Source organism: Dermabacter sp. (genome assembly GCF_032550575.1).
Lineage (GTDB): Bacteria > Actinomycetota > Actinomycetes > Actinomycetales > Dermabacteraceae > Dermabacter > Dermabacter hominis.
This window is the reverse complement of the sequence record NZ_JAWFZC010000004.1, coordinates 113,797-170,089: the sequence shown is the minus strand read 5'-3', so window position 1 is coordinate 170,089 and position 56,293 is coordinate 113,797. Positions and strand designations below refer to the sequence as shown.

At 64.4% G+C, this 56,293-nt stretch carries 54 protein-coding genes and 2 tRNA genes (2 of these 56 running past the window's edge); 39 read left to right on the top strand and 17 right to left on the bottom strand.

Annotation, left to right across the window (positions count from 1 at the left end):
- The 4 genes in view from E6X30_RS06135 to E6X30_RS06120 are tightly spaced (at most 36 nt apart) and all read left to right on the top strand, a layout consistent with a single transcriptional unit that may run on beyond the window.
- Positions 1-313: the 3' end of a sugar ABC transporter permease gene (locus tag E6X30_RS06135; protein ID WP_316335901.1), read on the top strand. It extends 659 nt beyond the left edge of the window; only the last 313 of its 972 coding nucleotides appear in the window; its start codon lies beyond the left edge, outside the window; its stop codon occupies positions 311-313.
- On the top strand, positions 306-1,205 hold the full coding sequence (locus E6X30_RS06130; protein WP_101686698.1) for a carbohydrate ABC transporter permease: 900 nt from the start codon (positions 306-308) through the stop codon (positions 1,203-1,205). The genes E6X30_RS06135 and E6X30_RS06130 overlap by 8 nt, the downstream gene beginning before the upstream one ends.
- 36 nt (positions 1,206-1,241) lie before the next feature.
- Positions 1,242-2,261, top strand: a complete 1,020-nt coding sequence (locus tag E6X30_RS06125) for a Gfo/Idh/MocA family oxidoreductase (RefSeq protein WP_316335900.1) — start codon at positions 1,242-1,244, stop codon at positions 2,259-2,261.
- Positions 2,258-3,262, top strand: coding sequence for a Gfo/Idh/MocA family oxidoreductase (locus E6X30_RS06120; protein ID WP_316335899.1), 1,005 nt, complete (start codon positions 2,258-2,260; stop codon positions 3,260-3,262). Before E6X30_RS06125 ends, E6X30_RS06120 begins: the two co-directional genes overlap by 4 nt.
- A 97-nt stretch (positions 3,263-3,359) precedes the next feature.
- Here E6X30_RS06120 and E6X30_RS06115 read toward each other — a convergent pair.
- Positions 3,360-3,432: transfer RNA gene (locus E6X30_RS06115), tRNA-Arg, on the bottom strand.
- Positions 3,433-3,560: 128 nt separating this feature from the next.
- On the opposite strand from E6X30_RS06115, the gene E6X30_RS06110 reads away from it, so the two are divergent.
- Positions 3,561-4,247: an NTP transferase domain-containing protein gene (locus tag E6X30_RS06110; protein ID WP_316335898.1), complete on the top strand. Its 687-nt coding sequence runs from the start codon at positions 3,561-3,563 to the stop codon at positions 4,245-4,247.
- Between the two features lie 26 nt (positions 4,248-4,273).
- Complete coding sequence (locus E6X30_RS06105) at positions 4,274-4,960, top strand: copper resistance protein CopC (RefSeq protein ID WP_316335897.1); 687 nt, start codon at positions 4,274-4,276, stop codon at positions 4,958-4,960.
- Positions 4,961-5,085: 125 nt separating this feature from the next.
- Here E6X30_RS06105 and E6X30_RS06100 read toward each other — a convergent pair whose 3' ends face one another.
- Positions 5,086-5,223 (bottom strand): transposase, encoded by a 138-nt coding sequence (locus tag E6X30_RS06100; RefSeq protein ID WP_396334968.1) that lies wholly within the window; start codon positions 5,221-5,223, stop codon positions 5,086-5,088.
- A gap of 680 nt (positions 5,224-5,903) precedes the next feature.
- Between E6X30_RS06100 and galE the strand changes: the two genes are divergently transcribed.
- Positions 5,904-6,917 (top strand): UDP-glucose 4-epimerase GalE, encoded by a 1,014-nt coding sequence (galE, locus tag E6X30_RS06095; protein ID WP_016663956.1) that lies wholly within the window; start codon positions 5,904-5,906, stop codon positions 6,915-6,917.
- A 306-nt stretch (positions 6,918-7,223) separates the two neighbouring features.
- Here the strand turns inward: galE and E6X30_RS06090 are convergent, their stop codons facing one another.
- Positions 7,224-7,439: an Rv0909 family putative TA system antitoxin gene (locus tag E6X30_RS06090; protein ID WP_016663957.1), complete on the bottom strand. Its 216-nt coding sequence runs from the start codon at positions 7,437-7,439 to the stop codon at positions 7,224-7,226.
- Between the two features lie 194 nt (positions 7,440-7,633).
- On the opposite strand from E6X30_RS06090, the gene E6X30_RS06085 reads away from it, so the two are divergent.
- The 3 genes from E6X30_RS06085 to proC are packed head-to-tail and all read left to right on the top strand — an operon-like array spanning position 7,634 to position 13,155.
- The gene (locus E6X30_RS06085; RefSeq protein WP_316335896.1) at positions 7,634-12,124 is read left to right on the top strand and encodes a hypothetical protein; all 4,491 of its coding nucleotides are present in this window, start codon (positions 7,634-7,636) and stop codon (positions 12,122-12,124) included.
- Positions 12,121-12,300: a hypothetical protein gene (locus E6X30_RS06080; RefSeq protein WP_070435478.1), complete on the top strand. Its 180-nt coding sequence runs from the start codon at positions 12,121-12,123 to the stop codon at positions 12,298-12,300. Before E6X30_RS06085 ends, E6X30_RS06080 begins: the two co-directional genes overlap by 4 nt.
- 15 nt (positions 12,301-12,315) lie before the next feature.
- A complete protein-coding gene (gene proC, locus E6X30_RS06075) occupies positions 12,316-13,155 on the top strand; it encodes a pyrroline-5-carboxylate reductase (RefSeq protein WP_316335895.1) in 840 nt (279 codons plus the stop codon).
- 41 nt (positions 13,156-13,196) lie between these two features.
- Here proC and E6X30_RS06070 read toward each other — a convergent pair whose 3' ends face one another.
- Together E6X30_RS06070 and E6X30_RS06065 are read right to left on the bottom strand one after the other, a co-directional pair.
- Positions 13,197-13,865, bottom strand: coding sequence for a TrkA family potassium uptake protein (locus E6X30_RS06070; protein ID WP_016663961.1), 669 nt, complete (start codon positions 13,863-13,865; stop codon positions 13,197-13,199).
- A gap of 19 nt (positions 13,866-13,884) precedes the next feature.
- Entirely contained in the window at positions 13,885-15,291 is a 1,407-nt protein-coding gene (locus E6X30_RS06065) for a TrkH family potassium uptake protein (protein WP_141740597.1), read from the bottom strand.
- A 145-nt stretch (positions 15,292-15,436) separates the two neighbouring features.
- On the opposite strand from E6X30_RS06065, the gene E6X30_RS06060 reads away from it, so the two are divergent.
- The 3 genes from E6X30_RS06060 to E6X30_RS06050 all read left to right on the top strand — a co-directional run bounded on the left by E6X30_RS06060 (position 15,437) and on the right by E6X30_RS06050 (position 19,205).
- On the top strand, positions 15,437-17,215 hold the full coding sequence (locus tag E6X30_RS06060; RefSeq protein ID WP_070435476.1) for a dynamin family protein: 1,779 nt from the start codon (positions 15,437-15,439) through the stop codon (positions 17,213-17,215).
- A complete protein-coding gene (locus tag E6X30_RS06055) occupies positions 17,215-18,909 on the top strand; it encodes a GTPase (RefSeq protein ID WP_316335894.1) in 1,695 nt (564 codons plus the stop codon). The genes E6X30_RS06060 and E6X30_RS06055 overlap by 1 nt, the downstream gene beginning before the upstream one ends.
- 197 nt (positions 18,910-19,106) lie before the next feature.
- A complete protein-coding gene (locus tag E6X30_RS06050; protein ID WP_005504750.1) occupies positions 19,107-19,205 on the top strand; it encodes a 30S ribosomal protein bS22 in 99 nt (32 codons plus the stop codon).
- A gap of 370 nt (positions 19,206-19,575) precedes the next feature.
- Here the strand turns inward: E6X30_RS06050 and E6X30_RS06045 are convergent, their stop codons facing one another.
- Complete coding sequence (locus tag E6X30_RS06045) at positions 19,576-19,917, bottom strand: glutaredoxin family protein (protein WP_016663965.1); 342 nt, start codon at positions 19,915-19,917, stop codon at positions 19,576-19,578.
- Entirely contained in the window at positions 19,914-20,456 is a 543-nt protein-coding gene (locus tag E6X30_RS06040; RefSeq protein ID WP_016663966.1) for a YceI family protein, read from the bottom strand. Before E6X30_RS06040 ends, E6X30_RS06045 begins: the two co-directional genes overlap by 4 nt.
- Positions 20,457-20,684: 228 nt before the next feature.
- Between E6X30_RS06040 and E6X30_RS06035 the strand changes: the two genes are divergently transcribed.
- The 9 genes from E6X30_RS06035 to E6X30_RS05995 all read left to right on the top strand — a co-directional run bounded on the left by E6X30_RS06035 (position 20,685) and on the right by E6X30_RS05995 (position 28,832).
- Entirely contained in the window at positions 20,685-21,197 is a 513-nt protein-coding gene (locus E6X30_RS06035; protein WP_016663967.1) for a MarR family winged helix-turn-helix transcriptional regulator, read from the top strand.
- A gap of 69 nt (positions 21,198-21,266) precedes the next feature.
- Positions 21,267-21,914 carry a histidine phosphatase family protein gene (locus E6X30_RS06030; protein WP_016663968.1) on the top strand — a complete coding sequence of 216 codons (648 nt, stop codon included), beginning with the start codon at positions 21,267-21,269 and terminating at the stop codon, positions 21,912-21,914.
- Positions 21,911-22,489 carry a TlpA disulfide reductase family protein gene (locus tag E6X30_RS06025; RefSeq protein WP_316335893.1) on the top strand — a complete coding sequence of 193 codons (579 nt, stop codon included), beginning with the start codon at positions 21,911-21,913 and terminating at the stop codon, positions 22,487-22,489. Before E6X30_RS06030 ends, E6X30_RS06025 begins: the two co-directional genes overlap by 4 nt.
- A gap of 5 nt (positions 22,490-22,494) precedes the next feature.
- Positions 22,495-23,244 (top strand): cytochrome c biogenesis CcdA family protein, encoded by a 750-nt coding sequence (locus tag E6X30_RS06020; RefSeq protein ID WP_396334967.1) that lies wholly within the window; start codon positions 22,495-22,497, stop codon positions 23,242-23,244.
- 32 nt (positions 23,245-23,276) lie between these two features.
- Positions 23,277-24,902, top strand: a complete 1,626-nt coding sequence (locus E6X30_RS06015; RefSeq protein WP_316335891.1) for a cytochrome c biogenesis protein ResB — start codon at positions 23,277-23,279, stop codon at positions 24,900-24,902.
- Positions 24,899-25,945 (top strand): c-type cytochrome biogenesis protein CcsB, encoded by a 1,047-nt coding sequence (gene ccsB, locus E6X30_RS06010; protein ID WP_316335890.1) that lies wholly within the window; start codon positions 24,899-24,901, stop codon positions 25,943-25,945. The genes E6X30_RS06015 and ccsB overlap by 4 nt, the downstream gene beginning before the upstream one ends.
- On the top strand, positions 25,946-26,767 hold the full coding sequence (locus E6X30_RS06005; RefSeq protein ID WP_016663973.1) for a fructosamine kinase family protein: 822 nt from the start codon (positions 25,946-25,948) through the stop codon (positions 26,765-26,767). It begins immediately after the preceding gene.
- Positions 26,768-26,811: 44 nt separating this feature from the next.
- Positions 26,812-27,606, top strand: a complete 795-nt coding sequence (locus E6X30_RS06000; RefSeq protein ID WP_016663974.1) for a nucleotidyltransferase family protein — start codon at positions 26,812-26,814, stop codon at positions 27,604-27,606.
- Positions 27,603-28,832, top strand: a complete 1,230-nt coding sequence (locus E6X30_RS05995; protein WP_316335889.1) for a galactokinase family protein — start codon at positions 27,603-27,605, stop codon at positions 28,830-28,832. Before E6X30_RS06000 ends, E6X30_RS05995 begins: the two co-directional genes overlap by 4 nt.
- A 65-nt stretch (positions 28,833-28,897) precedes the next feature.
- On the opposite strand, the gene E6X30_RS05990 is transcribed toward E6X30_RS05995, so the two are convergent.
- A complete protein-coding gene (locus tag E6X30_RS05990) occupies positions 28,898-29,428 on the bottom strand; it encodes a PLD nuclease N-terminal domain-containing protein (RefSeq protein WP_316335888.1) in 531 nt (176 codons plus the stop codon).
- Positions 29,429-29,465: 37 nt separating this feature from the next.
- Between E6X30_RS05990 and E6X30_RS05985 the strand changes: the two genes are divergently transcribed.
- Positions 29,466-29,750, top strand: a complete 285-nt coding sequence (locus tag E6X30_RS05985) for a DUF4229 domain-containing protein (RefSeq protein WP_316335887.1) — start codon at positions 29,466-29,468, stop codon at positions 29,748-29,750.
- Between the two features lie 9 nt (positions 29,751-29,759).
- Here the strand turns inward: E6X30_RS05985 and E6X30_RS05980 are convergent, their stop codons facing one another.
- From E6X30_RS05980 to E6X30_RS05970, 3 genes are read right to left on the bottom strand one after another with little or no spacing between them, the layout of a single operon-like run.
- Positions 29,760-30,659: a 1,4-dihydroxy-2-naphthoate polyprenyltransferase gene (locus E6X30_RS05980; protein WP_016663978.1), complete on the bottom strand. Its 900-nt coding sequence runs from the start codon at positions 30,657-30,659 to the stop codon at positions 29,760-29,762.
- Positions 30,660-32,189 carry an AMP-binding protein gene (locus tag E6X30_RS05975; RefSeq protein WP_316335886.1) on the bottom strand — a complete coding sequence of 510 codons (1,530 nt, stop codon included), beginning with the start codon at positions 32,187-32,189 and terminating at the stop codon, positions 30,660-30,662.
- 57 nt (positions 32,190-32,246) lie between these two features.
- Entirely contained in the window at positions 32,247-33,227 is a 981-nt protein-coding gene (locus E6X30_RS05970) for a 1,4-dihydroxy-2-naphthoyl-CoA synthase (protein ID WP_316335885.1), read from the bottom strand.
- 179 nt (positions 33,228-33,406) lie between these two features.
- On the opposite strand from E6X30_RS05970, the gene E6X30_RS05965 reads away from it, so the two are divergent.
- From E6X30_RS05965 to E6X30_RS05950, 4 genes are all read left to right on the top strand, one after another.
- On the top strand, positions 33,407-35,869 hold the full coding sequence (locus E6X30_RS05965; RefSeq protein WP_316335884.1) for a phosphoketolase family protein: 2,463 nt from the start codon (positions 33,407-33,409) through the stop codon (positions 35,867-35,869).
- Between the two features lie 152 nt (positions 35,870-36,021).
- Positions 36,022-36,999, top strand: a complete 978-nt coding sequence (locus tag E6X30_RS05960) for an o-succinylbenzoate synthase (protein WP_316335883.1) — start codon at positions 36,022-36,024, stop codon at positions 36,997-36,999.
- Positions 37,000-37,016: 17 nt separating this feature from the next.
- Positions 37,017-38,681 carry a 2-succinyl-5-enolpyruvyl-6-hydroxy-3-cyclohexene-1-carboxylic-acid synthase gene (menD, locus tag E6X30_RS05955; RefSeq protein ID WP_316335882.1) on the top strand — a complete coding sequence of 555 codons (1,665 nt, stop codon included), beginning with the start codon at positions 37,017-37,019 and terminating at the stop codon, positions 38,679-38,681.
- A gap of 9 nt (positions 38,682-38,690) precedes the next feature.
- Positions 38,691-39,815, top strand: a complete 1,125-nt coding sequence (locus E6X30_RS05950) for a trypsin-like peptidase domain-containing protein (protein ID WP_316335881.1) — start codon at positions 38,691-38,693, stop codon at positions 39,813-39,815.
- On the opposite strand, the gene E6X30_RS05945 is transcribed toward E6X30_RS05950, so the two are convergent.
- Entirely contained in the window at positions 39,796-41,061 is a 1,266-nt protein-coding gene (locus E6X30_RS05945; RefSeq protein WP_246816498.1) for an isochorismate synthase MenF, read from the bottom strand. The two genes, E6X30_RS05950 and E6X30_RS05945, sit on opposite strands and share 20 nt — an antisense overlap.
- A 132-nt stretch (positions 41,062-41,193) precedes the next feature.
- Between E6X30_RS05945 and E6X30_RS05940 the strand changes: the two genes are divergently transcribed.
- Entirely contained in the window at positions 41,194-42,705 is a 1,512-nt protein-coding gene (locus E6X30_RS05940) for a DUF6350 family protein (RefSeq protein WP_096883232.1), read from the top strand.
- Here E6X30_RS05940 and E6X30_RS05935 read toward each other — a convergent pair.
- Positions 42,702-43,121 carry a hypothetical protein gene (locus E6X30_RS05935; protein ID WP_141740596.1) on the bottom strand — a complete coding sequence of 140 codons (420 nt, stop codon included), beginning with the start codon at positions 43,119-43,121 and terminating at the stop codon, positions 42,702-42,704. The genes E6X30_RS05940 and E6X30_RS05935 overlap by 4 nt on opposite strands.
- Before the next feature lie 75 nt (positions 43,122-43,196).
- Here E6X30_RS05935 and purN point away from each other — a divergent pair, with 75 nt between their 5' ends.
- From purN to ppk2, 3 genes are all read left to right on the top strand, one after another.
- Positions 43,197-43,772, top strand: coding sequence for a phosphoribosylglycinamide formyltransferase (gene purN / locus E6X30_RS05930; protein ID WP_016663988.1), 576 nt, complete (start codon positions 43,197-43,199; stop codon positions 43,770-43,772).
- Positions 43,773-43,866: 94 nt separating this feature from the next.
- Complete coding sequence (purH, locus tag E6X30_RS05925) at positions 43,867-45,447, top strand: bifunctional phosphoribosylaminoimidazolecarboxamide formyltransferase/IMP cyclohydrolase (protein WP_016663989.1); 1,581 nt, start codon at positions 43,867-43,869, stop codon at positions 45,445-45,447.
- A 137-nt stretch (positions 45,448-45,584) separates the two neighbouring features.
- Positions 45,585-46,535, top strand: coding sequence for a polyphosphate kinase 2 (gene ppk2 / locus E6X30_RS05920; protein ID WP_051120632.1), 951 nt, complete (start codon positions 45,585-45,587; stop codon positions 46,533-46,535).
- Between the two features lie 24 nt (positions 46,536-46,559).
- Here the strand turns inward: ppk2 and E6X30_RS05915 are convergent, their stop codons facing one another.
- Positions 46,560-48,026, bottom strand: a complete 1,467-nt coding sequence (locus E6X30_RS05915; RefSeq protein ID WP_316335913.1) for an aspartate ammonia-lyase — start codon at positions 48,024-48,026, stop codon at positions 46,560-46,562.
- Between the two features lie 102 nt (positions 48,027-48,128).
- Here E6X30_RS05915 and E6X30_RS05910 point away from each other — a divergent pair, with 102 nt between their 5' ends.
- Positions 48,129-48,416, top strand: coding sequence for a DUF3017 domain-containing protein (locus tag E6X30_RS05910; protein ID WP_070435468.1), 288 nt, complete (start codon positions 48,129-48,131; stop codon positions 48,414-48,416).
- 8 nt (positions 48,417-48,424) lie between these two features.
- Here the strand turns inward: E6X30_RS05910 and E6X30_RS05905 are convergent, their stop codons facing one another.
- A complete protein-coding gene (locus E6X30_RS05905) occupies positions 48,425-49,072 on the bottom strand; it encodes a carbonic anhydrase (RefSeq protein WP_070435467.1) in 648 nt (215 codons plus the stop codon).
- Positions 49,073-49,122: 50 nt separating this feature from the next.
- Here E6X30_RS05905 and E6X30_RS05900 point away from each other — a divergent pair, with 50 nt between their 5' ends.
- Both E6X30_RS05900 and galK read left to right on the top strand, forming a co-directional pair.
- Entirely contained in the window at positions 49,123-50,685 is a 1,563-nt protein-coding gene (locus E6X30_RS05900; RefSeq protein WP_316335880.1) for a threonine/serine exporter family protein, read from the top strand.
- Between the two features lie 9 nt (positions 50,686-50,694).
- Positions 50,695-51,894 carry a galactokinase gene (galK, locus tag E6X30_RS05895; protein WP_316335879.1) on the top strand — a complete coding sequence of 400 codons (1,200 nt, stop codon included), beginning with the start codon at positions 50,695-50,697 and terminating at the stop codon, positions 51,892-51,894.
- 7 nt (positions 51,895-51,901) lie between these two features.
- On the opposite strand, the gene E6X30_RS05890 is transcribed toward galK, so the two are convergent.
- Both E6X30_RS05890 and E6X30_RS05885 read right to left on the bottom strand, forming a co-directional pair.
- The gene (locus E6X30_RS05890) at positions 51,902-52,948 is read right to left on the bottom strand and encodes an adenosine deaminase (protein ID WP_316335878.1); all 1,047 of its coding nucleotides are present in this window, start codon (positions 52,946-52,948) and stop codon (positions 51,902-51,904) included.
- Positions 52,949-52,950: 2 nt separating this feature from the next.
- On the bottom strand, positions 52,951-54,174 hold the full coding sequence (locus E6X30_RS05885; RefSeq protein ID WP_316335877.1) for a pyridoxal phosphate-dependent aminotransferase: 1,224 nt from the start codon (positions 54,172-54,174) through the stop codon (positions 52,951-52,953).
- A 206-nt stretch (positions 54,175-54,380) separates the two neighbouring features.
- On the opposite strand from E6X30_RS05885, the gene E6X30_RS05880 reads away from it, so the two are divergent.
- The 5 genes from E6X30_RS05880 to rplA form a co-directional block, all read left to right on the top strand.
- Positions 54,381-54,453, top strand: a tRNA-Trp gene (locus tag E6X30_RS05880).
- 71 nt (positions 54,454-54,524) lie between these two features.
- On the top strand, positions 54,525-54,788 hold the full coding sequence (gene secE / locus E6X30_RS05875) for a preprotein translocase subunit SecE (protein ID WP_034372185.1): 264 nt from the start codon (positions 54,525-54,527) through the stop codon (positions 54,786-54,788).
- A 28-nt stretch (positions 54,789-54,816) separates the two neighbouring features.
- Positions 54,817-55,581 (top strand): transcription termination/antitermination protein NusG, encoded by a 765-nt coding sequence (nusG, locus tag E6X30_RS05870; RefSeq protein WP_193433707.1) that lies wholly within the window; start codon positions 54,817-54,819, stop codon positions 55,579-55,581.
- An 81-nt stretch (positions 55,582-55,662) separates the two neighbouring features.
- Positions 55,663-56,094, top strand: coding sequence for a 50S ribosomal protein L11 (gene rplK, locus E6X30_RS05865; protein ID WP_016664000.1), 432 nt, complete (start codon positions 55,663-55,665; stop codon positions 56,092-56,094).
- Between the two features lie 5 nt (positions 56,095-56,099).
- Positions 56,100-56,293 carry the start of a 50S ribosomal protein L1 gene (gene rplA, locus E6X30_RS05860; protein WP_016664001.1) on the top strand. It continues 526 nt past the right edge of the window, so 194 of the gene's 720 nt are visible here — the first part of the coding sequence; its start codon is at positions 56,100-56,102; the stop codon falls past the right edge of the window.

Genomic DNA, 56,293 nt, shown 5'->3' with positions numbered 1-56,293 from the left:
GCTCGATGGCGCGGGAACGTGGCGCCAGTTCTTCTCGATCACGATCCCACTGCTGACTCCGAGCATCTTCTTCCTCACGGTCACGAGCATCATCGGTGGCTTCCAGCTCTTCGATCTCATCTTCGCGGTTCTTGGCGACGCCAACCCCGTCACGAAGAAGACGCTCTCGCTCGTGTATCTGTTCTACCGCGCAGCGTTCCCGGGCGACGACAAGGGGTATGCCTCCGCGATTGCACTGCTGATCCTCGTGATCGTCGGCATTCTCACGATCGTCCAGTTCCGGGTCCAAAAGAAGTGGGTGAACTATGACTGATTCCCTCGCTCCCGATCTTCCCTTCGACGATGCCAAGGCGAAGAGGAAGAAGAAGCAAAAGCGCAGCAAAGGCCTGCACGGGCATACGTGGGATGCGCACCTGATCCTCGCGATCGGCGCCCTCACGATGCTGTTCCCTTTCCTGTGGCAGATCAAGCTCGCGCTGAGCACCCGCGCCGAGGTCGTCGAAATCCCAATGAACCTCTGGCCCGAGAAACTCCGGTGGGAGAACTTCGCGCGTGTCTTCGAGTTCGTGCCGTTTACCGAGCAGATGACCGTCACCGTCAGTTACGCGATTCTGAGGGTCCTTGCCGAACTCGTGACGTGTTCACTCGCCGGCTACGCGTTTGCGCGGATGCGCTTTCGTGGTCGCAAGGTCATCTTCTTCCTCCTGCTCACGGTGCTCATGGTTCCCGGGCAAATCTTCCTCATCCCGCAGTACCAGATGGTCGACGCGGCGGGGCTTCTCGATAACTTCTTCGCGATCCTCGCCCCGGGCCTCGTGAGTGCATTCGGCGTGTTCTTCATGATGCAGTACTTCCGCCGCATCCCCGAGGAACTCGTGGACGCCGCGAAGCTCGACGGCTGCAACCCGTGGCAAATGTTCTGGAAGATCATGCTTCCACTCGCGCGACCGGCGCTGTTCTCCTTCGGCGTGATCACGCTGCTCTCGGCATGGAACAGCCTCCTGTGGCCGCTCGTCGTCATCAACTCGACCGAGAAATACCCGGTGGCGGTGGGCCTCGCGATGCTCCAGGGCGACCACTTGGTGGGGCCCGACTACCCGATGATTATGGCGGCGAGCCTCATGGCGATGGCCCCGGTGTTTCTCGCGTTCGCCATCATGCAAAAGAAGGTTATTGAAGGCTTTGCCCTCTCGAGCTTCCGCTAAAACCTTCGGTTCAGTGTCACCTGAAAGAATGAACGAATGATCCTCCAATCTGAGCCGCGGCCGCGCGTGGGCATCGTGGGCACGGGCGGCATTTCCCGTTCCCACGCGCGCGGCTGGCGGGCCCTCCATGCCGACATCCACGTGTTCAGCAGCCAGGGAGCGGAAGACTTCGCCGCCCAGTTCGCGCCCGTCACGATCCACGACTCGTTCGAGAGTCTCCTCGGGGCAGTCGACGTCATTGACGTGTGTACCCCGACCCCTTCGCATCCCGAGTACGTGCACGCCGCGCTCGATCACGGCACGCACGTGCTGTGCGAGAAGCCGCTCGCCCTCTCATCGGGTGAGGCTGCGCGCATGGCGGAGCACGCTCGCGAGGCGGGCCTGCTTCTTTTCCCCGCACACGTCGTGCGGTTCTTCCCCCAATATGAGGCGCTTCGCCGTGCCGTCGACTCTGGCCACCTCGGCGAGCTCGCCGTGCTTCGCTTCGAGCGCTCCGGTTCGATGCCCGCGCAGCCCTGGTTCGCCGACGAATCCGTCAGCGGCGGCATCATCATGGACCAGATGATTCACGACATCGACCAGGTGCTGTGGCTCGCGGGCGAGGTGAGAAGCGTCTTCGCCACACAGAATATCTCGAGCGGTGATCAGAGCGTGCGCGCCGCTCACGTGATCCTCACCCACGCAAACGGCGCACTCACGTTCTGCCGCGGCCTGTGGGGCGCGAAAGGCACCGTCTTCCACTACTCCTTCGACGTGGCGGGAAGCAGCGGCAAACTCACGTACGACTCCGCGAAAAACACCGGGATCGAATTCGACGCGGTTGCCTCGTCGGGTGAGAGCAAGAGCTACCTGCCGAGCGTCGCCGGGATGCGCGACCCCTACGGGGCCGAGATCGAGGATTTCTGGAACTGCGTGAAGCAGGCGAGCGTCGGAAACCCCGGCAGTACCCCGGATGGGCCCACCCCGCGCGTGAACGGTTCCGACGCCACCCGCGCCATCGCCGTAGCCGAGGCCGCCCGCGAATCCATCCGTACCGGCGAAAGGATCGTGCTGTGAACGCGACCGACCCCACCCTTGCGGGCCGCGCCCTCCGCGTGGCCGTGCTGAGCGCCGCCCACGTTCACGCTGCTTCCTACGTGCGCCTGCTGGAAAGTCGCGCCGACACCGAGGTGGTCCTCGCCGATCCGGACGGCTTCGGCGACGTTCCCGCCGAGCGCACCGTCGCGACGATCGACGAGGCATGGACGGCGTTCGACGGCGAGGCTCCCGACGCCGTTGTCGTCTGTAGCGACAATGCCGGCCATAAAGCTCTCGTGCTCGAGGCGGCGCGTCGTGGCATCCACGTCCTGTGCGAGAAGCCGCTCGCGACAACCGTCGAGGACGCCGAGGCGATGGTCGACGCTTGCGCGAACGCCTCAGTCGTGCTCATGACGGCCTTCCCCGTGCATTTTTCGCCCCAGGTTGCCGCGCTGCGCCAAGCCGTTGACAACGGAAGCCTCGGCGAGATCATCGCGCTCGCGGGCGCCAACAACGGCAAGCTTCCCGCAGGCCGCGATTGGTTCACCGACCCGGAAGCTGCCGGTGGCGGGGCGCTCGTCGACCACGTCGTGCACATCGCCGAAATTCTCGATTCGCTCTTCGGCGAACCCGAATCCGTGCACGCGGTCGCGAACGGCGTGCTGTACGGCCACACGAACGACGGTGATGCCGAGACCGGCGGTCTCGTGACGCTTCGGTACGCGAACGGGTTAATCGCGACGATCGACTGCTCGTGGTCGCAGCCCGCCGAAGCCCCCACGTGGGGAGGCCTGAAACTGCACGTGGCCGGCACAGGCGGCCAGCTCGAGATCGATGCGTTCTCGCAACGCGTCGATGGCCCCGGGCAGTGGCACTCCTTCGGCCTCAACCTCGATGCGCTCCTTCTCGATGCCTTCCTTGAAGCCGTGCGCAGCGGCGAGGGGCAAGAGCCGTCGGGCGCCGTTGGGGCGCGCACAGTGCGGGTCGTGAACGCTGCGCAGGAGTCGGTGCGCACGGGAAGGCCGGTGCCGCTGCGCTGACGCGGCGGTCGAATGGCGGTAGAAACTATTGCGTATCCGCTGTGTACCGGAAGATTCGAACAGCGAAGCCCAGGCCTTATGACCTGGGCTTTCGTTGTGCCCCCGAGACGATTCGAACGTCCGACACCCGCTTTAGGAGAGCGGTGCTCTATCCCCTGAGCTACGAGGGCAATCGAAAAGCGCATGCTTCACGCTTTCGAGCCCTTCCACTCTAGCGGCGATCGTCGTAGCCTCAAAGTTCCATGCGGCGCGCGGAAGCGGATGTCACGCGAAGCGGCGCGGGTGGGAGGATGGAGACATGGAAGCTTTCGAGGTTACAGGTGCGGCGATCGTGCTCGCCGGCGGCCGTGGCTCGCGCATGGGCGGCGTCGATAAACCCACTCTCGAGGTCGAGGAGCGGTCCATGCGCGCGAGCGTGCTGTTGGCGGCGCGTTCGGCGCTCGGCGAGGGTGCGCCTCTCGTCCTCGTGGGGGAGCCGGGCGCAGACGTGCAGAGCATCGGAGCGGTGTGCGTGCGGGAGGAGCCGCCCTTTTCCGGCCCTGTTGCGGGGCTCGCGCGTGGACTGGCTGAGTTGGAGCGGCTCGGGAGCACTGTTGAGGTGGTGCTTGTGCTCGGCGGAGACATGCCATGGCTCGAGCCGCGCGTGCTCGGCGCTCTCGTATATGAGTGCGCGGAAGCACCCCGAAAGGTTGCGGGTGCCGTGGATGCGGGCGGGCGTCGGCAATTCCTGTGCGCCGCGTGGCCGCGCGCGGTGCTTGCACGCGCTCTTTCGCACGTTGCGGGGGAGGGCGGCTCTCTCGTTGGGGCGAGCGCGAAATCCCTCTATCGCGCTCTCGGCGAGCTTACGCCCGAGCCCGTTCAGTCGGCGTGGCTTGACGTTGGTACGCTTGCAGGCGCGAGCGGACTAGCGCCGGAGCTAGTGGCCCGCTCGTTGAGCGATATTGATTCACCCGAGCAGCTCGAGCGGGCCCGCTCGCGCCGCTGATTGCCGGTGTTTGCGAAAGGACTTTCATGCACGCGCTATCACGCCCCGCTTCTCGCTTTTTTACCCTCGTGTGTGCGGCTCTTGCCGCGATGATGATTTTCGCGGCCCCCGCACTCGCGCACGACCGGCTCGTGGGTTCGACGCCGGCGGATGGCGCCGAGATCCTCCAGGGGGAGGCCCGCACCATTACGCTCGAGTTTTCCGCGGAGCCGCTCAAGCTCGGGAACGAGGTGCGCGCGAAGGATTCCGCCGGAACGGTTCTGTTTGAGGGAGAGCCCCAGGTCGATGGACACGAGGTCCGTGTCGAGCTCGACCAGCTCCCGGCTCCCGGCGACATGACCCTCGAATGGCGCGTCGTGAGTTCCGACGGCCACCCGATTTCGGGCACGCTCACCTACACCGTCAAGGAGGACCCGAGCAAGCCTTCCGAGGAGGCGGCAAGCTCCGCCACGGAAGAGAGCGCGGGCGAAGGGGCCGACGGTGGCTCGGCGTCCGGTGACTCCGGTAAGAGCGGCGATGCGGCCGGTAAGGGCGACAAGAATGACAAGGCGAGCGCGGAGGCCACTGCGACGTCGATCGAAACACCCGACAAGGTTGTCACCGATGAGAAGAAGTCGTTCAACTGGGCGCTGTGGCTCCCGGTGATTGTGGTGGCGCTGCTCGCGATCGCCGTGGCTATCTGGCTTCTGCGAAAGAACGACGACGAGGACTAACCCACTCATAACTGAATTGCATAGGGGTTGTGGGGGTAATGGTGCGGTAAATCCGTGAGGTTCCGCCGAAGCCCCATAACCGGCTCTTCGCGATTTGTGGTGAATGATCCTGCTGGGGCGGGTATTCACGCTACGGTTTTTGCGGCGCTGGTCAGCAGGATGCGCATCCGGTAGTTCTCTGGGTTGCGGAATCCGCGGCCGGTGCGTTTGATGTTCTTGGTGCCGGTGTTCGCGGCCTCGACCGCAGCGCTGCTCCAATAGATGAGTGCAAGTCCAATCCGAACGAGTTATTTAGACGAGTTCAGAGGAACTCGTTCGTGGAAAATCATAGGCTTGAACTTCACGAAGCAGTGAGCGAGTTCTGTTGCGAATTGATGCCCTGTGAGGAAGGTTTTGCGAATGATGAGGATTGAACTTCCCAACAGGCTTCGGACTCGGACCCTCTCGGTAAGTGGAGTCAGCCATGATAAATTTAGTTGAGAGCTGTTCGGACATTGCCCGGAGGTGCCGGGTGTAGCTCTAGCTGGGGGACCGGTAGTCGTGTCGGTCACCGAAGTTTATGGCGAGTTCGCGCCTGGAGATTATGACTCCTGAAGCTTGGTCCGGTATGTCTTTTAAGAGCGGGACAGGCACGAACGTTGACATAGATCAATGTTCATTCGAGGTGGCGGAGGTTGAGGAGTTGCCCGACGAGCAGAAGCAATCCCTGTTGCTTAGTCCTGAGTTGGTTGTTCCTACATTGGGCCTAGAGGCTGCTGGACCGTCACGTTTGACAGTTGAGAATTACCGACACACCGATCCTTCACGGATCGCTCGAGATGTCAATCAATGGTCAGGAATGGTGCTTGGACACGAGATCGTGGCGCAGGCTATCTGGGAAGTTTCTGACGAATTTATATTGACTGGATCTGAACCACTATTGTGACTATCTGAGGAGTTGCTCATGAATCACCCGGTCAAAGTGCTCATTTCAGGGGGAGCTGGCTACATTGGAAGCACGGTTGCTTCTAGGCTTCGGGACGAAGGTTTCGAGGTAGTCGTTCTGGACAATCTCATCACCGGTCGACGTGAGTTCGTTAAGGGCTTGACGTTCTATGAGGGTGATATCGACGATCGTGCCCTACTAGACCGGATCTATGAGGAGCATCCTGACATCGCAGTCGTGCTTCATTTTGCAGCACTGATAGTGGTTCCCGATTCGGTTGCGGACCCGCTGGGATACTACGAAGCGAACATCAGCAAGTCTCTGGCGTTCGTGCGCGGATTGATCGCGAACGGCTGTTCGCAGCTTGTGTTCAGTAGTTCGGCGTCAATCTACGCTGTGAGCGAGGACTTTTCGGTAGACGAGAGCTCAGAACTGGCCCCTACGAGTCCATACGCTAGAAGCAAGGCGATGTTTGAGGTAATGCTTCAAGACATCGCTGCGGCGAGCGACCTCAACGTACTGTCGTTGCGTTACTTCAATCCCATTGGCTCTGACCCTAAGTTTAGAACCGGGCTTCAAATAGCTTCACCCTCGCACGCCCTCGGTAAGTTGATTGAAGCACACCGAGGCGATACTGAATTCCAAATCACGGGCACTGATTATCCCACTCGGGACGGTTCGGGAATTAGAGATTATGTCAATGTTTGGGATCTCGCAGAGGCGCATGTTGCTGCAGTCAGGGAGGGTGCAAAAATCGCAGCCGACTCCGCCTATCAAGTTATCAACTTGGGCACAGGTGAAGGAACTACCGTTCGTGAGCTAGTCGCCGCGTTCGAGAGCGTGGTCGGGGAGAGTGTGCGTGTCGTTGAAGCTCCGCGCCGTCCTGGCGACAGCGCTGGGGCGTTTACTCGTTCCAGGAAGGCGGCGGAGCTCTTGAACTGGACTGCATCGTCATCTCTTGAGGACGGTATTGCGAGTACCCTGGAGTGGTTCGAGCGTCGGAAGCTTATACTTCCCGATTTGGCGGACTGAGTAGTTGATTCTGACGTGAAGCCTAAGCGAGGGCACGAGGGATCAGAGTGGAGAGAGCTCGCAGCATCGCGCTGCGAACCATTATTCTCGTGCACAGGCTCGTGGTCCTCCGAGATGTGGATGACTTGACAACACCCATCACAGCAGGGCAACGAGCCGTTCTACGTCAGCGACGCGACGCTCCCCTTCACCACGAACCTTGAAAATCCCCACAACCTCTATGGAATGCGAGAAGGGGCGCTTCCCGGAATCGGGAAACGCCCCTTCAGTGCTAACGCCGTGGCGCTAGCGACGAGTCAATGGGGATCAGCCGTGGAACTTGTCGAATGCGTCCTTGCCCTTGTCGGCACCGTCAGCAATCTTGTCGCCGAGCTGGTCGGGAGCGACGTCCTGAGCCTTCTCGCTCGCCTTGTCAATCGCGCCGTCAACCTGAGCGTCGTGCTCCTTGGCGAAATCCTTGACCTTATCTTCGTTCTGTTCGAACGCGCCCTTGGCCTTGTTCAGTGCATCATCGAATCCCATGTCAGGTCCTTTCGTAGAGTCTCAACTGCGTGAGCCTCCCGTGTGGAAGCTACGACGAAAACGCTAGGGAAGAAACCTGGAGGGTTCGTGAACGTCGTCAGAGAAGAGTGCGCGAGGGTAAAAATGCGGTAAGGAGCGGCGCGCCACATGCCCGCCTCAGTGGCTCAGGGGCTCGGCTCGGATACCGTGGGAAGGTGAGTTGGTTTGGACGTTCAAAACGCGCGAAATCTCAAAGTGGCCAGGAGGCCGAGGTTGACGCGATGACGGCACGTGCGCGCGAAGAGCGCTCGTGGGTGGGGCGATCGGCGAGCGCCGAGGGCGCCCAGGACGCTAGCGAGGCCGAAAACGCGAAAAATAACGGCGGCTCGCACGCGGTCGAGGAGCCCACGCTCGAGATTCGTGACCCGCATGAGACGCGCGAAACGATGCACGAGTACACCGAAAGCAGTGTCGAGGACACCGGCGCGCACGTGTTCACCCCCGCGGCGTTCGACGACGATGATGACGTCACCGACCTGCAGGGTGCCCTCTCGCGCGTGCTCGTGACGGAAGCCAGCCGCGAGGAACGGATCGAGGAATCGCTTGCGACGTGGCGCACGGCTCTCGCGTCACTCGCCGGAGACCACGACTTCCTGACAGACATGCGCTCGGGTGTGTTTCTCGACCTCACGAACTCGCATCCGCAGGGGCTCGCCCACCTGTTTGCGAGCCGCGGCTCCACACGACTCTCTTCGCTCGTGCGCGAGGAAGCCTCCCTCGAGCGTGCGCGCGAAGCCGCATTCCAGATCCGCGAGAGTGCCCTCGCCCACGCCGAAAACCGCGGTCTCACGACGTGCCACCTCGCGATCGGGGAGGCAACCTGGGTGGATCTTTCGGGCGAGCAGGTGCATGCGCCGCTCCTTTTGCGTCCGCTCAACCTGCACGTGCGAGGTGGCGCCCGCGAGGACATCGACATCGACCTTGACGCCGCTGTCGACCTCAACCCCCTCGTGCTGAGGGCCCTTCGCGACGAAGGCGTCCTCATCGACGCCCGTGCGCTACTCGAACTCACCGACTCTCACCACGGTTTCGATCCGCAGCCGGTCCTCGACGCGTTCCGCTCGCTCGGGGAACCGCTTCCCGGTTTCCGCATCTCCCACGCTCTTGTCGTTGGCAACCTCGTGGATACCTCGGGCCCCATGCTCGAAGACTTCGATGTTCCGGCCGAGGACCTCGCGGACCTGCCGATCATCGGCGCGCTCGCGGGTGACGAAGAATCACGCGATGAACTCGCAGTTGAGCCTTCTTCAGAAGAGGAGGTGCCCGAGTCGGTCGCGAGCGCCGATGCCGATGCGCGCCTCATTGCCGAAAACCTCCAGGGGCGCCCCGCACTCGTGGTTCACGGCGCGCCAGGTCGCCCACTAGCGCCCACCGTCGTGGCGTTCGCGGCTGAACAGATCGCCGCCGGCAAACGCGTGCTTCTCGTGTCGCAAAGCTCGAGTCGACTCGCCGAGCTTCAGTCAGAAATCGAGACCGCGGGCCTCGAGGACATCCTCCTTAGCCTCGTCCCCGACCCGCATCTCCAGCGCGAGGCGAGCCGCTCGATGCTGCTCTCGCTCGCGAAAGCAAGCTCGTTCGTGCCGCCCGTCAGTCTCGCTGAGCCCGAAGGGCTGGCAGAGGCGCGCGACGTGCTCACGGGGCACGTCGAGGCGATGCACCGTGTGCAGGAACCGTGGGGTGTGAGCGCCCACGAAGCGATCAATGAACTGGCCGATCTTGCACGCCGCCGCCCCGCGCCGCGCACGGGCGTGCGACTCACGTCGAACGTCGCCGTGGCGATCCTCAAGGATCGCGAACGGTACGAGCGACTCATGCGCGAGGCAGTCGAATCGGGCGCGCTCGGCATGGTTCCCGAGGACACCCCGTGGTACGAGGCCTCGATCACGAGCGAGCACCAGGCCAAGCGCGCACTCGAACTCGTGACCGAGCTCGATGAGGCCTCACTTCCGCAGCTTATAGAGCACGCCGAGGCTCTCGGTGCGCCGTGCAACCTTGAAAAGGCCCGCAGCTTCGCGGAGCTTCGGCACACGGTGCGCGTTCTCGATGCCATGCGCTCCCTTTTCCGCCACGTGCGCCCGGAGCTGTTCAACGAGAAAATCGACATGCTTCTCGCAGCGGTTTCCGACAAAACCTTCCGCGAGGAACACGGGGCGGTCATGGGCTTTGGCGAGCGTCGCCGCTGGAAGAAGCTCGCAAAATCGATGCTGCAACCGTCGGAAAACACGGAGAACTTGCGCGCGCACCTCCTGGCCGCTCAGGACATCCACCGCCAGTGGGAAGCGATCGCGACCGACGCTGGCCTCACCCCGGTTGTACCGAAGTCGCTCGGTGAGGTTGAGGCGCTCGTGGGTAGCACACAAAAGAGCCTCGATGAACTGCAGGTTCTTCTCGCGGGCACCGAGCAGGGCACCGACTTCGACAACACCGAACTTGGCGCGCTTCACGAACGCATGAAGGAGCTCAACGCGCGAAGTGAGGTGCTCGATGTTCTCCCTCGCCGCACGAAGGTCATGCGTGAACTTGAATTTGAGGGATTCACGGCGCTCCTTCGCGATATTCGCGGCCCGGAAATCACAAGTGACCTCGCCGTCGCCGAGCTCAATCTCGCGTGGTGGGTGAGCGTGCTCGAGTTCATCGCGCGCGCTGAACCGACCCTTTCGCAGTACGACGGTACGAAGCTTTCCCAGGTGGCCGAGCGCTATCGCCGCCTCGACGTGCACAATCTCAACGCCGGTCGCTTCCGGGTTCGCAAGCGCGTGGACGAGCTGCTCGTGGAAACCATGAAGCGTTTCCCGGAAACGTCGCGCAGCGCGATTATTGAGCTCAATACTCCGGGAACGATGAGCGTGCGCGACACTGCCGGGAAGTATCAGGACATCATGTTCCGTGCGCGGCCACTGTGGCTTGCTTCGCCGTTCATGGTGCCGCAAATGATTCCCGCCGGGCGCCACTTCGATCTCGTCATTCTCGCCGATGCTGCGCGACTCCCCACGGCCGCGGCGATCCCGGCACTGTCGCGAGCGAGCCAGGCCGTGATCGTCGGCGACCCGTTTGACTTCGTTGATGGCGACGATGTTCGCGCCCACCACTCGGGCATGGCCCGCCTCCTCGACGAAGCGAGTGAAGTCGCGCCCGTGCTGCGGCTCGTGCGCGACACGCATCCCGCGACCGGCGGCGTGCGACGCTTCGTCGAGAACCGCGCGAAGGCGCTCGATGCGGGATGGGGTGCGCTGCTCGCGCCGCCGAGCCCCGAGCACATCGACGAGGACACCTTCATCTACGTCCCGGATGGCAGGGGCCCCGTGCGCCAGGGCGCGGAATTTGTGGAGTCGACCGACGCCGAGCTTCGCCGCGTCACCGACCTCGTGATCTACCACGCGCGCCACAACCCCGAGCGCTCACTCGCGGTCCTGACCCTCACACCCACGCATGCCAAGGCCGTCCAGGACTCGGTCATGCGGTCCGTGAGTCGCCTGCCCGATCTACACGACTTCTTCAACCCCGAGCGCGAAGAATTCTTCACGGTCGTGCCCGCGCAGGCGGCAACAGCGATCGTGCGCGACGACGTCATCGTGTCACTCGGCTTCGGTCTCACCCCCCACGATCGCCTCTTGCATCGCTTCGGCCCGCTGTCGACGGACGCCGGCCGCAGGGCCCTCCTCACGGTTTTGACCCGAGCCCGCTTCCACACGAGCGTCGTAAGCGCCGTGCGCAGCAGCGATCTCGAGGTGGATAGGCTTCGCACGGAGGGCGCGCGTGACCTGCGGCTTTTGCTTGAATTCCTCGAGGCTGGATTCTCGCAAAGCGTGCTTGATCACGAGGCTGCGGTAGAGATCGAGGAGCCGTCGGAACCTGCCGAGCAGAACGAGAGTGCCGACGCTAGCCCCGCCGAAACCGAACCCTCGGAACCGGTCGACGCCGGCGAGGATAGCGAGGGCGACGAGCCGGCTGACGAAGGCGAACCCGGAACTGCGGTCGAGGGCGAGGCTACCGACGATAATGCTCCTGAGCATCCCGCCGAACCGGACATCCCCGATAGCTCCGAAGCGCTCGTCGCTGACCTCGCCGACCGCCTGTGGCGCGCCGGTTACACGGTCGAACTCGATTACGGCCTGTCGAGCGAGCGCGTCGAACTCGCGATCGCCCACCCCGAGCTTCCCGGGCGCTACCTCGTCGCCGTCGCGACAGACGGCCCGCGCTACCGCGAAATCACGGACCAGCGTGAACGCGACCGCTTGAGCGCAGAGCGCCTTGAAGCGGCGGGATGGACTGTTGAGCGCGTCTGGTCGTGGGCCCTCTTCATCGATCCCGAGGGCGAAGCAGAACGCGTGATCAAGAGCGTCGAGCGCGCCTACCACGACTACCTCGAGCAGCAGGACATCAAAATCGGGCGGGGCGCTGCCCGCCATCGCTTGCCGAAGCCGAAGATCCCGGCCGGTCACCCGTTGAGCTTCTACGGACCGGACGACTTCGATCAGGTCGTCGCCTACATATGCTCGGACGGTCAGGCTCGATTCTCCGAGCAACTCGCTACGGAGGTGCGCGAGTTCCTGGCGTTTACCGAGCGCAGCGTCCTGCTCGACGTGTCAGTTTCAGCCGCGATTCGCCGCTACCTCGCGAAACAAAGCGAGGGAGAGGCTCGGTGAGCGAGAAAAAGGCTCGCGGCAGGCTCGTCGTTTCCTCCATCACGGGAAAGCCCATGGAGGTCGAGCCAGCGAAGGACCGCGTGATCCCGAAGCGGGCACCGGCCGATCGCGGCGACGACTCAAACGACGAGCGGCTCATGCGGGACGTGCCGCCGCACTGGGGCCGCACTCGATAGCGAAGGATGCGTGCAATGGCGAACCTTACTGACCTCACCGTCACCGTGATCGGCGCCGGCAACATGGGCGGCGCGGTCGCGCGTGCCATCCGCAAGGCCGGCGTCGGCGCCGACAGACTCGTTCTTCTCAACTCGAGTGCGACGTCCACGCAAGTGGCCGCTCAGGAGATCGGCGCCACGAGTGCGTTTGAACGCTTCGGGTCCGACGACACCCTCGCAGCCGCCGCCCGCGAATCCGACGTGATCGTGCTCGGCTTTAAGCCGTACCACCTCGACGACATGGCCCCCGCGATTGCCCCGCACGTGCGGAAGGACACGCTCATTGTGTCGCTTCTCGCCGGAGCGAGTCTCGCAACGCTCGGCGATGCTTTCGACGGGCACACGGCGCTCGTGCGGGCGATGCCGAACACGCCCATCGCGGTCGGTCGCGGCGTCGTGGGCCTCATGCCGGGCGACCGCGCGAGCGAGGCTGAGCGTGCGCTTGCGCACGCCCTCTTCGCGCGGTCCGCGACCGTCGTCGACATTCCCGAACACCAGGTTCACGGCGTGATCGGCGCCGCCGGGAGCGCAAGCGCGTACTTCTTCCTCATCGTCGAGGCGATGATCGACGAAGCCGTCGCCCAAGGCTTCACGAGGGCCGTTGCCACGGATCTCGTGGTGGGCACCATGCTTGGAAGCGCAACCCTCCTGCACGAGACCGGTGAAACGCCCACGAGTGCGCGCTACGCCGTGACCTCGCCGGGCGGTGCGACCGCGCAGGCCATCGCCGCACTTGAAGAAGGCGGGATCCGTGCGCTCATGGCACGCGGCATGAGAGCGGCCGCACAGGCGTCGCGGAAAATGGAAGAGCGCTAGGGGCGAGGCAAGCGTCGGAACCCTTTACCCGGAAACCCGCGCTACGGGCGGTTAGAGAAACGCTCGATCAGCTCGGTGTGGCCGGAAACGATGAGCGTGTCGTGCGAGGAGACGACCGTTTCGGGCTCAGCGTAGGTGAAGTCGCGGCCCGGAGACTTCACGCCAACGACCGTGACACCGTACTTCGTGCGAATGTCTGATTCGCCAAGGGAAAAGCCCTGGATTTCGCGCGGTGGATGCATCTTCACGATTGCCCACCCGTCGTCGAACTCGATGTAGTCGAGGAGGCGACCGTTGACGAGGTGCGCGACCCGCTGACCCGCGTCTTTCTCGGGGAACACGACGTGGTGCGCGCCGATGCGCTCGAGAATCTTGCCGTGGGCAACCGAGATGGCCTTCGCCCAAATGACGGGGCCCGCGAGGTCCACGAGATTCGCGGTGATGAGCACGCTCGCTTCAATCGACGTGCCGACGCCAACGACGGCGACGTCAAAGCTGGACGCGCCAACCTGGTTGAGCGCTTCAATATTGGTGGCATCTGCCTCGACCACGTGGGTCAGCTTGCCCGAGTAATCCTGGACGAGATCAGCGCGTTTATCGATCGCGAGCACGTTCGTGCCGAGCGATTCAAGGTTGAGGGCCATCGACGCCCCGAAACGACCGAGGCCGACGATCAGGACGCTGCGGCCGAAGGAGCGGGAGTTTGCCATGTGTTCCAGCCTACCGGACTCAGCCGACGACGGGCCGTTCTTCGGGCAGGTGGATGACCCGTCGGCGGCTGCGCAGCGCGAGCGCCGCACCAAGGGTCATTGGACCGATACGCCCCACGTACATGCACACGATGATGACGTACTTCGCGGCAAGGCTGAGGTCGCTCGTGATCCCCGTCGAGAGCCCAACCGTGCCGTACGCGCTCAGGACCTCGAACAGGACGCGATCGAGCGGGTAATCCGTCAGGCGCAGCATCGTCCACGTTGCGATCGCAACGAACAGCACGCTGATCACGAGAACGGCAATCGCCTGGCGAATCGTGTCGTACGGGATGCTTCGACCGAAAATCTCAATGTCACGGTCGCCCCTTGCTTCCGCGATGATCGAGAGCACGAGCAGGGCGAACGTGGTGACCTTGATGCCACCACCCGTCGACCCTGAGCCGCCGCCGATGAACATGAGCAGATCCATGATGAGCCACGTGTCGGTGTTCATCGCGCCGATATCGAGAGTGGAGAAGCCGCCGGAGCGGGTCATGACGCTCGCGAATGCTGACGACAGCAGCTTCGTGTCGAAGCCGTGGCCACCAAGGGTGGCGGGGTTGTCCCACTCGGAAAGCAGAACTCCGACGGTGCCCGCGACCAGCAGGATGCTCGAGGTCCAAATCGTCAGCTTCGCGTGAAGACTCCAGCGCTCGGGCGTGCGCCAGTTTTGCACGAGCACGAGGATGACCGGGAAGCCGAGCGCGCCCACGAACACGGACGTGGCGATCGGGATCGAAAACCACGGATCCGCCATGTAGCGCGAAATGCCGCCAACCTCCGGGATGAACCCCGCGTTATTGAATGCCGAGATCGCGTAGAAAATCGAATTGAAGAGGGCGTACTTGAGGCTCGTTTCGTGGCGCAAGAGGAAGGGGACGAGGGCGATGAACGTCGCGATCTCGAACCCCGTTGAGGTGATAACGATCGTGCGCAAAACCCCGCCGACCTCGCTGAGCTTAGCGGCCTTGGTTTCGCGGGCCGTCACGATTCGCTGAGCCAAGCCCATATGCCGCATCACGCTCAGGCCAAGGAGCGAAGCGAGAGTCAAAACACCGAGACCGCCCACTTTGATCGCGGCCATGAGCACGACGAGCCCGAACGTTGACCAGTGGGTTTGCGTGGGTACGGTGACGAGGCCGGTGACGCACATGGCGCTCACGGCGGTGAAGAGGGCGTCAGCAAAGCGGGTGCGCTGACCGGACACGCTTGAAATGGGCAGTTCCAGGATGATCGTGAACAGCAGGATCATTGCCGTGAACACGAACAGTGCGAGGCGCGCGGGGGAGGTGCGGGCCGCTTCGCGCACGAGGCGCGAAATAAAAGACGTGATCGCGTTGAGGCGGCGCCGTGGTTTTAGGCGGGGGATGACGGGTGCTCCCACGGAGCCTCCTTTCGGCGCGAAAAGTGGGGCCGCGTTTACTCTATTCCCTTTCAGGGCGCGGGGCATGTTTGCGGGGGACCGGTGGGCCGCTCGGGTCCGACGGTTGTCGCGTTCCACTGCAGGCCCAGTTCGGTAGGCTTATGCCATGGATGCACGTGCCGATTCCCCCCTTCTGTCGCCGCTCGCGCGACGCGCGCGCGAGGCGAGTCTCCCTTTTGACATCGCCGGCGCGGCTGAGGCGCGCGAAAAGGCAGGGCATATTGCGCAGCAGATTGAGGACCACCTCGCACCGAGGCTCGCCTCTCTCGAGGCGCCGCTTCTCGCGGTGGTGGGCGGCTCGACCGGCTCCGGTAAGTCGACGCTCGTCAATGCCCTCGTGGGGGAGAACATTTCGCGCGCGGGGGCTTTGCGGCCGACGACGCGCCAACCGGTTCTCGTGCACAGCCCCTCTGATGCGCAGTGGTTCGAAGGGGACAGAATCTTGCCCTCGCTTCCTCGCGTGCACATGAGTGCGTCAAGCCCCGAAGCGCGCGAACGCGGAGCTGGATTCGGCACGGCCCTTCACCTGGTCGAAAGCGAGCGCGTGCCCCAGGGAATCGCACTTTTGGACGCGCCCGATATCGATTCGGTCAGCCGCGAAAACCGCGAGCTCGCCGGCCAGCTACTTCGTGCGGCAGACCTCTGGATTTTCGTGACAACCGCGCATCGATACGCGGATGCGGTGCCGTGGCTCGCCCTTGCGCAAGCCGCGGAGCGCGAGGTGACCGTGGTCGTCATCATGAATCGCATCCCGCACAAGGACGGGGTTGCCGAAGATTTGACGTCGCACCTGGGGGCGATGCTCGCGGAGCGCGGCGTTATGACGGAGCGACTGCTTGCGATCCACGAGCAGGAGCTCGGCGAGGGGGAGATCCTCGAAACAGATGAGGTGCGCGAGCTTTCGGCGTGGCTGGGGGCGCTCGCCCGCGATAAGGAGGCGCGCAGCGCGATCGCGCGGCGCACCCTGCGCGGGGCGCTCGTGGCAACAGCGCAATCGCTCGACGAACTCGGCGAAGCGGTCGCCGCGCAGGAAGACGAACGGGATCGGCTTGCGGCGCTCGCGCGCGCCGAATTCGATGCGGCGAAGGATTCGATCGCGAACCTTACTCGCGACGGTGCGCTGCTGCGCGGCGAAGTTCTCGCGCGCTGGCAGGACGTCGTTGGTACTGGTGAATTTTTCAAGGGCGTACAGGGGTGGGTGTCGCGCACGCGCGACCGCATCACCGCTGCTCTTACGGGACGTACGCGCCCGGTGGTCGCAGCCGAGAACGCGATTGAGACGGGCCTCGTGACCGTCGTCATCGACCAGGTTGCCAACGCTCGCTCGCGTACCGTGCGCGCGTGGAACTCGCATGCGGCAGGCGCGTCCCTGTTGCAGTCGAGCCCCGGCCTTGCCGTCACGCTTATGCAGGTGCCCGAAGGCTTCCGCCGCACTGTTGAGGATCAGGTACGGGCGTGGCAAAAGGACGTCCTTGACCTCGTCGAATCAGAGGGTTCAGACCGCCGCACGCAGGCACGAGTGCTGTCCCTCGGCGTGAACGTCGTGGGCATCGCGCTCATGGTCGTGGTGTTCGCCTCCACCGCCTTCATGCCGACTGGCCTCGAGGTAGGCGCGGGAACGGCGACGGCGCTCGTGGGGCAGAAACTTCTCGAATCGATCTTTGGCGATGAGGCCGTGAGGCGGCTCGCGAAGAAAGCGCGCGGAATGCTCGATTCGCGCATCGGCAACGTCGTGGACACACAAGCAACAGCCTTCGCCACGGCACTCGCTGCGCACCCCATCGCGACGGCATCGAGCACGATTCACAGCGATGCCGAGACCGTGCGTCAACTCATCGAGAACCTGGGTGGCCCCTCCGCTGCTCCCCGAAGGGGTGGGCAATAGTGAGCACTCGATCCGTCACGAAGACCCGCGGCCGACTCGACACTGCCGTGGAGGCCCTGAGCGGCGCGGTTGTGGAGGCGGAGCCGCTCCTCGACGATGCGACGCTCGAGGGCGCGCGTGCCGCGTGTGCGCGGCTCACGGAGCGTCTCGAGCATTCGAGCGAGCACACCGTGATCGGGCTCTTCGGGGCAACGGGATCGGGGAAATCCTCGCTCGTGAATGCGATCGTCGGTGAGGACATCGCGCGTGTTGCGCACAGGCGCCCCACGACCTCGAAAGCTCTCGCGATCCTCCCCGAGTCTGCGGATGAACACGTGGACGGCTCAGCGGCCTCGCTCCTTGACTGGCTCGAGATTCGCGAGCGGCACACGGTGGGCCGCGGATCCCTCCCGCAGGGAGCCATCCTCGTGGACCTCCCCGACTTCGATTCTGTCGAGAGCGCTAACCGCGAGATTGCCGAGCGTCTCGCCGGCACCGTCGATGTGCTCGTCTGGGTCACGGATCCCGAAAAGTATGCGGACGCCGTGCTGCACACCGAGTTCATTAGCCGCTTCGCGCGCCACGATGCGGTCACGATCGTCGTCGTGAACCAGGCCGATCGCCTGACGAAGGCCGACGGTGCGGCGGTGCGCTCCTCGATGAAGGCACTGCTTGCCGAGGACGGTCTCGCGAAAACAGAGGTATGCCTCGTGAGTGCCGTCGATGGCACCGGACTCCCTCACTTGCGAGCTCAGATCGCCACCGTTGTCGAGTCGAAGCGCGCTGTTCTCGAGCGTCTGCTCGCGGACGCTCGCGCCGAGGGGGAGGCCATCGCGCGTGCGACCGGGGCGATCGTTTCGCGTAAGTCCGCCGAAATTCCTCAGCTCGCGCGAGAAGTACCAACCGTCGAGCTCGACCGACTCGAAGATGCCTGCGCCACCGCGGCCCAGGTGGACAAAATCTCTGAAGCAGTTGCGCAAAGCTACCGCACGCGCGCGGGTCGCCATACCGGCTGGCCGGCGCTGCGGTGGATTGGCGCGTTTAAGATTGACCCGCTCGAGCGCATGCGCGTCGGGCGGGGAAGTAACAAGCACCGCAAGGGAGATTCGGACGACGAATTCGTCGCACGATCCTCACTTTCGATCGATGCCCCCGGCGCACGTGCTCGGATGAATCGTGCGGTCGACGAGTTCGCGCTGTCCCTTGCCGGTCAGGCACCGAATCCGTGGCCGGGTCGTCTCGCGGACGCTCTCGAAGAGGAGAAAGACGCACTTCCCGACGAGGTCGACTATGCCCTCACCCATACGGACTTTCGCGGCGCTGAAAAGTCGTGGACGTGGCTCCCGCTCAACATCGTGCAGTGGCTCTCATTCCTGATGGCAATAGCGGGCCTCGTGTGGCTTCTCGCCCTTGCTGGCTTCGACTTCCTTCAGGTGCCGAAACCGCCCATGCCCATGCTTGAGGGGCTGTGGGTTCCCGTGCCCGTACCGACGGCGATGATTATTGCGGGGCTTGGGCTCGGAATCGTGTTGGGTGCCTTTGCCGCGGTGCTCAATTCCTTCGTTGCGGCTTCTCGGAAGCGGCGGGCTCGCCGCGCGTTGCGGTCCTCGCTTCGTGACGCAGCGGAGCGCACAGTCGTTGCGCGTGCCCAGGGAGAGCTTGATCGGGCGGCGCGCCTTGAGGCTGCCCTTTCCACGCTCGTGGCGTCGGCGTGAAACGTGCGCGTGAAGCCCCTCACGCTTCGCCGATGACCTTTGAGCGCATTGGGCTGCAGCGCTAAAATAGTTCATTGTCTGTGTTTGTGGCCGCTGCCCCGCGAGAGGGTGGCCGCCCCGGCTGCGCTCGGCGCGTGCCGGCCACTGACACCTGGGCGGTGCCGCCGCCACCACGTACTGTAAGAAAAGAGGCAATCATGGGTTCCGTGATCAAGAAGCGTCGCAAGCGCATGTCGAAGAAGAAGCACCGCAAGCTTCTCCGCAAGACCCGCCACCAGCGCCGCAACAAGAAGTAAGGCGCAGCGGGCCAAAGCCCGCTTGTGCAGAAGGCCGCCGCCACTCCATCCGGAGGGCGGCGGCCTTCTTTGTGATTCATTCCAGGCTATAGCCCCCGGTTTCAATCTCGGCCCCTGGTTTCTGTTCTCGCTCCCGGATTCTAAGTGGCGAAAAATCGCCTCCTGGCGCGCCAAAACGCAACTCTCACGCCGTTTTTCACCACTTTCGAAAAGGCAGGCGGAGAGGGGAAAGGGAGGGGGCGGAGAGGAGAAGGGGGATGGATAGGGGGGATGGTGAGGCACACAAAGCACTAGGGCCCCTCCTCATGAGGAGGGGCCCTAGTGCCTGAACCGGGAGTTACTGGGCGGTGTTGCCGCACCCAGCCCTACGCTAGCCGCGGCGGAAAATGCGCGCTGCCGCACCAAAGAGCGGATTCGGGCGCCTCAGGCCGCGTACGAGGGCAGCCTTGAGCTCCTCTTCGTTCACGCGATAGACGGCGACAACGTCGCCGTCGACGGCGACAACGGGAATCTCAATCGACCAACGCCGCGCGAGCTCATCATTGGCTTCAATGTTGACGCGCTCGACCTCTTCACCCGTGAGCGCGGCGACGCGCGAGACTACCTCGGCTGCTTCCTCGCACAGGTGACAGCCGGGCCTTTCGAGCAGCACAATGCGCGCGCCGCTCGAGGAGACGAGGCCCGGCTCGGCGGATCCTTCGGGGGGTGTCATGCTGCCGCGGGCGCCGTGAACTCGACGTCGATCGTGATCGTGACCGTGTCGCCCACGAGAACGCCGCCGGCTTCGAGGGCCGCATTCCACGTGAGTCCAAATTCCTTGCGGGAGATCTTGGTCGTCGCCGAGAAGCCCGCGCGGTAGCTGCCGAAGGGATCGGTTGCGGCGCCTTCGTAGTCGACGTCAAGTTCGACTTCCTTGGTGACGTCTTTGATCGAGAGATCACCCTTGAGGGTTGTGCCGTCGAAGGCCGTCGAGGTGAAGGCCATGGCGGTGAACTGTTCGGCGTCGAAGAAGTCGGCGCTCTTGAGGTGGTTGTCGCGATCCTCGTTCCCGGTCGTGAGGGAGGCAATCTGGATCTCGGCATTGACGCGAGAGTCCTCGAGCTTTTCGCCGATGACCATGCGGCCGGAGACGTCGGTGAACTGCCCGCGAGTCTTCGAAACGCCGGCGTGACGAACGGTAAAGGCGACGGTGGTGTGCGAGGCATCGAGGGTCCAGGTTCCCTGCGTGAGGCCTTCGGGAAGTGCGGTCATGGGGTTCTCCTTTTCTGCCGTGGATTGGGGCGGGCGTGTTCCACAACCCCAGAAGTTGAAAACTAAACTAAAACCTGATGTGTGGTGTTGTCAACCCTCGCGACCTGCCCTCGCTGCCGCTCAGGAGGTGAGGTGGGGGACACCCTTTCGTGCACCCGGGTCCCCATACGCGCATAATAGGAGGCGTTTTCATGCACTATCCGAGAGTTTGAGCGAAAGGGGCCGCAGGTGGCGAACGAGGACGTCGGGCAGGAGGTCCCGTGGCTCGACCTCGAGGAACAAGAGGCATGGCGCACCTACCTTTTCACGACCACGCGCCTCAAGGATCGCCTCTCGCAGACCCTCGAGCAGGATCCACGAATCGACCTTTCGCTCCCCGAGTACGAAATTCTCGTACGGCTGAGCGAGAGCGAAAGCGACTGCGTGCGCATGTCGGATCTCGCCCAACAGGTCGTCCACTCGCGCTCTCGGCTCACGCACACGGTGGCGCGCATGGAAAAGCGCGGTCTGGTGGCGCGGGAGCGTTCGGTGTCCGACGGTCGCGGGCGCGTCGCCGTGTTGACGGCCGCGGGCCGCGAGCTGCTCGAGCAAGCGGCGCCGGTGCATGTGAGAAGCGTGCGTGAATTTCTTCTGGAGCCGCTGGGTAGAGAGGATTTTCTCGAGCTTGCTCGCATCCTCGATAAGCTCGTGAGTGATGAGGACCGCGAGTGCATTGAGTTTTCCGCCGGCGAGCGGGACTAGAGGCTAGGCTGGACGGCCAAGGCTTTGTGGTCGCTTCGTGGCCACTCTTTCTACCTTCGAGAGGGGCTTATGACTGAGACGATCGTTCACCTGGTTCGGCACGGTGAAGTGCATAACCCGGGAAAGATCCTCTATGGACGCCTGCCCGGCTATCGCCTTTCGGAGCGCGGTGAACAGATGGCCCGCTTGACGGGCGCGGCTCTTGCGGAGCGTGACATCGCGAAGGTGGTGGCCTCTCCACTGTTGCGCGCGCAGCAAACGGCAAAGCCGATCGCTGAACCGCACGGGCTTGAGATTGAGACTGACGAACGCCTCACGGAGGCCCTCAATCACTTTGAAGGCCACAGGATTGGCCACGGCGAAGCGAGCTTCACCAATCCGAAGAACTGGAAGTACTTCGTGAACCCGTTTCGCCCGAGTTGGGGCGAGCGATACCGCGACCAGGTGGATCGCGTCATGGCGGCGGTGCGCGATGCTCGATACGCCGCCGAGGGGCACGAGGCAGTGCTCGTGCTGCACCAGCTGCCAATCTGGCTCACGCGCCGCGCCGCAGAGCACAAGCCGATGTTGCACGACCCGCGCAAGCGTGAATGCGGCCTCGCATCCGTGACCTCCCTCGTGTTCAGCGGGGAGCATCTTGATCACGTCGAGTATGCGGAGCCTGCCGCCGCGCTCTACGAGGGCGCGGTGGATGCCACGGGAGGGAAGCTCACATGAGGAACGTATCTTTCACGCGTCGTGCGGCGCTGGCTCTTCCCTTGGGGATTGTGGGCCTCGCGGGTTGCGCGAGCACGGATACCTCCGCGCGCTACGACACCGGCTACGTTGAAGGCTCGGGGGTGAGCACTGAAATCGCGGTCGACAAGCGCGGCGATGCCTACGACTTTTCGGGCGAGACTTTTAGCGGCGAGCCCTTCACGCTGAGTGAGAAGCGCGGCGCCCCGGTCGTGCTCAACGTGTGGTACGCCTCGTGTGCACCATGCCGCAAGGAGGCTCCCGACCTCGTCAAACTCCACGAGACCTACGCGAGCAAAGGCGTGACGTTCGTCGGCGTTAACGTGCGAGACGAAGCCGGCCCCGCCCAGGCGTTTGAGCAAAAGTTTTCGATTCCCTACCCGTCGATCCCCGACCGGGACGGCACCATCATGTACGCGCTTCGCGGGCAGGTCTCCCCGAACGCCGTGCCCTCAACCCTCGTGTTTGACGCGAAGGGGAGGGTTGCCGCGCGTATCTCCGGCCTCGCCGACCCCTCAATCCTTGGCGCGATGATCGATCGGGTCCTCTCCGAATGACCGAAATCCAGCACGTGTTTGCGAGCACTGTTCTCGACGGTTCGCTTCTTCTCGCCGCTGCCGTGAGTGCGCTCGCGGGGATCGTGGCATTCCTGTCGCCGTGCGTATTCCCGGTCGTCCCCGGCTACCTCGCCTATGTCTCCGGCCTGGCCGGCCAGAGGGAAGAGAAGAATAATCGCACCGGTCGCCTCGCCCTGGGAGCTTTTCTGTTTGTGCTGGGCTTTACCGCGATCTTCATGGTCATGGGCGGTTTCGTTGGGGCCATTGGGTACACCCTCAGCGCACACACCACGTGGATCAACCGCATTGCAGGCGTCCTCGTGATTCTTATGGGACTCCTGTTCATCGGCCTCTTCCCGCGTCTGAGCGGGGAGATGCGCGTGAAGAAACGGCCCGATGCCGGACTGTGGGGCGCCCCGCTCATGGGCATCATCTTCGGTTTCGGTTGGACGCCGTGCATCGGACCGACGTTCGCCGCCGTGAGCACGCTCGCTCTCGACGGCGGGAGCGCGAGTCGCGGCGCGCTCCTCGCCCTCGCCTATTCGCTCGGTCTCGGCCTCCCGTTTCTCGCGTTCGCCCTTCTCTTTGACCGCGCACTGACGTGGTCGGCGTGGCTCAAGAGTCATCGTCGATCCGTCACCGTGGCCGGCGGTGCGCTACTCATCGTGATCGGCACGCTGCTTCTCACGGGGCAGTGGAGCGCCTGGATGGCGCAGCTTGCCACGTGGACCGGCTCGTTTACGACCGTCATATGACCGGCCCGAATCACACGAAAGGAGAAGCCGCGGTGAAAGCCCAGCAAGCGTCGGACACCCCCGACCCCACTCCCGCTAGCGAGCCCACCCTGCCGCGTCTTGGCCTGCGCGGAAGCCTGCGCTTCATCTGGCGCCAGCTCACGAGCATGAACACGGCGCTCGTGCTGCTTCTTCTGCTCGCGGTCGCGGCCGTGCCCGGGTCGCTTTTGCCGCAACGCTCCGTGAATCCCGCGCAAACGGATCAGTTCTTGGCCGAGAACGGCTGGTGGGGCGAGCTTCTTGACTGGGCAGGATTCTTCGAGGTTTTTACCTCGCCGTGGTTTAGCGCGATTTACCTTCTGCTGTTCATTTCCCTCGTGGGCTGCGTACTCCCGCGTTGCGTGACATATGCGCGTCAGGTTGTCGCGCAGCCGCCCCGCACGCCGCGCCGGCTTACGCGCTTCACTGGCTACACGAGACGTCCTGTCGAGGCAGCCACGGCGAAGGAGATCCAGGATCGCGCCAGTAAGCGCCTCAAGCGGGCCGGCTATCGCGTGCGGCACCTCGAGGAGAAAACGGGTGCGCTCAGCGTGAGCGCCGAGCGCGGGTATCTACGCGAAGCCGGCAATCTCGTGTTTCACCTCGCGCTCCTCGGCGTCCTCATCGGCGTGGGGCTCGGCTATCTCACGTCATATCGCGGGCAAATCACCGTCGTCGAGGGGGAGGGGTTTGCGAACTCTCTGACCCGCTACGACACGTTTGAGTCGGGCGCGTGGTTCAATCCCGACGATCTTCCGTCTTTTCGCTTCACGCTCGACGAGTTTCGCGCGGAGTTCTCGACCGATACCTCGAATCCGAAGGCCTTCGGGCTGCCCACGAAGTTCGAGGCGGACCTTACCGTTGAGGCACCGGGCCGCGAAACATTCCGCAAGCGCGTGCGCGTGAACGAGCCCCTTGAGGTCGATGGCGCGAGCGCGTTTCTTCTCGGCAATGGCTACGCCCCCATCCTCACCGTGCGTGACCCCGAGGGAAACGTCGTCGCGGATGGGCCCGTTCGTGCCGTCTCGAACGACAAAAACTACACCGGCCAGATCGTGTTGAAGATGCCCGATGCGTCCCCTAAGCAAATGGCGTTCGTGGGGATCTTCGCGCCGACGGCCGTCGTCGATGAGCGCGGCCCCCACTCGACGTACGCGGGCCTCGTGGAACCGAAGCTCTTCCTCACGGCGCACACCGGTGACCTGGGCCTCGATGCCGGCGTGCCCACCAACGCCTATCAGATCGACGTCTCCACGCTTGACCAAGTGACCCAAGCCGATGGGAAACCTCTGCTCATGAGCCTTTCGCCCGGGGAGAGCTTCGATCTTCCCGATGGCTCGAGCATCGAGTTTCGCGGCGTCAAGCGCTATGCTGCTTTCGACGTGAAGCATGACCCCTGGCAGGGTTTCACGCTTGCGATGGCGCTCACCGCGGCCGCTGGCCTCATGCTTTCGCTCTTCATCCCGCGCCGCCGCCTGTGGGTGCGCGCGATCCCCGCGGGCGAAGGCGTAGAGATCGAGGTTGCTGGTCTTGCGCGTAGCGAAGACTTCGCCCTCGCGAACGACGTGGCCCGCCTCGCCGACCACCTCGCGCCTGCCTCCCCCTCCGCCGTTCCTCGAGGAAAAGGACCCCGTCAGTGAATTTTCAGCAGCTCGCCGCGGCATCGGATTTCTTCATCCTGCTCGCGATGGTCGTGTACATGATGGCGTTCGTCGCCTTTGCCATCGATCTCGCGAAAGCGGTTCGGGTGCGCTCGGATGTGCGCCTCGCGAAGAAAACGCGCGAGCGTGAGCTCGCCACCGTCGGCGCGCCTGCGAGCTCCAATTTCGCCGGCTCTGCCCCTGCCGCGGATCTCGACCTTTCTGACGGCGCCGACGATGCCGAGGCCGAACTCACGCCTGCACGTGGAATGAGTCCGCTGAGCTTCGCCCTGGGGGCTGCGACGATCGCGACCGCCTTCCAGCTCCTCGGCGTCATTGCGCGCGGTATCGCGACCCAGCGTGTGCCGTGGGGCAACATGTACGAGTTCTCGATGACCGGGGCGGCCGTCATCATGGCAATATTTCTGCTGCTCGCGCACCGAGTGCGGGACATGCGTAGGCTTGGACTCTTCGTGCTTACGCCCGTCCTTTTCATTATGGTCATCGCGTACACGTCGTGGTATTTGCCGGCCGCGCACCTCACGCCGAGCCTCCAGAATTCGCCGTGGCTCGTGATTCACGTGATCGTGGCGATCCTCTCGATGGCCCTGTTCTCCCTGTCCGCCGTTGTCGCGCTGCTGCAGCTGCTCCAGCATTCGCGTGAGAGTCGCCTCGAGGCGGGGAATGAGGCGGGCTCGTCGCTTCTCGAGCGGGTGCTCGAGCGGGTTCCCAACGCCAAGCGCCTCGAGCAGGTTGCATTTCAAACGACGGCCGTGGGCTTTGTGCTGTGGACGTTCACGCTGATCTTTGGTGCTATTTGGGCGAACTATGCGTGGGGGCGCTACTGGAACTGGGATCCGAAGGAAACGTGGACGTTCGTCATTTGGATCGTGTACGCGGTGTACCTCCACGCGCGCGCGACGGTGGGTTTCCGAGGAAAGACCGCCGCGTACTTCTGCATCGCCGGTTTCGTGTGCGTGATCTTCAATTACACGATCGTCAACACGGTCATCAACGGCTTGCATTCGTACTCGGGCCTGTAAATGTCGGTGCGTGAGTGCGACGTCTTCCGCAAACCTGGGACCGCGCGCGCGATCCAGTGGGAACGCGCGGGTCTCGAGTGGCTTGAGGAGGCCGCGACGAGCGGTGGTGCTCGGGTGGTCGGGATCGTGGGGTCCGACGCCTCCCAGCTGTGCCTCGAACGCATTTCGCACGTAGCGCCTAGCGCGCGTGCGGCGCGCGACTTTGGCGCGGCACTCGCCGTGACGCATGGCGCTGGTTGCGGCCGCGCGAGTGAGAGTGGCGAGCGGAGTTTCGGGCTCGGGCCGGTCGATGCCGAAGGCCGCGCGTGGCGGGGAGACGGTCTCCAGGGGCCCGCGGGCGAGCAGCTTGCGCTTCCCCTCGCGCAGGAAGGCGAGTACCTTTCGTGGGGCGCGATGTTCGCGAATGCGCGGGTCGACCCGCTCGTGCGCGCGTCGGGGGATCTGTTCGACGCGGAGCAGCGCAAAGTTTTCAGGCGTCTCATGTCGAGGCTGTGCGCCGGTGATTTTGATGACGACGAGCCTCCCGCACGTGTCCACGGTGATCTGTGGGCGGGCAACGTGCTTTTTGATTCCGAGGGGGCAGTGTTGATCGATCCCGCGGCGTATTCCGGCCACCGTCTGGATGACCTCGCGGCCCTTCACTTGTTCGGAGCGCCGCATCTCGCCCACGTGGTCGAAGGCTACGAAGCAGCGCATCCACTCGCGCATGAGTGGCGAGACGTTCTCGCTCTCCATTCGCTGCATCTTGTGCTCCTGCACGCCGCACTTTTTGGCGGCGGGTACGCCGGCGAGGCGCTCACGATCGCGCGGCGCTACGCCTAGGATTAATACCCGTCAGGGAACAACCCTTGGTTCGGAGGAACCCCGTGATCACCACCGCTGTAATTCTCGCCCGCGGCCTTGGCACGCGCATGCGCGCTGAGGGCGAAAGCACGAGCTTGAGTGCCGAGCAGGCTGCCGCCGCAAGCCTCGGCTACAAGGCGCTCATGCCGATCGGCGCGCATCGCCTCATCGACTATTCGCTCAGTGCGCTTGCGGATGCGGGCATCACGCGGGCCGTCGTCGTTGTCGCGCCCGAACACGAGGCGTTCAGCGCGCATGTCCGCGCGCTCGCGCCGAGCCGCCTGCGCATTGACTTTGCGGTCCAGGATGAGCCTCTCGGCACGGCGAACGCCCTCGCGAGCGCTGCGAGCGTCGTGGTGGAGGAGTCGATGCTCATGGTCAACGGCGATAACCTCTACCCGCGCGAAGCCCTCGAGGCCATGGCGAAGGTGTCGGGGAGCGCAATCGCGGGCTTTGACCGGGCGTCGCTCATCGAAAACAGCAACATTCCCGCCGAGAGAATCGCCTCGTTCGCGCTCATCAGGCACGAGGGCAACCGCCTGACCGGCATGATCGAGAAACCGTCCGAGTCCGAACGTGCCGAGTTTGGCGAGAGCGCACCGGTGTCGATGAACCTTTTCGCGTTCGATCCGTCCATCTTTGAGGCGTGCCGAAGCATCGCGCCGTCGGCCCGCGGCGAGTACGAGATCGTCGATGCCGTCATGGCGCTCGAAAGCGTGCAGGTCGTGCCGGTGTCGGGCGGGGTGCTCGACCTCTCGCGCCGCGATGATATCGCCGATGTTCAGGCGCGCCTCTCCCACGTGGACGTGCGCCTGTGACCGGGTGGCGGGTTCCGGGCCGCATCGAAGTCCTCGGAAAACACACTGACTACGGGGGCGGCCAGGTGCTCGTATCGGCGGTGAGCCGGGCCGTGACGGTGCGCGGGCGGAACAAGCCCGACGCTTCCTCGACATTCACCATCCGCACGTCGCTCAGTAGCGAGCCGGCCGAACTCACCCCGCTGCGCGACCCAAAGTTGCCGAACGGCCACTGGGCCCACTACGTGCAAACGGCGCTCAACCGCCTCACGGCGAACTTCGGTCCGCTTGCTCCGGCTGAACTCACCATTGACTCGGATCTGCCACCCGCCTCGGGGATGAGCAGTTCGTCCGCGGTCCTCACGGCGGTGGCACTCACTCTCGCGGACCTCAACGACCTTCCCGCGCGTGAAGAGTGGACGCGAAACATCGACAATCGCGTGGATCTCGCGGGGTACGCCGCCTCGATCGAAAACGGGAAGCGGTTCAAAGACCTCGCGGGTCTCACGGGCGTGGGCACGTCGGGCGGGTCGCTCGATCACACCGGGATGCTCGCGACGCAGCCGGGCGCGCTCAGCCACGTGGTGTTTGATCCGCCGACGGTTCTCGGCACCTCGTCGCTTCCTGAAGATCTGGTGTTCGTCATCGCCGTGAGCGGGGTCCTCGCCGAAAAGACGGGTGCGGCGCGCGAGGCGTACAACCGTGGGCCTGCTGCGCTCGGGGCGGTGCTCGAAGCGTGGAACGAGCAGCAGGGACGCGATGATTCATCGCTTCACCGCGTCGTGCGAGAGCTGACCGGGAGCAGTGATCCCTCATTGCCCGTGGATCGCTCCTCGCGCGAGCTCGATCCGCTCAGGCGCGTCGCTCCCGAGGGGTATGCGAGCCAGAGGCTCGAGCAGTTCATCGAGGAGTCCGAGGTGCTCGTGCCCGAGGCTGCCGCAGCCCTCAATCGAGGGGATATCGACGCGTTTTCGGCGATCGTGTTGCGCTCGCAGGACCTTGCGGAACGAAAGCTCGGCAACCAGATTCCGGAAACCATCGAGCTTGTTCGCTCGGCACGCGCGCTCGGGGCTCGTGCCGCCTCCGCGTTCGGTGCAGGGTTCGGCGGGAGCGTGTGGGCGCTCGTTTCTCGCGCGGATGCCGCGGCGTTTGCGCGCCAGTGGAAGCGCGAATACGAGGCAACATACCCGCAGCACTCTGCTACAACCCTCATGTCCGAGCCCGGAGCGCCGGCAAACCGCCTCTAGCTCAGGCGGGCGATATCGGCGCCGTGCGCGGGCAGGGCACCTAGCGTCAGCGACGGGAAGTGACCTTAGCGGCGGGCGCCATCGTCGTCGGGGCCCTCAAGGTCGCCCGTTGGCTTGTCTTCGGGGCGCTCGTAGTCGCGCACAGTGTAATCACGCGGTCCCTTGGCAGGGGTGATTCTCGAATCGTCTTTTGGCGCGGGTGTGCGCCCAGGCGCCGGGCGCGGCTTGTTCGACGCTGCGGAACTACCTAAGGCGCCCTCTTCGCGTTTCTTGCGGCGCATCTCCTCCTGAATGTGCTCGCGGCGGCGCGCGCGGTTTTCCTGGTCGAGCTTCGCGAGGAAAGCCGGGTCGTCATCCGGGGCCAGCGGGCGCTGAGGTGCACGCGAGCGGGGCGCGCGAGCAGCATTCGACTGTGAACCTCGGTCTTTTCCTGCGAGAAGCCACAGGAACGCCCCGAGGAAAGGGACGAATACGATCACGAGGAGCCACCCGAGCTTCGGCAGCCCCTTAGAGCGTGACTCGGGAGTGTTCGCGACATCCGCGAGGGCATATACCGTGAGGGCAACGTGGGCGAGAACCAGGATCAAGCGAGGCATGCTCGCCATTCTTTCACGACGAGGGATAATGGAGGTAATGCGAAATTATGTTCTCTACTCGGTCATCCGCCTCGCCCTCTTTGCCGGGGTGTGGGCACTCTTGTACTTCTTCATGCCCGGCGTGCATTGGCTCTTCACAGGAACGCTCGCCGCGGTCATCGCGATGCTGATCTCGATCCTTGCGCTCGGAAAACTACGCCAGGGGGTTGCCTCGAACCTTGAGCACTCCGTCGAAGAGCGACGAGAGAAAAAGCGGAGTCACAAATCTGACGCCGAGCTCGATGCGGAGGAAGAGGACAGCCTCATCGACCGCGGTGAGTAGCCCCTGCTTTTAGAGGAGCGCCGAACTCAGGGCGAACCCCGCGAGCATGAGGAGCGAGGCCACGAGTTCAAGTTTGCCCGTCGCCGCGAGCACGGGAATTAACTCTCGGCCCGAAGCGCGCTGCTCAATCACGCGCCGGATGGGCGCCATCGCAAGGGGCAGTGCGAGGAACGTGAGCGCCACGAGTGGAGCGTGCGGAACCACGGGAATCAGCAAAAGGAACGGCACGAGGATCATCGCCGCATACAGCAGGCGCGTGGCACCGTCGCCGAGCCGGACAGCAAGTGTGCGCTTGCCGGAGACGCGGTCGGAGGGGATATCGCGCAGGTTGTTCGTGAGCATGACCGCGCAGGCCCACAGGCCAACGCCGCTCGCAACGAGCAGGTCGTCGAGCCCAGTGCGCCCAGATAGGAGATAGCTCGTTCCCATGACCGCAACGAGCCCGAAGAACACGAACACCATGACCTCGCCGAGGCCCATGTAGCCGTAAGGGTGCTTGCCGCCCGTGTAGTACCACGCCGCGAGAATGCACACGATCCCGACCAGAATCATCCACCACGCGCCCGCGAGGATCACGAGCGTGAGGCCCGCGAGGGCCCCCACCCCAAATGACGCGAAAGCCGCGCGCTTCACGGCCATGGGCCGCGCCGCCCCCGAACCGGTCAGCCGGAACGGGCCGACGCGGTCATCGTCGGTGCCGCGGACACCGTCGGAATAATCATTCGCGTAATTGACGCCCACCTGCAGGGCGAGAGCGAGCACGAGCGCGAGCAGGGCCCGCCCGACGGTGACGCTGCCCTGGTAACCCCCGTGCATGAGGGCGAGGCCCGTGCCTGCCGCGACCGGGGCGATGGCCGCGGGAAGCGTGCGGGGCCGGGCCCCCTCGATCCATTGTGCTGCACTCGCCATTTACTCGTTGTCCTCTTCGTCGGGCCCGCCGAATTCGAGCTCGTGGTGCCCGTCGGCGCTGAAACGTGTGCCGAGGCTCTTCGCGTACTCGAAAGCCTCGATATTGAGCAGCGCCTCGTGCGCAAGCTCAGCGGCGGCTTTGCGATCCACCTTTCCGCTGTCGAGGCGGGGGAGTGCGCCCGTCGTCAGGACACTGCGGGGAATCTCGTGCCGCGCAAAACCGGTATCGGTAAGGGCAGTCGCGACCGTCAGCTGCGCCTGGAGATCCGCCGTCCAGGTTTGGGTGGGCATCGCCCCCTCAACCTTTGGGACGGTGAGGGCCACAGCCATCTGGCCCCACTCCTTCGACTCGACGGGAACGACGAGAACCTCGCGAAACTCGCCCGTGCCCTCGAGCACGCGCTCAAGTGCCTGCGGAACGATCTTGCGCCCGCCCGAAATGATGACGTCATCCGCACGCCCCAGGATGGTGAGGCGCGTGAGGCCAGTGGCCTTGTCGCGGGTGAGGCGTGCGAGGTCACTCGTGCGCAAGAGGCGCGTTGCGGCGAGCTCGGGTGTCGAAAAGAAGCGGCGGCGCGTGTCGGCATCGTTGCCGTCGACATTCGTGAACGCGCCCGTCTCGTAAATGTATCCGAGCGCGATCGACGGCCCCGTAATCATGAGCTGATCCTCATCGTTGACCTTGAGTTCGACCCCTTGGAGGGGGAAACCGTTGTAGACGCAGCCACCGGCGGTCTCACTCGAGCCGTAAGTCGTGACGATCCGCGCGCCGCGCGTTCGCGCGCGATCGAGGAGCTCAGGGGCAGTCGCGGCGCCGCCCACGAGCACCGCCTCAAAACGGGAGAGGGCGCGCGATACAGCAGCATCACCTGCTTCGGCCGCGCTCACGATTCGTTCGAGCTGCGTGGGAACGAAAGATGTGTAAAGCGGCAGATCAGCAAGGGCCTGATCGCTACGGACACGTGCGTCCCAGCGCTCCATCGCACCCGTCAGCACCGCCGCATCGAAATGACCCGAAAGGTTCACGAGCGGCGCGAGTGCGCCAGGAAGCCCGTCGTGATCGTCGAGTCCCAGAAGTGTGCTTGCCACGCTCGCCCGAGCGATGACCTGCACGCCCGCGATGTGCGTGGGGGGAAGAAACAGCATCCAGGCACCGTGCGAGCCGAGCTCGTAGGCGGTGGCGTGAATCGAGGCCTTGAGGCTCTGGATCGAGTGCGCGACAGACTTCGGCGTCCCGGTGGAACCGGAGGTCGGCACCACGAGGGCGATCTCGCGCGGATCGGGCTCACGTACCCCCGCGTCGGAACGCGCACACGTACAGCCCGCGCACGCGTTTTCGCGCGGTTTCGTGCATTCGAGCGGGCCGATCAGCTCAGGTCGCTCATGGGCGCCGAGCCAGAGGCGAGCGGTACCAGCGAGGGCCTCGCCGATGCCGCGCGCGTACTGAGCTTGCGAGCACACGGTCCCATCGAACGGGTCGGGCGTTAGCCACGGAAGCGACTCGCGGTCGGGGGTATGTGAGGTGCTCACGCGTGCTCCTTTCGGTGAAAAATGTCGATCCGACGCTTGCCGGCAACCGTCGGAACCCTAGCCCTGCGGGTGGGGGAAGGCCGACCAATCCGGCTCGCGCTTTTCGAGGAACGCGTCGCGCCCTTCGACTGCTTCGTCGGTCATGTAGGCGAGGCGTGTGGCTTCGCCCGCGAAAACCTGCTGGCCCATGAGGCCGTCATCGGCGAGGTTGAAGGCAAACTTGAGCATGCGAATTGCCTGCGGGGATTTCGTGCCGATCACGCGGGCCATGCGCAGGGCCTCGTTTTCGAGTTCCTCGTGAGAAACGACGCGGTTGACGGCCCCCCAGTTGTAGGCATCCTCCGCCGAGTACTCCTCGGCGAGGAAGAAGATTTCGCGCGCGCGCTTTTGCCCGACCTGCTTCGCGAGGTACGCACTTCCGTAACCGCCGTCGAAGCTGCCCACATTCGCGTCGGTCTGCTTGAAGCGCGCGTGTTCCCTACTTGCGATCGAGAGGTCGGCGACGACGTGCAGAGAGTGACCACCGCCGGCGGCCCAGCCGTTGACCGCAGCGATCACGACCTTGCCCATCGTGCGGATGAGACGCTGAACTTCGAGGATGTGGAGGCGGCCTGCGCTTTCCGGGCGGATCGATTCGGCCGTGTCACCGTCGGCATACCGATACCCGCTGCGCGAGCGGATCCGCTGGTCCCCGCCCGAGCAGAACGCCCACACGCCGTCCTTGGGGGCGGGACCGTTGCCCGTAAGAATGATGACGCCCACGCTCGGGTCGAGGCGTGCGTGATCGAACGCGCGGTACAGCTCGTCGACCGTGTGCGGGCGAAAGGCATTGCGCACCTCGGGCCGGTCAAACGCGATGCGTACGGCGTTGAGATCCCGGCACTGTTCCTCGCCGTGCTCATCGCGCGTGCGCTCGACAGCGCGATGGTAGGTGATGTCCGTGAACGGTGCGGAGCCAAGTTCGGCCGCGTCGATGTCACGCCAACGATCGGGGTCGAACGTCGCTGATACGGGGGCGGGAAGTGGCGCTGCAGTCATGATGTCAAGTTTAAAGCTTCGTGTGAAAAGCGCGCCGTCGCAGGCCTGAAACCACCCAAGCGCTCGTGAAAAATGAGGCGTAGACTACATTAAGCAATCGGCATTGGCGCATGAGCGGCCTGCCGCCCTGCGCCGTGTCGCCCCACTAGTGCAAGTCCCAGTCATGGGCAGGGAGAGACATGAGCTCCGCACGCGAATGGCCGAACGAGCCATCCCATCCACTTACCGCCGAAGAAGCCCATCAGCTCAATTCGTGGTGGCGCGCCGCGAACTATCTTTCGGTGGGCCAGATCTACCTCATGAACAACCCGCTCCTGCGCGAACCTCTTTCGCGCGATGACGTGAAGCCGCGCCTTCTCGGTCACTGGGGCACTACCCCCGGGCTCACGTTCCTGTACGCGCACGCAAACCGCGCGATCAAACAGCGCGGCCTCAACGCGTTTTACGTGACGGGCCCAGGCCACGGCGGCCCGGGCCTCGTTGCCGCGAGCTACCTCGAAGGCACCTACACCGAGACCTACCCGGCCATCACGAAGGATGAGCGCGGCCTCAAGAAGCTCTTCACGCAGTTCTCGTTCCCCGGCGGTATCCCCTCGCACGTCGCCCCCGAAACTCCGGGCTCCATCCACGAGGGCGGTGAGCTCGGCTACGCGCTCTCGCACGCGTACGGTGCGGTGCTCGACAATCCCGACCAGATCGCCTTCACGATCGTGGGCGACGGCGAAGCCGAGACGGGCCCGCTCGCGACGAGCTGGCACTCGAACAAGTTCATCAACCCGAAGAACGATGGCGTTGTGCTGCCGATTCTCCACCTCAATGGGTACAAGATCGCGAATCCCACCGTTCTTGCGCGCATCAGCGAGGATGAGCTTCGCTCGCTCATGGTGGGCTACGGTCACACCCCTCTGTTCTTCGAAGGTGGCTTCGACGACGAACCGATCGAAGAGACGCACAAGCGTTTCGCTGCGGTGCTCGACGAGGCGCTCGACATGATCGCCGACATTAAAAAGCGCGCCGCCGAAGGCGACATCGAGCGCCCGATGTGGCCGATGATCGTGTTCCGCACGCCGAAGGGCTGGACTGGCCCGAAGGAGATCGACGGGAAGAAAACCGAGGGCTCGTGGCGCAGCCACCAGGTGCCGCTCGCGAGCGCACGCGACACCGATCAGCACCTGAACGACCTGCGCGAATGGCTCGAGTCCTACAAGATCGAGGAGCTCGTCGACGAGGACGGCGCGTTCATCGACGAGGTCGTCGATGCTGCGCCGGAGGGGCTCAAGCGCATGAGCGCCAACCCGATCACGAACGGCGGCGAGGTCCTCCACGACCTCGTGCTCCCCGATTTTCGCGAGTACGGCGTTGACGTGCCTCATCACGGTGGAACGAATTCCGAGGCCACTCGCGTTCTTGGCACGTGGCTGCGCGACGTCGTCAAGAACAACATGCATAACTTCCGCGTGTTCGGCCCTGATGAAACCGCCTCGAACCGTCTCCAGGCGATCTATGAAGTCTCGGGAAAGCAGTGGAATGGCGAGTTCGAGGACCATGACGCCTCCGAGAATCTCGCGCAAGAAGGCCGCGTCATGGAGATGCTCTCCGAGCACCAGATGCAGGGCTGGCTCGAGGGGTATTTGCTGACTGGCCGCCACGGTCTGTTCTCGAGCTACGAGGCGTTTATTCACATCGTCGATTCGATGGTGAACCAGCACGCCAAGTGGCTCAAGGTCACGAATGAGATCGAGTGGCGCCGCCCCATCGCCTCGCTCAACTACCTCCTGAGCTCGCACGTGTGGCGCCAGGATCACAACGGCTTCAGCCACCAGGATCCGGGCTTCATCGATCACGTGGTGAACAAGAAGAGCGAAGTTGTGCGCGTGTACCTTCCGCCGGACGCCAACACGCTGTTGTCGACGTACGATCACTGCTTGCGTTCGCGCCAGTACATCAACGTGGTCGTCGCCGGCAAGCAGCCGAACCCGAACTGGCTCACGATGGACGAGGCGATCGTGCACTGCACGCGCGGCATCGGCATTTGGGAGTGGGCAGGCACCGAGGTGAACGGTGAGGGCGTGGACGTCGTCCTCGGCTGCGCGGGCGATATCCCGACGATCGAGACTCTCGCGGCCGCGAAAATCCTCCGCGAGGAGATCCCCGAGCTGCGCGTGCGCGTTGTGAACGTCGTTGACCTCATGCGTCTCCAGCATGAGCGTGAGCACCCGCACGGTCTTTCCGAGAAGGACTTCGACGGCCTCTTCGGCAAGGACATCCCGGTCGTGTTTGCCTACCACGGTTACCCCTGGCTCATTCACCGCCTTGCCTACCGCCACGACCCGAACGCGCGCATCCACGTGCGCGGGTACAAGGAAGAGGGCACGACGACCACGCCGTTCGACATGCTCATGCGTAACGACATCGATCGTTTCCACCTCGTCATGGATGTGATCGACCACGTCGATTCGCTCGGTACGCGGTACGCGGGACTGCGCCAGCGCATGTCTGACGAGCGTATTCGCGCCCGGCAGTACGCGTTCACGCACGGCGCCGACATTCCCGAGGTCGCGAACTGGGTGTGGGACGATGAGCAGCACGATGCGGCTATCGCGAGCGAGGCCGTGAACGTGACGGGCGGCGACAACGAGTAGCCCCCGCCACCCCCTTTCCTGAATTGCATAGAGGTTGTGGGGGTTTGCGAGGGGCGAGACCTCGCGGATAACCCCCACAACCCTTATGCAATCCGGGTGGCCCTTGTCCGCCTAGTCGCGCGAACGGAACCACCATTACCCCCACAACTCCTATGCAATTCGAAGGACAGATCGAGCGCATCGAGATCGTGCGCATCCCCATGCGCACGCGCTTTCGCGGCATCGACGTGCGGGAGGCGGCCCTCCTGCTCGGCCCCGAAGGGTGGGGCGAGTTCTCGCCGTTTCTCGAATACGGCCCCGAGGAAGCCTCGGCCTGGCTCGCCGCCGCTCTCGAGCAGGCCACCCTTCCCTTCCCAGAGCCCCTGCGCCCCTGCATCCCCATCAATGCGACGATCCCCGTCGTGAGCCCGGAGCGCGCGTACGCACTTGCCCGGTCGTTCGGCGCCACCACTGCGAAAGTGAAGGTGTCCGACGCTAGCTGCGCCCACAGCGATGATGTGGCGCGAGTCGCGGCCGTGCGGGAAGCCCTGGGCGATGAGACCAGAATTAGGGTGGATGCGAACGCCTCGTGGGAGGTGTGCGAGGCGATCGAGAAGATTCGCGAACTCGATCGCGCGGCTGGCGGTCTCGAATACGTCGAGCAACCGTGCGCGAGCGTCCGCGAGCTTGCCGAGGTGAGGCGCGGCGTGCACGTGAAGATCGCCGCGGACGAATCGGTGCGCAAAGCCGACGATCCCCTCGCCGTGGCGCGCGCGAACGCCGCCGACATCCTCGTCATGAAGGCCCAGCCGCTCGGGGGAGTACGGCGCGCCCTCGCGCTTGCGGAGCAAGCGGGGCTTCCGGTTGTGGTCTCGAGCGCGCTCGAGACGTCGGTCGGCCTCAGCGCTGGTCTCGCGTTCGCGGCGGCCCTTCCTGAGCTCGAGCATGCGTGCGGGCTCGGCACGGCGAGACTCCTCGAAGGGGACGTGTGCGAGCGCCCGCTCGTGAGTGACGACGGCACGCTTCCCGCGGGGCGCATCGACGTGAGCGAGGAGTTCATTGAGAATTACCGCGCGAGTGAGAGCCGCGCGCGCGAATGGCATGTGCGCATTGCCCAGGCAGCCGAGGTGCTCGAGGCGCGCACGCGGTAGCCCGGTAGGCTGGGGACATGCATATTTCCGCCCCGCCTCGTGCCGGTTCGGGCGCGCTTGAGGCCGCACACGCCCTTCTTTCCACCCTCATTGCGTGTGGGCTTCGACACCTCGTGCTTGCCCCCGGATCGCGCTCGGCTCCGCTCGCCTATGCAGCGAGTGCCCTCGCCGAGCACGAAAGCACGGCATTCGAGGTGCACGTGCGCCACGATGAGCGATCCGCGGCGTTTACGGCCCTCGGGCTTAGTCGAGCCGGTGAGCTGGCCGCCGTCGGAACGACGAGCGGAACCGCAACCGCACACCTGCTTGCCGCCGCCATGGAAGCGCACCACAGCCGTATACCTCTCGTGCTGCTCACGGCCGACCGACCGGCCGAGCTCCGTGGGACCGGGGCGAACCAAACGACGTACCAGACGGGGCTCTTTTCGCCGTTCACCGTGCTCAATGTCGACCTTCCAGCCCCCGGTGCCCACGAAGCGAGCCACACCGATGTTCGGCTTGCGGTCGACACGGCGGCGCGCGCGGCCCACGCCGCCCTCGAGTCTCCAGGGCCCGTGCACCTCAACCTCGGTTTTCGCGATCCGCTCGCGGCGACGTGGGCGACAGTCGAGCGTGTCGAGGAAGTACTCCGCATTCCCGAACACGCTGCTTCGGCGGACCGCGCCGGTGTTCCCCTTCGCGACCTGCCCGCCCGCACCGTGGTCGTCGCCGGCGACGGGTATGACTCCGGGCGCCGAGCCGCCGCGCTCGCCACACGCCTAGGCCTGCCGCTTTTCGCCGAACCGAGCAGCAATGCACGCACGTGCGCAGAGGTCCTCGTGCCCATGTACCCGGAGGCGATCGCGCACGTCATGGGCGCGGAAGCCCACGAGCTTCGACCGCGAACTGTCATCGTCGTGGGCCACCCCACGCTTTCTCGGCCCGTGATGCGGCAACTTCTCGGCGCGGGCGACACCGAGGTCATCCTCGAAAGCAGCCGCCTTGAATGGCCCGATGCGCCTCGCAACGCCTCGCGCATCATTCCCGTGATCGACGTCGAAACCTCGAGCCTCGCCGAGGAACAGCCGAGTTACCTCGACGCGTGGAAGGACCTCGGCAGGGAACTCGACGCGCGGGGCCGTGAGCGTCTCGCGCCGCAAGCCGTGGCCGCGCTCGCGGTATGGGAGGCATGCGCGCAGGACCGCGCCCCACTCGTACTCGGCGCGAGTTCCCTCATCCGCGACCTCGAACAGCACGCGGGATCGAATAGCGCGCGCGTGTACGCCAATCGCGGCCTCGCGGGAATCGACGGCACAGTGTCGATGGCGAGCGGCATTGCCCTCGCCGAACGGAATCGCACGCGCGTCCTCCTCGGCGATGTGAGCGCGATTCACGATCTCACGGGTTTTGTCATCGGCCCCACCGAGCGCGAGCCCGAACTCGACATTGTGATCGTGGACGACAATGGCGGGCGCATCTTCTCGGGCCTTGAGCATCAGGGGGCGCCGAGCTCGGTTCTCGAACGGTTTTTCACGACGCCTCATGGGATTGATTTGGCTTCGGCGATCGAGGGGCTCGGCGTTCAGGTTGACCGCTGTGCTCCCGGTGAACTCTCAGGGCGCCTGTCGACCGCCTCACACAACGCTCGCCGCCGGGTGTTTTTTGTGGATATCGGAAGCGAACGTTCAGGAAACGGGGTTTAGATCACGCCTATGAAGAAATCACCGTCGTGGCTTGCGACCGCCACCCTCGTCATCGTTGGCATGCTCCTCTCGTCGATCTTCACGATCGGCGCGACAACCGGCCTCGGTCTCATGTTCTGGGGAGCGCCCGGTGAGGCCTCGCGCAGCAAGGCGCAGTCGGGGACCCCGGCTGAAAGGGTCGGCCACGGTGGTGACGTTGTCGAGGACTCGTGGGTCGATACCGCCCGCGTTATCTCGCCGAGCACGGTTTCGATTCGCGTTGATACCGGCAACGGCGGTTCCGAAGGCACGGGCATCGTGTACGACGGCAAGGGCACGATCGTGACGAATGCGCACGTGGTCGCGGGCGCGATCCTCATTAACGTGACAACCTCCGATGGGCGGACGTTCGATGCGACCCTCATCGGTTCGGATGAAAGCACCGACATCGCACTCGTTCGCCTCTCCAACCCGCCGAAGGACCTCACCCCGGCGACGTTCGCGGATTCCTCCGCCCTTACGGTGGGGCAGGATGTCATGGCGATGGGCACGCCTCTCGGTCTCGCGAACACGGCGACGACCGGCATCGTTTCGGCGCTCAACCGTCCCGTTGTTACGCGCCCGGAGCGCAGCGAAAACCAAGACCCCTCGACCGCGTCGTACACGTCAGCGATCCAGACCGATGCCTCGGTGAACCCCGGTAACTCGGGCGGCCCGCTCGTCAACCGCGCCGGCGAGGTGATCGGCATTAACTCTTCGATCGCGTCGAACGCGTCGAAGAGCGAGGGAGCGGGGAGCATTGGCCTCGGGTTCGCGATCCCCTCAAACACCGTGAAGCTCATCGCGGAGCAGCTTGCGAAAAACGGCAAGGCCAAGCACGCGTTCCTCGGCGTGCGTATCAAGGACGGCGAGGCCAACACGGGGTCGGCCGTGGTTCAGGGCGCCCACGTCGTCGATGTGACTGCGGATAGCGCCGCGGCCAAGGCAGGAATCGCCAATGCGGATCTCGTGACGAAGGTCGACGACGTTCAGATCGGCTCCTCGTCAGCGCTGACCGCGTATGTTCGCAGTCTCGAGGTGGGCAGCACCCACACGTTTACCGTGCTGCGCGATGGGAAAGAGCGGACCGTCGATATCACGCTTCAGGGGAGCTAAGCGCCTCGAGGGCGCGCACGATCGGGCGGGTTTTGGCGAGCGCTTCTGCGTGCTCCGTGAGCGGATCGGAATCGCTCACGAGCCCGCCGCCCGCTTGCACTGTGAGCGTAGTGGCGCCCACGTGGGCCATGCGCAGGGCAATGGCAAGCTCGCCGTCGCCGTCCGCGCCGATCCAGCCAACGGGGGAGGCGTAGCCGGCGCGGTCAACGCGCTCGAGGCGCGCGATGACCTCGTTCGCGACCGAAAGTGGCGTGCCCGAGACGGCTGCGGACGGGTGCAGCGCCCCGGCGATCTCGAGAATCCCGAGGCCCTCGGGCGCGACGCCCCGAATGTCGGTCGCCAGGTGCTCGATTCCGGGCACATGCAGCACAAAGGGGCCTTCCGACGGCGCCAGGCGCACGCCGAGCCTTTCGAGCGGTTCGCGCACCGAGCGTGCTGCGAAATCGTGTTCGGAGCGCTCTTTGGGGTCGTGGAGGAACGTTTCTCGCTCCTCGGCGCTCAGTTCCTCGTCCCCGCTCACAGGCCGCGATCCCGCGAGAACGCGCGAGAACACGGTCGAGCCCTCTGTGCGCACGAGCATCTCGGGGGAGGCGCCCACAATGTCGTCGAGTGCGAATGTCCACGCGGTGGGGTAGCGGCGACTGAGCTGGGAGGCGAGCGCTGGCACGAGACTTGTCGCCTCGAGTGCGCCGAGGTCGATCTCGAATCGCTCCGAAAGCACGATCTTTTCGGCCACGCCGTCGTCAATCTCCTGGACGGCTTCTTTGACGAGCCCGCGGTAGGCCTCGCCCGAATGCGCGGGTCGCATTGCGCGAGGGGCAACCGTCGGGGACTTTCCGGCCTGAAAAAGCGCGAGGACCTGCTCGGCTGAGGTGGGGGAGGTTCCGACGGCTGCTTCGTTTTCGGTGCTCACGATCGTGAGGAAGGCGCAGCCGTCTACGGAGCCGAGCAGGTAGCGTGGAATCACGAGGCGTGAGGGGCGCGAGGATCCAGGGGAGTAGGAGAATGACGCGAAGGCGACGAGGCCGCTCCCGCGGAGATTGGCGAGGTCTTCTACCTCGGCATTGTCGCTCACGGCGCGAAACGCACGCGCGAGTGCATCGAAACGGTCGGCACCAGTGGCCTCGAGCCTTGCAGCCTCACCGATTCCGATGAGGCCCCCCGATCCGTGGAGCCATAGCGCGCTTGGGTCCTCCGGGATGCGCTCGGCGATGGTGACGGGGCTGTCAAGCTGGACCGATCGCACAGAAAAACGTGGGGGATCTACCGGGGGATGGGCGTCAGGGGCTAATAAGATGGGCATGATGTCCACATTATTGCGCACCGTTTGTTTTGCTCTCGCACCTACCGCGGTTTCTACGACCAGCCAGGGGCCGCGATGAGGCGAAATGACGCGACCCCAATCTTCCTCGGAGTCACGGCCGCCGCAATCGCTTTCACGATCAACCTTTCGATCGTCGCCGTCCCGGTGCTCGTTGCGCATGGCTTCAACACCCTTACCCAGGCGAGCACGCTCGATGCCGTGATTGTGTCGCTGTGCCTCGTCGTGCTCGGTCATGGTGGCGCGCTGTCGCTTAAGGATGTGGGGATCGATGGCACGGTGGTACTCCCGCCGCTTGGGCTGACGCTCGTGTTCGCGCTCGTGTGTGGCGCGGCGATGCTGCGCACTGGTCGCTCATTGACACTCACGGAGACCTCGGGAGCTCTCAAACGCGGTGCGCTCACGGCGCTCGGGCTGATCCTTGCGGGCTTTGGAATTTCGTACGCGCTTATGGCGACAGTTGCCTCTCTGCTTGCCCGCACTCCGGGCGTTCAGCCCGTGACGGTGAGCGCTGGCGTGAGTGCACTCGCGCTTTCGGTGATCGCCGGTGCTGCCGGCCTCATGGCGTCGCTCGTGCGGCGCAAGAGCGGGACGGCGCCGCGCGTGGGGCTGCTCGCGCTCGTGCCGGAGAAGTACGCAGCGGCGCTGCGCTCGATCGGCGTGCTCGTACTTGGACTTTTCGGCGGCGCGACAGTTGCCCTAACGGTGTGGATGGTGATTCGCCGTGACGCGATTATTCACCTTCATCGGGGCCTCGAACCGGATTTTTTTGGCACGGTTGCGCTCGTGCTTGCGGCCCTTGCCTTCTTCCCCACCATGCTCGTGTGGATGGTGGCGTTCGTGAGCGCGGGGACGGTAACGCTCGGCCCTCACACGCACACGTCGTTCGAGGGATCGCTGACGGGGGTACTGCCCGCGTTCCCGATTCTCGGCGCGGTCCCTGAGCCGGGCCACTTTTCGCCGTGGGTGTGGGCCTTTCTTCTGATACCGATCTTCGCCTCGATCGCCGCCGCTGTAGTCCTTGCCCGTCAGACCCGTGACTTCGACGTTCGCGCAAAGGTCACGTCCTGGCTCACGTACGCGATCGGCGCCCTGATCGTTCTCGCGGTGCTGTTTTTGCTCGGAAGCGGGACAATCGGCACGGCTCAACTCGCGCACGTGGGCCCGCGGCTCACGACTCTCGTGCTTCCCGTGGCACTTCTCGTGTCCGTGCCTGCCGCTCTCATTGCGGGATGGAGCCAAACGGGTCTCGACACCTGGGTTTTCTCGCAGTTCCGCGCGGGGCGTGCCCGCGTGAGGGAGGGAGCGGCCGCTCTTCGCGCACGGGTTGAAGAAGCCGAATCGAAAGATGAGGGCCTGGAACGTGGAGGGAGTGACGCCGCCGAGAGCGCGGCGGACTCATCGAGCGAAGGCTCCGAGAGGAGCGTGGACTCGGGCGGTGAGGGCATCAAGGCTGACGCCGTTGAAGACACGCTCGAGCGTGAGGAGAAACCCGAGCGCGCAGTGAGCGACGCAGACGAGGGCGGCGAGGCGCAGAGCGCACCCTCCCCTTTGCGCGAGTCAGACTAGAGGTGCAGCCACTCGAGGATCGCGCCCGGCAGGTCCTTGCCGCACGATGACACTGCCGCGTTGGTGAGCGCGGAATCGAGGCACTCCTGGTACTGGGTCATCGGGCCGTAAAACACGAGCGAAACAAGCGCGAGACCGATGACCACGATTGAGGCGGGGATCCCGAAGGCTGCCGTGACACTCGCTGAACGCCGGGCTGGCGTCGGCCACGCCACAATCAAAAGGCGCACGAGGAACACGAGGGCGCCGATGCCCGCGGGGCCCGCGAGCAGGCTAAAGGGTAGGGGCAGGAGAGTCGCACCCCACGCGAGGATCATGCACGTCGCGGCAAGCAGGAGTGCACGAGAGAACGCTTGCTGACGCTCGGGGGTAAAGGCTGGCTGGTCCTGTTGAGGGTGGTTCGGTTCGGAAGTCACGAATTCCATTGTGCCGCATGGGCGCCTACCGAAACCTACACGCGCCCCAGGCACGGGCCCCGCTACTGTTAAGACATGAACGATTTCACGTGCGTCGTGTTCATTTCCGGAACGGGGAGCAATCTTCGAGCGATCCTTGAAGCAATCGAGAAAGGGGCGCTTGCTGGCGTGAAGGTCGCCGCCGTCATCGCCGACGTCGACGCCCCCGGGTTGAGCTTCGCGCGCGATCGCGGGATTCCCGCGCACGTTGTTCCGCTCGCCGATTACTCCACGCGCGAGGACTGGAACCGCGCACTCGTCGACTGCACCGCACATTACGCCCCCGACCTCGTCGTGCTCGCGGGGTTCATGCGTCTGCTCGGAGCCCCCATGCTCGAAGCCTTCCGGGGGCGCATCATCAACACTCACCCGGCGCTCCTTCCCGCTTTCCCGGGCGCCCACGGGGTGCGCGACGCCCTCAACTACGGCGTGAAGGTGACGGGTGCGACGGTCATCGACGTCGATGAAGGGGTCGATACCGGCGCAATCATCGATCAGCGTGCCCTCACCATTCGGCCGGGTGAAAGCGAAGAAGAGCTTCACGAGCGGATCAAGGTCATCGAACGCGAGATGCTTGTGGACGTCATCGCCCGCCGAGCCCGCAACGAATAAACGCCGCGACAGCTCAACGTCACATCGCGTTCACGTGAACGCGATAGGTTTAAAGGGCAAATCGTCCAATCACACCACGACGAAGGAGCCCCGCATGTCCAAGCGTGCCGTCACGCGCGCCCTGGTCTCTGTATACGACAAGACTGGTCTCATCGAGCTCGCGACCGGTCTCCATGCGAACGGCGTCGAGATCGTTTCGACCGGCTCCACCGCGAAGGCGATCGCCGAGGCAGGAATCCCCGTGACGGCCGTGGAGAACGTGACGGGCTTTCCCGAAATTCTCGACGGCCGCGTGAAAACCCTCCACCCGAAGATCCACGGTGGTCTTCTCGCCGACCGCAACAAGCCTTCGCACGTCGCCGCGCTCGAGGAGCATGCGATCGCCCCGATCGACCTGCTCGTGTGCAACCTCTATCCCTTCGAGGACACCGTCGCGAGCGGCGCATCGTTCGACGACATCGTCGAAAAGATCGACATTGGCGGCCCCGCAATGGTGCGCAGTGCCGCAAAGAACTTCTCCACGTGCGCCGTGGTGACAAGCATCGAACAGTACGACCTGGTCGAAGGAGCCGTCGCCGACGGTGGCTTCACACGCGAAGAACGCCTCGTTCTGGCCGCAGACGCCTTCTCGCGCATCGCCGAATACGACGCCGCTATCGAGGAGTGGATGGCGGACCGTGCCGACGAAGCCCTCGGCGTCGATCCTGAAGACGAGGACCTCACGCCGCTTCGCTACGGCGAAAACTCGCATCAGAAGGCCTTCCTTGATTCGAGCCGTTCGCTGTTCGAGGATTCGACGACCCTCGCCGAGGCGGAACCGCTTGGCGGCAAGGCGATGAGCTACAACAACTATGTCGATGCCGATGCTGCGCTGCGCGCTGCCTTCGACCACCCCGAGCCGTGCGTCGCGATCATCAAGCACAACAACCCGTGCGGCATCGCCATCGCCTCCGAAGATGCCGACATCGCCGATGCCTACACGAAGGCCCACGCAACCGACCCGGTATCCGCCTTCGGTGGCGTGATCGCCGCGAACCGCCCCGTGAGCCTCGACATGGCACAGCGCGTCAGCGAGGTCTTCACCGAGGTCATCGTCGCCCCCGGCTACGAGGACGGCGCACTCGACGCTCTCAAAGCGAAGAAAAACCTGCGCATCCTCGAGATCTCCGGTGCGCCCCGCACTGATTCCACCCTCGACGGCCGCGAGATTTGGGGCGGCGTGCTCTACCAGGAGCCCGACCGCTACCAGGCACCGGGCGACGACCCCGCGAACTGGGAGCTCGTGTGCGGTGAGCCGGCCTCGGCCGCAACCCTCGCCGACCTCGCCTTCGCGTGGCGCGCCGTGCGGGCCCCCCGTTCTAACGCGATCCTGCTCGCGAAAGATGGCGCGGCCGTGGGCGTAGGCATGGGTCAGGTGAACCGCGTTGACGCGTGCCGCCTTGCGGTGGAGCGCGCCAACACCCTCGGCGGCGAGGGCGAGGAGCGCGCACGCGGTGCGGTGGCGGCTTCCGACGCTTTCTTCCCCTTCGCTGACGGCCCTGAACAACTCATCGACGCGGGCGTGAGCGCCATCGTGCAGCCCGGAGGGTCGATCCGCGATAAGGAGGTGATCGAGGCATGCAAGAGCGCGGGAATCACCATGTACATGACGGGAACTCGCCACTTCGCGCACTGATCGCCTTTATCGCGCGGATTTTTGGCAAGCGCACCGAAGCAGAGCAGCCGTCGGAACCTTCCATCGACCCCGCCCCGGCGCCAGTCGATCCCAGCCCTGAGACCCCAATCCCCGCCCCCACGAACGAAAGACGAGCGATGAAAAAAGGCAAGAAAGCCCCCGTGCCCGAACTCGATCTCAACGGCGAACTGCCGCACAGCAGCAACCTTCGCGAATTTATCGAGCACCTTCGCGAACTCGGCTATACCGTTGCCGATGGGCACTCGCCCGATCCTGACCTGATCGACCCGCACGGCAACCCCGTGTACACGTGGCAGGAGGGCTACCCCTACGAGACACGCATGGAGCGCGACGAGTACGAGCGCGAGAAGTATTTCCTTCAGGTCGAGTTGCTCAAGCTCCAGTACTGGCTCGAGGACGCGAAGAAGAAAGCGATCATCATTTTTGAGGGGCGCGATGCTGCCGGTAAGGGCGGTACGATCAAGCGCTTCACCGAGCACCTCAACCCGCGCATGGCGCGCGTCGTCGCCCTCAACAAGCCGACCGAGCGAGAAAAAGGTCAGTGGTACTTCCAGCGCTACGTCGAGCATCTGCCGACCGAAGGCGAGATGGTGCTGTTCGATCGCTCGTGGTACAACCGCGCCGGTGTCGAGCGCGTCATGGGCTTCGCGAGCGATGAGGAATACGAAACCTTCATGAATCAGGTGCCGCACTTCGAGCGCATGCTCGTCGACTCGGGCATCCACGTCACGAAGTTCTGGTTCTCGGTCTCGCAAAAGGAGCAGCGCACCCGCTTCGCGATCCGCCAGCTCGATCCGGTCCGCCAATGGAAGCTTTCGCCCATGGACCTCGAATCGCTCGACCGCTGGGAAGCGTACGGTGCGGCAAAGGAAGAAATGTTCCGCCGCACCGACAAGAAGTATGCGCCGTGGACGATCATCCGCTCGAACGACAAGAAGCGCGCTCGCATCAACGCGATGAAGTACTTCCTCTCGCAGTTTGAATACGAGGGGAAGGACCACGAGGTCGTCGGCACGCCCGATCCGCTGCTCGTGATGCGCGGAAAGAACGAAGAGGCCGACGAATAGCTCGCTAAGCGGGGGCGGCCCGAGCTAAAGCTCGAGGTCGTCCTGGGCGATCGGGTCAGAACTGTCGAGCGCGGGGATCGCCCCCGTTGCGGTTGCCCTATACGGCTGGGTCATGCGCGCCGGCGTCAGGATCTCATCGAGGTGCCCCTCGCTCACGAGGCCGCGCTCGAGTACGATCTCGCGCACCGACTTGCCCGTGTGGAGGGCCTGCGAAGCAATTTCCGAGGACGCCGAGTAGCCGATTACGGGCACGAGCGCCGTGACAATCCCGATCGAGCGCTCGAGGTTGCCCGCGAGAACGTCCTCGTTCACGGTGATGCCTTCGATGCAGCGCGTCGTCAGTGTGCGCATTGCTCGGGTCATGATGCGGGTTGAAGTGAGGATGTTGTAGGCGATCACCGGCTCGAAGGCATTGAGCTGAAGCTGTCCGCCTTCTGCGGCGAGCGTGACCGTGAGGTCGTTTCCGATCACCTGGAAGGCCACTTGATTGACGACCTCCGGGATCACGGGATTGACCTTGCCCGGCATGATGGAGCTGCCCGGCTGGACCGCGGGGAGGTCGATCTCATTGAAACCTGCGCGGGGGCCGGAGGAGAGCAGACGCAGGTCGTTGCAGATCTTCGAGATTTTTACCGCGATCCGCTTGAGCACGCCCGAAAAGGTGACGAACGCGCCCGTGTCGCTCGTGGCCTCCACGAGGTCGGCGGCGAGGGTGAACTCTGTTCCCGTGATCCGCGTGAGCTCCTCAACGACGAGCGAGGCATACTTCGGGTCGGTCGTGATGCCCGTGCCGATCGCGGTCGCACCCATGTTGATTTCCCGGAAGAATCGGGCGGTTCGCGTGAGACGCTCGACGTCCTCGCTCACTGTCGTCGCCCACGCGTGGAATTCCTGCCCCACGGTCATCGGGACGGCGTCCTGCATTTGGGTACGCCCCATTTTGAGGACGTGCTCGAACTCGTCACCTTTGGCGCGCAGCGCCTCGATCAGGCCCTGCATCGCGTCGGCAAGATCGGGGAAGCTCAAGAGGATCGCGAGGCGCACCGCCGTTGGGTAGACGTCGTTGGTGGACTGCCCGAAGTTCACGTCGTTATTCGGGTGGAGGTATTCGTATTCGCCGCGTTCGTGCCCGAGGATTTCGAGGCCGCGGTTCGCGATGACCTCGTTGGCGTTCATGTTGGTGCTCGTGCCCGCGCCGCCCTGAATGAGGTCGACGACGAAGTGCTCGTGATGCTCTCCGTTTTCGATCTCGGTGCACGCCTGGGCGATCGCATCGGCCTTGGTCTTTTCGAGGCCGCCGAGTCGCTGGTTGGTGCGGGCCGCCGCGTGCTTGACATACGCGAGTGCCGTGACGAGCGAGGGGAAGTGGTTCAGGCGAAAATCGGAAATGCGAAAGTTCTCGAGTGCCCTGAGGGTTTGGACCCCGTAGAGGGCGTCGGCTGGTACCTCGCGGTCTCCGAGGAGGTCATGCTCGATGCGCACGGCGGTCATATCGTGGTTCACGTCCTTGTGGTGGGTTGGTAGCGGTAGTGCGTCGTTGCGTTGCACGGATGCGACACCACTAGCGTAACCACGTCGGGCTACGATGGTTGTGTGAATCGATCGCCCTATTCCCTCGGCGCCGCCGTGCACCGCCAGCGACTTTTGCTGGTGACGCTGGGCATTGTCTTTTTCGTGGTGCTACCGATCGGGGTCTTTTTTTCTGTCCCGACCGCCGGATACGCGCTCTCGGCGCTGCTGTTTGCTCTCGCCGTGGTGCGGCTCATCCTGCCCGTGGATGCTCTCGGAGCGCTCGTGGTGAGGCGCCGGTCGATCGATGTCGCGACGATTCTCATCCTCGCCGTTCTCGTTTGCGCGCTCTCCTCGAGCCCCGGTCTCTGAGCGGTGGATTAGTCGCCGAAATCGACGCGCCCCGTATCGAGGGTGTACATCGCGTGGGCAAGCGCGAGCTCGCCCGACTCGTGCGCCGCGCGTATGAGCGGGGAACGCACGCACACTTCCGTTTTCGCTGCGGCGGCATTCACGGCAGCGGCGTCCGTGGGCGCGTCTGCCCCGGAAAGGGGAGGGTCTCCGACGGTGGCGCGGCGAGCGTCGGATCCCAAACGCCGCGAAATCTGCTCGGCAAGCGCATTGAGGTGTCCCGGGAGGAGGGCGAGTGACGTCCCGCTGGCGCGCTCTTCCATGAGGGATTCGGCCGCGGCGACAGCCCCGCAGTTGTCGTGGCCGAGGACGAGGATCAACGGAACAGCGAGCTTATGCACCGCGAATTCCAGCGACGCAAGGACGGCGTTTTCCACCATCTGTCCAGCGGAACGCACGACAAAGAGATCGCCGAGCCCGCAGTCGAACACGATCTCGGGCGGGACGCGCGAATCGGCGCACGCGAGGACCGCCGCGAACGGTGCTTGACCCGAGGACAGGTCGAGGCGTCGATCCTCGTCGCTATTCGGGTGACGGGTCGTTCCGCTCGCAAATCGAGCGTTGCCTTCGCGCAGGCGTGCGAGTGCAGCGCGAGCGTCGATCGGGATGTGTGTCATTCGCTGATCCTTTCCGTGCGCGGCCTGCGAGCGTGTGCCACGATATGAGTGTGAGCACTTCCCTGACCCGTCTGCACCAGGTATTCGAACTCGCCATGCGCATTGGCGAGGTCATGATTTCCAACGGTGCCGCGGCGGCCGACGTGACCGCGACAATGCTACGCGTGACGGCCTCCTCCGGCATTCGAAATGTGTCGGTGCAGACGACTCTCACGGAAGTGTCGGTCTCCTACTACCCGGACACGCAGTCGGCACCGTTCACGCGCATCAGCACCGCGGGCGGCTACACGTACGACTTCACGAAGCTCGACCGCGTCGATGAGATCACCACGAAATACGTGAAGGGCGAGATGGATCTTCACGAGGCGCTCCTCGCGGTTGATCGCGTGCGCTCAATGAAGCGGTATTACGGCCCGATCGTGACTACCCTCGCGTGGGTGCTCATGGGTGGCGCGTGCGCGATGTTCTTCGGCGCGGGGATTCTCGTGACAGCCTTTGCGGCTTTCGCGGCGGGCGTGTTGTGGCAGGTCTACATTCTGTTCGACAAGCTGCGGCTTCCCGTGTTTTATGCGCAAATCGCGGGGGGATTCATCGTGGTGCTCATTTCCCTCGTCGTGAACTGGCTGGACCCGACGGCGAATTCGTCGCTCGTCGTTGTCGCGTGTCTCGTCATGGTGCTTGCGGGCTCGACGTCGGTCGGGGCGATGCAGGATGCGATCACGGGATGGTACGTGACTGCCGCGGGGCGAGTGCTCGAGACGTTCATGCTGACCGTGGGCGCTGTCATTGGTATTCGTGGCGGCATGCTCATCGCCGAGTGGGTCGGTGCTGACATCTCGATCACGTCGACGATTCCGGCCACCCTGATTTCGACGCTCCTCGTGGCGATTGCGGGAGCGTTCATCGGGCTCGGTTTCGCCGTAGGTTTTCAAGTCCCGCCGCGGCTTTTGCACTGGGTGACGCTCCTGCCGGGCTTCACGGCAACGACGTCGTTCCTCATCGAGGTAGCGGGTCTCGAGCGCGCGTGGGCTACCGGCATTACCGCGTTCTTCACGGGCGTGTTCGCGGTCGCCATTTCGCAACACGCAAAGGCATACGTGAACATCCTCATCGCGCCCGCGATCATCACGATGGTGCCTGGCTCGGTTATTTATCGAGGCCTCCTGGGACTGAGCGACGGAAGCAATACGGGTGCCGGCTATCTCTTGCTGGCGTGCGAGATCGCCATTGCGATTTCGGCGGGCGTGATCCTCGGTGAGCTCGTTGCGAGCCGCGCGGTGACGCTCCTTGCGAGCGGGCGCGTGCGCGTGCCGGCAATTTCACAGCCGTTTAGCACGAATCGGCGCCGCCGCATGGTGACCTTTAGGCGTCGCCGTAAGCCGGGCGCTCTCACCACGGCGATTCCAGTCGTTCACCTCGATCCCGGCGAACTCGACCCCACGATCGATCTTGAGGCCGGCCCGGAATGGCGTGAGGACGTCGACAACCTCCAGCCGGAAGTGCGCGAATCGGGATTCGAGATTGTCGAAATGGACCCCGAAGACGTCGAGATGCCGGCCATCCGCTCCGACGAGAGCGCAGATGAGGACATGAGTAGCGTCAGGCACCTCTAGACTTGAGGCATGACTGAACTGCATGCTGCTCCCCGTGACGTTGAGGCAATCGACAAGGCTGCCCGCGAGTTCCGCGAGGCCTTTGGCGGCGATCCGGAAGGCGTGTTTTCTGCGCCCGGCCGAGTGAACATCATCGGTGAGCACGTCGATTATCAGCAGGGGTTGTGCGTCCCGATGGCGATCTCGCATCGCTGCTTCGTCGCGGCACGCCGCACTTACGCGGGCGTCGTGCGGATGCGGTCCGTGCAGTCAGGCGAGACGGTCGAGGCGCCCGTTGCGACTCTCGCCCCGGGGGCCGTCGAAGGCTGGGCTTCCTACGTCGCGGGGGTCGTGTGGGCGCTCGCGGAACACTTCGAGGACGAAACGCCGTGCGGCTTCGACCTCTTGATCGATGGCTACGTTCCCCTCGGCGCCGGCCTCAGCTCGAGCGCAGCTCTCGAATGCGCGGTCGCGGCCGCGATCGATGAGCTGTGCGAGCTTGGGACTACTCCCCACGACCGTATTCGCGCGGCGATCAAGGCGGAAACGCAGTTCGCTGGTGCGGCAACCGGCGGGCTCGATCAGTCGGCGTCGATCCTGTGCGAGGAAGGGCACGCCATCGTTCTCGATTGCCGAGACTTTTCGACGACGTCGGTCCCGTGGGATCTCGCGGGACAGGGCCTCGAGCTGCTCATTATCGACACGCGGGCTCCTCACAGCCTCGTGGGCGGCGAGTACGCGGAGCGCAGGGCGCAAGCGGAGGCGGGGGCGCGTGCGCTCGGCGTGGACAGTCTGCGTGACGTGCCGTTCGAGCGGGCTTTGGATGCGTGCGAGGGCCTTACCGATCCCGTCGTGCAAAAGCGCAGTCGCCACATCATTCACGAGATCGAACGCGTGCGCGAATTTGCCGCGGCGCTCGAGGCGGGCTCGATCCGCGACAACCTCGAGAAGATTTCCGGACTGCTCAACGCCTCGCACGATTCGCTTCGAGATGATTATGAGGTCACCGTTCCCGAGCTCGACGTCGCCGTCGATGCGGCGCGCGCGGCGGGGGCGCACGGCGCGCGCATGACCGGCGGCGGCTTTGGCGGGAGCGTGATCGCTCTCGTCGATGCGGAAAGGGTGGAGGCCGTCGCGGACGCGGTGGCACGCGCATTCGCCGAGCACTCGTTCGCCGCCCCGGCGTTCTTCCTCGCAACGCCGAGCCGCGGCGCGGGCCGAGACCGCTAAGACGCGCTCAAGCCGCGCCTTCGTACCACTCGCGCACGCGTTCGAGCTGCGCTGCCTTGTGCGCGTCGCTCATGCGCGAGGCGCGGATTGATCCGGCGGCGAGATCGGCGATTTCCCGGTCGCTCATGCCCATTGCGCGCACGGCTTGGTACTGGGCGAGAAGGCGCGAACCGAAAAGGAGCGGGTCGTCCGCGCCGAGGGCGATCGTGGCACCGGAGCGTGCGAGCTGCGGTACGGGCACATCGCCGATATCGCCATACACGCCGAGGGAAACGTTCGACGCCGGGCACACTTCGAGGGCAATGTCGCGCTCCACGAGTGTGTCGAGCAGTCGAGGATCCTCGATCGCGCGCACGCCGTGGCCGAGGCGGGTGGGCCTCAACGCCTCGACGACCTCGTGGATGTGCGGCGGGCCGAGGAGCTCGCCGCCGTGGGGCATCGCGGCGAGGCCCCCGTTGTGGGCAATTCTGAACGCACCCGCAAACGCACTCGTATCCCCGCGCCGCTCGTCGTTGGACAGACCGAATCCGATCACGGTCCCCGCATGCTTGACGGCAAGGCGGGCGAGGATGCGGGCATCGAGCGGGTGGCGCATGCGGCTCGCCGCGACGATGATCCCCATGGAGATTCCGAGGTCGCGCTCGATCGCGCGGGCTTCGTCCACGATGATCTCGATTGCGGGGGTAATGCCGCCCACGAACGGTGCGTAACTCGTGGGATCAATTTGCAGCTCGAGCCGTACGGAGCCCTCGGCGAGATCATCCTCGGCGGCCTCGCGAAGGAGGCGGCGCATAATCGTCTCGCTGTTGACGACGGTGCGTGCGGCGTCGTAGAAGCGCTGGAAGCGGAACCAGCCGCGCGCGCTCGGCTCGACCTTGAGCGCGGTCTGTTCGGTGAGCGTGCGCGGCAACCGCAACTTCTGTGCGGCCGCGAGCTCCTGCAACGTGTCGTGACGCATCGAGCCCGTGAAGTGCAGGTGCAGGTGAGCCTTGGGCAGCGCGCGCAGGTCTCGCTTGCCTTCGCGATTGGGGTGTGGATTTCCGACGGTTGCCATGGCTAGCCGAGCACCTTCTGAAGTCGAGCAACGCCCTTCGCCAGGTCTACGTCGGAAAGCGCATAGCTGAGGCGGAGGTGACCCGGCGCATCGAAAGCCTCCCCGGGCACGAGTGCAACCTTGGCGCGCTCGAGGATGAGTGCGGCGAGTTCGGCCGACGTGGTGACGCGCGTGCCGTCGATCTCGCGCCCCAGAAGGCCCGTGACATCGGGGAAGGCGTAGAACGCCCCGCGAGGAGTCGGCAGCGTGAGACCTTCGATCTCGCTGAGCATGTCGACCATCGTGCGGCGTCGCCGATCGAACGCTTCACGCATTGTGTCGAGCGGTTCGGTGGGGCCCGTCAGCGCGGCGATGGCGGCGCGCTGGGCAACGTTGTTGACGTTCGAGGTCAGGTGGCTTTGGAGCCGCGCAACGCCCTGGGCGATGTCCGGCGGAGCGATCAACCAGCCGACGCGCCAGCCGGTCATGGCGAACGTCTTGGCGACGCCGTTGACGAGGATCGTGCGATCCTCGAGCTCGGGCACCACGTCAAGGATCGAATGGAACGTCGCGCCGTCATAGACAAGGTGCTGGTAAATCTCATCGGAGAGCACCCACAGATCGTTCTCGAGTGTCCAACGCCCGAACTCTTCCACCTGAGCGCGGCTCATGACCGCCCCCGTAGGGTTCGACGGTGAACACAGCAGCACGACCTTCGAACGCGGCGTGCGGGCGGCCTCGAGCTGCTCGATCGAGGGGATATAGCCCTGGTCGGCGCCCGCGCGCACGGCGATGGGAACTCCGCCCGCAAGCCGAACTGCCTCCGGATACGTTGTCCAGTAGGGCGCTGGCAGGATGGCTTCATCGCCCGGATCGAGGAGCGCTGCGAGTGCTTCGTATACGGCCTGCTTCCCGCCGTTGGTGACGATGATGCGTGAGGCATCGACGCGAACGCGGTCGCTCTCAAAGGTCTGGTGCGCGATCGCCTCCTTGAGCTCTGGAAGGCCGGTCGCGGGGGAGTAGCGGTGATTCTTTGGATCGCGAGCGGCGGCGATCGCAGCTTCGACGATGTGTTCGGGCGTGGGGAAATCCGGCTCGCCAGCGCCGAAGCCTATGACGTCTTCTCCTTGCGCGGCGAGAGCCTTCGCCTTCGCGTCAACGGCGAGAGTGGCCGACTCAGCGATCGATGTGAGGCGCGCAGAAAGGCGCCGTTCGTGCGGTGTGGAGGTGGAGTCATCGAAGCTCATAGATTCGATCTTGTCAGAAAAAGCAGAGCGTCGCGTGAAACCCGTGCGTCACGCGCCCGCAAAGGACGCCAGCGCCTGATTCAAGCCGAGTGCGTCACACAATCGCGATAAGGGCCCTCGTGACTAGACCGCGGCGTTCAATTGCCCTATGATCGTATCTGGCCCTTTTTGAGGGCTTCGCTCCTCGGGCAGTGCTCGTGAAGCACAGGGCAGTGGCGCAATTGGTAGCGCAACGGTCTCCAAAACCGTAGGTTGCAGGTTCGAGTCCTGTCTGCCCTGCTTTTTCTTTAAGCGGTAATCCCCAGCGCCCGATCGACACGTTGCCGACGTCGAGATGGAGAAGGAAAACGATGAGCGTTCACCCCGAGACCGACCCCACTCGTGGCGACTTCGAGCAAGAGTCGACCATCGGCACGAAGAACCCCTTCAAGGCGTGCTGGATCTTCCTCCAGCAGGTTTTCACGGAACTGCGCAAGGTTGTCACGCCGACCGGTCGCGAAATGGTCACCTACACGATTGCGGTTGTCGCGTTCGTCGTGTTCATGATCCTTCTCGTGTTCGGCATGGACTTCGTGTTCGGCTCGCTCACGCGCGCACTGTTCACGGCGCACTGAGATTTTCGAGAGTAAGGAAACGATACTCGTGGCAGAAGATATGCACGACGACCTCGCAAACGAGGCCCTCGACACCACCCCGGAAGTGGCCGACGCCCCCGAGAGCGGCGAAGCTCCCGAAAACGCAGCGCCCGCGGAGGAAGCCGAGGGCGCAGAGGCCCCCGTCGTTCTCGACGAAAACTCGGAGAGCGCGGTTGAGGATCCGGTTGTGGCCCTCAAGCGTCACCTGCGTTCCGCACCCGGCGAGTGGTACGTCATCCACTCCTACTCGGGTCACGAAAATCGTGTGAAGACCCAGCTGCTCACGCGCACCGAAACGCAGGACATGGAGGATTACATCTTCCAGGTCGAGGTGCCCATGGAGGATGCGACCGAGGTCAAGAACGGTCAAAAGAAGATCGTGCGCCGCGTGCGCATTCCCGGCTACGTGTACGTGCGCATGGATCTCACCGAAGCTTCGTGGCGAGTGGTGCGTGACACCCCGGGCGTGACCGGCTTTGTGGGAAACAGCACCGATCCTGTACCTCTCTCGTTCGATGAGATTTACTCTCTGTTGGCGCCGTCGGTCAACCTCCCCGAGAAGAAGAAGTCCTCTTCTTCCAAGGCCAAGGAAAAGGCCATCCCGGCGTTCGAGGTGGGCGAGTCCGTCACCGTCATGGACGGCCCCTTCGAAACGATGCCCGCCACGATCGCGGACATCGACAACACCAACCAGAAACTTCGGGTTCTCGTGTCGATCTTCGGCCGCGAGACCCCGCTCGAGTTGGGCTTCGAGCAGGTCGCCAAGATCTGAAAACGCCCGCCCGCACTCGCGGGACCGTAGTGGGAGGGTGCCGAACGGTATCCGCCCGAACCACGACAAGAAGGAAGAGCAATGGCTCCCAAGAAAAAGGTCGCGAGCATTATCAAGCTCCAGATCCAGGCTGGACAGGCGACGCCTGCTCCGCCGATCGGCCCGGCACTCGGTGCCGCCGGTGTGAACATCGTTGAGTTCACCAAGGCCTACAACGCCGCCACCGAAAGCCAGCGCGGCAACATCGTCCCGGTTGAGATCACCGTGTACGAGGATCGCTCGTTCACGTTCATCACCAAGACTCCGCCCGCTGCACGCCTCCTCCTCAAGGCCGCAGGCCTTGACAAGGGCTCACCCGTGCCCCACACCCAGAAGGTGGGCAAGGTGACCATGGAGCAGGTCAAGGAGATCGCGCAGACCAAGATGCCCGATCTCAACGCAAACGATATTGACGCCGCCGCGAAGATCGTGGCTGGAACCGCGCGTTCCATGGGCATCACGGTGGAGGGCTGATCCAAATGGCAAAGAAATCAAAGGCATTCCAGGACGCCGCCGCACTCATTGAGGAAGGTCGCCACTACGCGCCCCTCGATGCCGTGCGCATCGTCAAGAAGTCCGGTTCCAAGAAGACCGACTCGACCGTTGAGGTCGCCATGCGCCTGAGCGTTGACCCCCGCAAGGCGGACCAGATGGTGCGCGGCACCGTCAACCT

What these genes read in the sequence shown, in the direction of transcription:
- E6X30_RS06130 (WP_101686698.1), top strand. Translation starts at nt 306, where the DNA reads ATGACTGATTCCCTCGCTCCCGATCTTCCCTTCGACGATGCCAAGGCG.
- E6X30_RS06125 (WP_316335900.1), top strand. Translation starts at nt 1,242, where the DNA reads ATGATCCTCCAATCTGAGCCGCGGCCGCGCGTGGGCATCGTGGGCACG.
- E6X30_RS06110 (WP_316335898.1), top strand. Translation starts at nt 3,561, where the DNA reads ATGGAAGCTTTCGAGGTTACAGGTGCGGCGATCGTGCTCGCCGGCGGC.
- E6X30_RS06105 (WP_316335897.1), top strand. Translation starts at nt 4,274, where the DNA reads ATGCACGCGCTATCACGCCCCGCTTCTCGCTTTTTTACCCTCGTGTGT.
- galE (WP_016663956.1), top strand. Translation starts at nt 5,904, where the DNA reads ATGAATCACCCGGTCAAAGTGCTCATTTCAGGGGGAGCTGGCTACATT.
- E6X30_RS06090 (WP_016663957.1), bottom strand. Translation starts at nt 7,439, where the DNA reads ATGGGATTCGATGATGCACTGAACAAGGCCAAGGGCGCGTTCGAACAG.
- proC (WP_316335895.1), top strand. Translation starts at nt 12,316, where the DNA reads ATGGCGAACCTTACTGACCTCACCGTCACCGTGATCGGCGCCGGCAAC.
- E6X30_RS06070 (WP_016663961.1), bottom strand. Translation starts at nt 13,865, where the DNA reads ATGGCAAACTCCCGCTCCTTCGGCCGCAGCGTCCTGATCGTCGGCCTC.
- E6X30_RS06060 (WP_070435476.1), top strand. Translation starts at nt 15,437, where the DNA reads ATGGATGCACGTGCCGATTCCCCCCTTCTGTCGCCGCTCGCGCGACGC.
- E6X30_RS06050 (WP_005504750.1), top strand. Translation starts at nt 19,107, where the DNA reads ATGGGTTCCGTGATCAAGAAGCGTCGCAAGCGCATGTCGAAGAAGAAG.
- E6X30_RS06045 (WP_016663965.1), bottom strand. Translation starts at nt 19,917, where the DNA reads ATGACACCCCCCGAAGGATCCGCCGAGCCGGGCCTCGTCTCCTCGAGC.
- E6X30_RS06040 (WP_016663966.1), bottom strand. Translation starts at nt 20,456, where the DNA reads ATGACCGCACTTCCCGAAGGCCTCACGCAGGGAACCTGGACCCTCGAT.
- E6X30_RS06030 (WP_016663968.1), top strand. Translation starts at nt 21,267, where the DNA reads ATGACTGAGACGATCGTTCACCTGGTTCGGCACGGTGAAGTGCATAAC.
- E6X30_RS06025 (WP_316335893.1), top strand. Translation starts at nt 21,911, where the DNA reads ATGAGGAACGTATCTTTCACGCGTCGTGCGGCGCTGGCTCTTCCCTTG.
- E6X30_RS06005 (WP_016663973.1), top strand. Translation starts at nt 25,946, where the DNA reads ATGTCGGTGCGTGAGTGCGACGTCTTCCGCAAACCTGGGACCGCGCGC.
- E6X30_RS05990 (WP_316335888.1), bottom strand. Translation starts at nt 29,428, where the DNA reads ATGCCTCGCTTGATCCTGGTTCTCGCCCACGTTGCCCTCACGGTATAT.
- E6X30_RS05985 (WP_316335887.1), top strand. Translation starts at nt 29,466, where the DNA reads ATGCGAAATTATGTTCTCTACTCGGTCATCCGCCTCGCCCTCTTTGCC.
- E6X30_RS05980 (WP_016663978.1), bottom strand. Translation starts at nt 30,659, where the DNA reads ATGGCGAGTGCAGCACAATGGATCGAGGGGGCCCGGCCCCGCACGCTT.
- E6X30_RS05970 (WP_316335885.1), bottom strand. Translation starts at nt 33,227, where the DNA reads ATGACTGCAGCGCCACTTCCCGCCCCCGTATCAGCGACGTTCGACCCC.
- E6X30_RS05965 (WP_316335884.1), top strand. Translation starts at nt 33,407, where the DNA reads ATGAGCTCCGCACGCGAATGGCCGAACGAGCCATCCCATCCACTTACC.
- E6X30_RS05960 (WP_316335883.1), top strand. Translation starts at nt 36,022, where the DNA reads ATGCAATTCGAAGGACAGATCGAGCGCATCGAGATCGTGCGCATCCCC.
- menD (WP_316335882.1), top strand. Translation starts at nt 37,017, where the DNA reads ATGCATATTTCCGCCCCGCCTCGTGCCGGTTCGGGCGCGCTTGAGGCC.
- E6X30_RS05950 (WP_316335881.1), top strand. Translation starts at nt 38,691, where the DNA reads ATGAAGAAATCACCGTCGTGGCTTGCGACCGCCACCCTCGTCATCGTT.
- E6X30_RS05940 (WP_096883232.1), top strand. Translation starts at nt 41,194, where the DNA reads ATGAGGCGAAATGACGCGACCCCAATCTTCCTCGGAGTCACGGCCGCC.
- purN (WP_016663988.1), top strand. Translation starts at nt 43,197, where the DNA reads ATGAACGATTTCACGTGCGTCGTGTTCATTTCCGGAACGGGGAGCAAT.
- purH (WP_016663989.1), top strand. Translation starts at nt 43,867, where the DNA reads ATGTCCAAGCGTGCCGTCACGCGCGCCCTGGTCTCTGTATACGACAAG.
- ppk2 (WP_051120632.1), top strand. Translation starts at nt 45,585, where the DNA reads ATGAAAAAAGGCAAGAAAGCCCCCGTGCCCGAACTCGATCTCAACGGC.
- E6X30_RS05915 (WP_316335913.1), bottom strand. Translation starts at nt 48,026, where the DNA reads ATGACCGCCGTGCGCATCGAGCATGACCTCCTCGGAGACCGCGAGGTA.
- E6X30_RS05905 (WP_070435467.1), bottom strand. Translation starts at nt 49,072, where the DNA reads ATGACACACATCCCGATCGACGCTCGCGCTGCACTCGCACGCCTGCGC.
- galK (WP_316335879.1), top strand. Translation starts at nt 50,695, where the DNA reads ATGACTGAACTGCATGCTGCTCCCCGTGACGTTGAGGCAATCGACAAG.
- E6X30_RS05890 (WP_316335878.1), bottom strand. Translation starts at nt 52,948, where the DNA reads ATGGCAACCGTCGGAAATCCACACCCCAATCGCGAAGGCAAGCGAGAC.
- E6X30_RS05885 (WP_316335877.1), bottom strand. Translation starts at nt 54,174, where the DNA reads ATGAGCTTCGATGACTCCACCTCCACACCGCACGAACGGCGCCTTTCT.
- secE (WP_034372185.1), top strand. Translation starts at nt 54,525, where the DNA reads ATGAGCGTTCACCCCGAGACCGACCCCACTCGTGGCGACTTCGAGCAA.
- rplK (WP_016664000.1), top strand. Translation starts at nt 55,663, where the DNA reads ATGGCTCCCAAGAAAAAGGTCGCGAGCATTATCAAGCTCCAGATCCAG.